Consider the following 57,201-nt stretch of genomic DNA (forward strand, 5'->3'; position numbering starts at 1 on the left):
CTCACCCCCACCCTCTCCCCCGGAGGGGGCGAGGGAGTAATACCCTGGGGCCCATCTTCGGTTAGGATGCTTCCGGGCCGGCCCCATTGCCGGCCACGTCGCTCGGACGGTTCCGGGCGCTTACGTGAAAGTTATCCTATGTCCGCTTCCCCAGGCAAGCGCCGCTTTGCGCGCATTGACCGCCTTCCTCCCTACGTTTTCAACATCACGGCCGAGCTCAAACTCGCGGCGCGCAGGCGCGGCGAGGACATCATCGACATGAGCATGGGCAACCCCGACGGCGCCACGCCGGCGCATATCGTGGCCAAGCTGGTCGAGGTCGCGCAGCGGCCCGACACCCACGGCTATTCGGCCAGCAAGGGCATTCCGCGGCTGCGACGCGCGATTTCGCACTGGTACCAGAGCCGCTACCAGGTGGCGATAGACCCGGACACCGAAGCCATCGTGACCATAGGCTCCAAAGAGGGCCTGGCCCATTTGATGCTGGCCACGCTGGACCGGGGCGATACCGTGCTGGTGCCGGACCCGAGCTATCCCATCCATATTTACGGCGCGGTGATCGCCGGGGCCGACATACGCTCGGTGCCGCTGACGCCGGACACGGATTTTTTTGCCGAACTCGAAAAAGCCATACGCGGCAGCTACCCCAAGCCCAAGATGATGGTGCTGGGTTTCCCGTCGAACCCGACGGCGCAGTGCGTGGAGCTGGAGTTTTTCGGGAAGGTCATCGCGCTGGCGCGCAAGCACGACATCTTTGTGGTGCACGACCTGGCCTATGCCGATATCGTGTTCGACGGCTGGAAAGCGCCCTCCATCATGCAGGTGCCCGGCGCCAAGGACATCGCGGTGGAGTTTTTCACGCTGTCCAAGAGCTACAACATGGCGGGCTGGCGCGTGGGCTTTATGGTCGGCAACCCCGACCTGGTGGCAGCGCTGGCACGCATCAAGAGCTACCACGACTACGGCACCTTCACGCCGCTGCAAGTCGCGGCGATTGCGGCACTCGAAGGCGACCAGCAATGCGTGAAAGACATCGCCGCGCAATACCAGGCGCGACGCGACGTGCTCTACAAGGGCTTGATCGAAGCCGGCTGGCCGGTGGACTGCCCCAAGGCCTCGATGTACATCTGGGCGCGTATTCCCGAGGCGTACCGCAAGCTCGGTTCGCTGGAGTTTGCGAAGCAGCTGCTGGAAAAAGCCAAGGTGTGTGTGTCGCCTGGCATTGGCTTTGGCGACCATGGGGATGACTATGTTCGGTTTGCGTTGATTGAGAATGAGGCGCGGATTCGGCAAGCGGTGAGGGGGATTAAGGCCATGTTCAAGGCCGATGGAGTGAAGTAGGTTGGCCGGGTCTTGCTCCGGCCTTGCGCGCTCTTCATCCTTATCCTCCTCTTTCCTCTTTTTAGTTTTGCTGGCCGGGTCTCGCCCCGGCGGGCGACTTACTTTCTTTTGCTTCGCCAAAAGAACGTAAGCAAAGAAAAGGCGACCCGCAGTCTGGGTCCCTACGCTGCGCTACGGGCAACCTGCGGTGCTCGAGCCAAGCGGGGTCAAAAACAACTCGCTTCGCTCAAACAAGTTTTTGCCCTGATCCGCTTGTCTCTGCGCTCCTCGGCCCAGCCAGGACGGGGCAATCGGGAGCGGGGACAGAAAACCAAGAAGACAAATACAAACAAGGACACGCCATGGCGTGTCCTTGTGGTTTTCGGTATTGGTATTTTTCTCCCACCCCCTTGTGTATGCGCCGAGGAGCGGAGGTTCAGGCGGATAAGGGATCGCGTTGTTTGAGCGAAGCGCAGCGCAGCGAGTTTAGCGAGACCCCGCCTGAACCGAGCACCGCAGGTTGCCCGCAGCGAAGCGGAGGGACGCAGCAACCAGGGTCGCCTTTTCTTTGCTTACGTTCTTTTGGCGAAGCAAAAGAAAAGTGAGTAGCCGCCGGGCTACCCCCGGCCAGCAGGAGTAAGAAGAGAACCCTATCCACAAAATGACCTCGGAAGTAAACTGACAGCCTCAAAAACCATGACACCCCCTACCCACACTCCCGACTGGTTGCGCGAACTGCGGGCAGGCGCAATCGTCCCCCCATTGCGCCCGCGCGTCCCCCTTTGGGCTGGCGAATCGGTGATCGGCTCTGTGGAGCCGGGCTTCTTCCACAAGCTGGCCCTGCATGCGATGACGGACGGTGACCACCCCCTCCTCAAGGAAGAGCGCCCCGGAGCCCTGGGCTGGCGCGTGATGGGTGATGTGACGACGAGCTTGAACAAGATTGCGGTTGCGCTGCACGAGGCGGGCCTGGCTGGCGCCTGGCGTGACGAGCAGCTCGCGGTGCCGGACCAGTTCGGCCACCGCAAGGGCACGGTGGAGCGGGCGGCTGTGCGGCCGCTGGGCATCACCACGCTGGCGGTGCACCTGGTGGGGCAGTCGCCCGACGGGCGTTTCTGGGTGCAGCAGCGTGCTTTCAACAAGTCCAACGACCCGGGCCTGTGGGACACGCTGATGGGCGGCATGGTCTCCGCGGCCGACACGGTGGAAACCGCGCTTACGCGCGAGACCTGGGAAGAGGCCGGCCTGCATGTGAGCCAGTTGCTGGCCATGCGCTATGGCGGGCGGCTGGTGGCGCGGCGCCCGTCTACGGACGGCAAGGGCGCGGGCTATGTGGTGGAAGACATCGACTGGTATGTCTGCACCGTGCCCGAAGGCATGGCGCCGGACAACCAGGACGGTGAGGTCGAGCAGTTCCGCCTGATGGATGCCGCGGAGTTGCTGGACGCCATGCAGCGCGGCGAGTTCACGCCTGAGGCGGCCCTGATCCTCTCGGACGCCATGGGCCTGGCCTGAGCCCGGCCCCAGCGGCTTAGCTCTGGTCGGTGAGCGCCGAAGCGCGCAGCCGGTTGGGTGCCAGCGCGCCGGCTGAATCAAGAATCGGGTAGGCGATAGAGCAGATGTGCGAGTTGATGCGCTTGAGTTCGCTGATCAAATCGATGTGCAGTGAGCTGGTTTCCAGGCTTTGCACCGTGTTGGCCGAGAGCCGGCCCAGGTGGGTGGTGGCGTAGGCGCGTTCCAGGTCGCGAAAACGCGCTTTTTCCTCGAGCAGTTTTTGTGCGTCGCGCACCGTGCCGTTGAGGAACACGCTCATGCCCAGGCGCAGGTTGTCGACCAGGCGCTCGTGCAGCTCGACGATCTCGGCCATGCCGGCTTCCGAGAAATTGCGGCCCGGCTTGATTTTTTTGTCTTCGATGTCGATCAGCACGCGTTCGATGATGTCGCCTATCTGCTCCATGTTGATGGTGAAGCTGATGATGTCGGTCCAGCGGCGGCTTTCTTCTTCGGCCAGGGCCTCGCGCGAGATCTTGGTCAGGTAGTACTTGATCGAGGAATACAGCTCGTCGACGACGTCGTCCATCTTGCGCAGGTCTTCGGCCAGCTTGAGGTCGTTGTTGCGTATGACCTGCAGCACGCCGAGCAGCATGCTCTCCACCACGTCGGCCTGGTGCAGCGCTTCGCGCGCGGCGCAGGAGATGGCCAGCGAGGGCGTGGCCAGGGCCGAAGGGTCCAGGTGGTGCGGGCGCCCGCCGGCCTTGTTCTTGTCGGGCTTGGGCAGCAGCTTTTCCACCCAGCGTGCGATCACCTGCGTCCAGCCTATGAAGACCGCGCCCACCAGCAGGTTGAAGGCCAGGTGGAACAGCACGACCATGGTGGTCGGCTCGTCCAGGTAGGGCCGCACATGGCGCAGCCACAGGCCTATGAGCGGCGCGGCGATCACGATGCCCAGCAGCTTGAACAGCAGGTTGCCCAGCGGCACCTGCCGCACTTGCACGGGCGAGCGCAGCGTGGTCAGCACGGCCAGCAGGCCGCTGCCCAGGTTGGCGCCCAGCACCAGGCCCAGCGCCACATCGAGGGGAATCACGGCCGAGGCGGCCAGCGTGGCCGTGAGCAGCACGATGGCCAGGCTGGAATACGAGACCACGGCCAGGAAGGCGCCGGCGGTGATTTCGAGCAGCAGGTCGCTGCTCAGCGAGCCCAGCAAGGCCTTGACGGCCGGCGCCTGGGTCAGCACCTCGGTGGAGGCCGTGACCAGGCGCAGCGCCAGCAGCATCAGGCCCAGGCCGATGAGCACGCGGCCCACGCGGCCGACGTTGGTGTCCTGGCGCGAGATGAACAGCACCACGCCGGCGAAGATAAAGAGCGGCGACAGCCAGGACAGGTCGAAGGAGAACACCACGGCCATCAGGCTGGTGCCTATGTCCGCGCCCAGCATCACGGCCAGCGCCAGCGGCAAGGTGACCAGGCCCTGGCCGACAAAGGAAGAGACGATGAGCGAGGTGGCGGTGCTGGACTGCACCAGCGCCGTGACGCCTATGCCCGAGACCGCGGCGGCGAGCCGGTTGCTGATGCTGACGGCCAGCACGTGGCGAAGGTTGGCGCCGAAGACGCGCAGTATGCCGGTGCGGACCAGGTGGGTGCCCCAGACCAGCAGCGCGATCGCCGCCAGGAGATTCAACAAGTGCTTCATGCGGTGATTGTCCGTTCAACAAGGCCCGCGCGGTGTGCCGCGGGCGTCAGGGGAGAAGCAAAGGCCAACAGGCCTTCGAGGCCGGTCATCAAATGGTAAAGCGAAGAGGCCGGCGAGGGCGCGAGGTCAAAACCGCCGTCCTCGCGCTGCCATTCATGCCACAGGCCGGGAATGTCGGTGGCCAGGAAGCGCATCAGGCCGGTGAAACTGCCGGCCGCGGCAGCCTGGAACGCCTGGGTGCTGGCCGTATCGCCCAGGCCTTGGGTGGCGAACAGCAGCGAGGTCCTGAGCCTTTCGGTCTGCGCCCAGAGCCGAGCCCTGCGGTCCGTGGGCTTGCCCGCCTCATCGACGGCAAACAGCGCGACCTGGCGTTCGTTGTCTATGCCGAAGGAGCGGCCGAAGTTTTCGAGCGCAATGGCTTCGCTGCGTGCGTGGATGCCCAGCAGGCCCTCGGCCTGCAGCAGCAGGTACGCCCATTCAAACTGGTGGCCGGGTTCATACAGTCGCTCCTGGGGCGTGCCCAGTGGCGCCCAACCTGCAGTGAAGAGTTCGCCGATGGCCCGGTTGGCGCGATTGCCGGGATGGATCAAGCGCGCGGTCGCCAGTTCGCACAGCGCCAGGGCCGCCGGGCGGAAACGGCCTTCCACCCCCACGGCCACCCAGGCCAGCAGGGCTTCGAGCAAATGCATGAGCGGATTGGACTTGAGGATGGGTTGCTGAGGCAGGCCGTCGTAATAGCCGCCTTCGCCATGCGCCAGCGCGGCTTCGATTTGCCGCAGCAGGGCCTGGGCGGTGTCCAGAAGTTCGCGCGGCCGGCCCTCGGCTTCATAGGCATGGGCCAGCGCGAACAGCACAAAGGCCTGGTCGTAGAGGTCTATGCTTTCGTCGCGGGTGTCCAGCGTGCTGCGGAACAGGCCGTCAGGCCGGGGGTAGCGCGAGAGCATGAAGGACAGGCCATGCCGCATGGCCGCCTGCCAGGGGCCGCTCCAGCCCAGGGCGCCGGCCCGGGCATACACATAGGTCTGCCGGGCCTGGACCCGCACGCGCACCGGCTTGCCGATGGGCAGGCCGTCCTGGCCGAGCTTTTCATGGAAACCGCCGCCCTCGTGGTCCGCGCCGCGCTCCCACCACAGGGGCAGGGCCGACTCGAACAGCCAGTGCCTGGCGTGCCGGCCCGTGTCGGCGAGAAAAGAGGGGAAGGACTCTGGGGGCATCAAGCGTGGCAAAAAACGGGTTGGGCGTGCGTTGTTGTTCGTCAGGCGGCCGCGGCGCGGCCAGAACCTGATTTTGCACCCCAAATCGCTGTTTTTTGCGGAATCGGGCGATGCCTTGCCCGAAGCTGTGGAAACCCCGGCACAGGACCTAACTGGTTTTGCGCACCCGCAACAGCTCGTCCAGGATCAGGCAGACCGCGCCCACGGTGATGGCGCTGTCGGCGATGTTGAAGGACGGGAAGTACCAGCCGCCCCAGTGGAACTGCAGGAAGTCCACGACATAGCCGTGCATCGCGCGGTCAATCACGTTGCCCAGGGCGCCGCCCAGGATGCAGGCCAGCGCGAAGCAGAACAGCTTTTGCCCAGCGTGCGAGCGCAGCATCCACAGGATGAACAGCGCCGCCGCGACGCCGATGGCGGTGAAGAACCAGCGCTGCCAGCCCGAGGCTTCGGCCAGGAAGGAAAAGGCCGCGCCGGTGTTGTGCACCCGCACCACGTTGAAGAAGCTGGCCACGTAGGTGGAGTCGCCCAGGCGGTAATAACCCAGGATCAGCACCTTGGTGAACTGGTCGGCGATCAGGATGATGAGCGCCAGGCCCAGCCAGGGGAGGAGCGAGCTTGGGGAGCGCGTGAAGGTGGTTTTGGCCATTACGCGTATTTCCGGTCTTCACCAGCGCCGAACAGGTTGCTGGTGCAGCGGCCGCAGATCGTTGGGTGGGCCGGGTCATGGCCCACGTCGGCGCGGTAGTGCCAGCAGCGTTCGCATTTGGCGTCGGTGCTGGGCGTCACCTTGGTGGCAACCGCGCTTGCGGCGGCCACTTCGATGGCGGAGGTGATGAAGACGAACTTCAGGTCTTCACCCAGGCCGGCCAGCAGCGCGTGGTCCCCGGCCGGCACTTCCAGCATCACATTGGCCTGCAGCGAGGAGCCCACCTTGCCGTCGGCGCGCAGGGTTTCGATGTCCTTGTTGACGGCGTCACGCAGCTCGCGGATGCGCGACCACTTGGCCAGCAGCGCCGCGTCGGGCGCGGGGAACTCGGAGTACGTTTCCATGAAGATGGACTCGGACGAGCCGAACACCTTCCAGGCCTCTTCGGCCGTGAAGCTCAGGAAGGGCGCCATCCAGCGCAGCATGGCGTGCGTGATCTGCCAGAGCGCGGTCTGCGCGCTGCGGCGGGCCAGCGATTTGGGGCCGGTGGTGTAGAGCCGGTCCTTCAGGATGTCGAGGTAGAAGGAGCCCAGGTCTTCACTGCAGTAGATCTGCAGCTTGGAGACCACCGGGTGGAATTCATAGACCTCGTAGTGCGCCAGGATGTCGGCCTGCAGCTGCGAAGCGCGGCTCAGCGCGTAGCGGTCGATTTCCAGCATCTGCTCAAACGGCACGGCGTCCTTGGCCGGGTCGAAGTCGCTGACGTTGGCCATCAGGAAGCGCAGCGTGTTGCGGATGCGGCGGTAGGCATCGACCACGCGGGCCAGGATCTTGTCGTCTATGCCCAGGTCGCCCGAGTAGTCGGTGGAGGCGCACCACAGGCGGATGATCTCGGCGCCCAGCTTGTCGCTGACTTCCTGCGGCACCACCACGTTGCCTTCGCTCTTGCTCATCTTGCGACCCTTGCCGTCCACGGTGAAGCCGTGCGTGAGCAGGCCCTTGTAGGGCGCGCGGTCGTACATCGCGCAGGCGGTGAGCAGCGAGGAATGGAACCAGCCGCGGTGCTGGTCGTGGCCCTCGAGGTAGAGGTCGGCCGGCCAGGTCGATTGCGCGGCATGGCTGTGGCGCAGCACGTGGTCGTGCGTGGTGCCGGAGTCGAACCAGACGTCGAGGATGTCGGTGCTCTTGATGTAGTCGGCCGCCTCGGCGCCCAGGATGGATTCGGCGCTGGCCTTGCTCCAGGCCTCGATGCCGCCGGCCTCCACCATGCGGGCGGCCTGGTCCATGATTTCCATGGTGCGCGGGTGCAGCTCGCCGGTGGCGGTGTGGATAAAGAAGGGCAAGGGCACGCCCCAGTTGCGCTGGCGGCTGATGCACCAGTCGGGGCGGCCGGCGATCATGTCGCGCAGCCGGGCCTTGCCGTTTTCGGGATAGAAGCTGGTTTCCTCGATGGCGGCGAGGGCCAGCTCGCGCAGGGTCTTGCCGGCCTTGTCGCTGGCGAACACGCCCTGGGTGCCGGCGGTCTCGCCGTCCATGCGGATGAACCACTGGGCCGCCGCGCGGTAGATCACCGGCGTCTTGTGGCGCCAGCAGTGCGGGTAGCTGTGCTGGATGTCTTGCGTGGCGAAGAGGCGGCCGTGCTCGCGCAGCTTGTCGATGACCAGCGGGGCAGCCTTCCAGATGTTGAGGCCGCCGAAAAACGGCAGCTCGTCGACGTAGCGGCCGTTGCCCTGCACCGGGTTGAGGATGTCCTCATGGGCGATGCCGTTGGAGACGCAGGAGTTAAAGTCTTCCACGCCGTAGGCGGGCGAGGAGTGCACGATACCGGTGCCGTCGTCGGCGGTGGCGTAGTCGGCCAGGAACACCGGGCTGAAGCGGCGATAGCCCGGGTCGGCGTCGTAGAACGGGTGCTCGAAGTTGATCTTCGCGAGGTTTTCGCCCTTGGTGACGGCGATGACGCGGCCTTCGAGCTGGAAGCGCTCCAGGCATTTGTCGACCAGCACCGAGGCCAGCACCAGCAGCCCGCGCTCGGTGTCCACCAGCGAATATTCGAGGTCGGGGTTCAGGTTCAGCGCCTGGTTGGCGGGGATGGTCCATGCGGTCGTGGTCCAGATGACCGCGAAGGCATCCTTGGCTAAAGCGGCCTGGCCGAAAGCCAGCGCCAGCTTTTGCGGCTCGGCGCATTTGAAGCCGACATCCAGCGTGCTGGATTTTTTGTCGGCGTATTCGATTTCAAACTCGGCCAGCGAGGAGCCGCAGTCAAAACACCAGTAGACGGGCTTGAGGCCGCGGTAGACAAAACCGCGCTCCATGATGCGTTTGAGCGCGCGGATTTCATTGGCTTCGTTGCCGAAGTCCATGGTGCGGTAGGGGTTGTCCCACTCGCCGAGCACGCCCAGGCGCTTGAAGTCGGCCCGCTGGCCCTCGATCTGCTCGGTGGCGAAGGCGCGGCTCTTGGCTTGCACTTCATCGCGCGGCAGGTTGCGGCCGTGCAGTTTTTCGATCGCGTTTTCGATCGGCAGGCCGTGGCAGTCCCAGCCGGGCACGTAGATGGCGTCCAGTCCCTTGAGCTGACGCGCCTTGACGATCATGTCTTTGAGGACCTTGTTGACGGCGTGGCCGATGTGGATCTTGCCGTTGGCATAGGGCGGGCCGTCGTGCAGCACGAACTTGGGCTTGCCGGCGCGTACGTCGCGCAGCTTTTTGTAAATGCCTTTGTCGTCCCACTCCTTGGCCCAGCCGGCTTCGCGCTTGGGCAGGTCGCCGCGCATGGGAAACGGGGTGTCGGGCAGGTTCAGGGTGCTGCGGTAATCGGTTTTGGTCTCGGACATGGGATGCTCTTGGAATGCTTTTTGTTAGGGCGGCCCGCAAAAGCGGGGCGCCGGCCATACGGTGAGGAGGAAAGCCATCCGCCGTGAAAGCAGGGCGGGGCCAGAGGCGACGAGATCGTCTAAATTCGGTCGCGCGTGGTCTGGCGGCTGGTTTCCGTGTGCATGGCGGCTGAAAACGACTGGGGCAGGGCAAAAAACGCCCGCGCCTCGTCGCAGTCCTTGGCGATGCCTGTTTTCAGGCTCTCCAGGCTGTCGTATTTCAGTTCGTCGTGCAGTTTGTGCAGCAGTTCCACACGGATGATTTTACCGTATGCCCCCTCGGGCCCCAGGGCGGCCGGCCATTCGAGGCAATGGGTCTCCAGCAGCACCCGCCCGCCGTTGACGTCGGCCGGGTCCAGCGAGGGCCGTATGCCCAGGTTGGCCACGCCCGGGATGGGCTTGTCGCCCAGGCCGTGCACCTGCACCGCAAATATTCCGCCGGCGGCCGGTTTCCAGTGGGAAAAACGCAGGTTGAGGGTGCGAAAACCCAGGTCGCGCCCCAGTTTGCGGCCGTGCACCACATGGCCGGAAACGCTGTAGGGCCGGCCCAGCAGGCCGGCGACACGGTCCATGCGGCCCTGGGCCAGGGCTTCGCGTACGGCCGAGCTGGAAACCCGGGTGCCGTGCACCTCGTAGCTGTTCATGCGGGCCACGTCAAAACCCAGGCGCTCGCCGGCGGCGTCCAGCATGGCGTAGTCGCCCACCCGCTTGGCGCCGAAGCGGAAATCGTCGCCCACCAGCACGTATTTCACCCCCAGGCCGCGCACCAGCACGTCCTGGATAAAGGCCTCGGCCGGCTGGGAGGCCAGCGCGGCGTTGAAGGGCAGGACCACGCACTGGTCTATGCCGCAGCGGGCGAGCTCGGTGAGCTTGTCGCGCAGGGTGGCGATGCGGGCCGGCGCGAGTTCGGGTTTGCGCGCCACGGCGGCGAAATAGTCGCGCGGATGGGGTTCAAAGCTCATCACGCAGCTGGGCACCCCGCGGTGCTGGGCCTCGTTTTTCAGCAGCGCCAGCATGGCCTGGTGGCCGCGGTGCACGCCGTCGAAGTTGCCTATGGTCAGGGCGCAGTGTTCGGCCAGCTGGGGATGGTGGTAGCCACGGAAAACTTTCATGGGGGCAATTATCGTTTTTGTAGCGCCGGAGCCCGGTTGAACGGGGCTTGAACGTGGTTAATGGGGGAATTTGGGGGCGGTTTTCATGATTTCACTGTATATTGATACACAGTACCGTGTCTCATGCGTCGTCCACCTTGATGGAGGTTCGTTTTGAAGGTCTTGAAGCTCTCAGCCCAGGGATTGCCACAATCGTGGATCAGCCTTGAACAAGCCGTGTTGCATTACGCGGCCGACGAGGTGCGCTGGGAGATGGGCGCGCGGGTGGTGACCTTCCATGGCGGCCACAACGCGATCACGGGCCAGCAGTCCATCATCACGGTCAACAGCATCATAGGCACCAAGGGCGTGCCCAACATCAACCCCTTTGACCTCAAGCCGGGCCTGACCAACGGCAAGCTGTTTGCCCGCGACCGCAATGTGTGCGCCTACTGCGGCGGGCATTTCCACGAGGAAGACCTGACGCGCGAGCACATCATCCCCTTCGCGCAAAACGGCATAGACACCTGGATGAACGTGGTGACGGCCTGCCGCGCCTGCAACCACCGCAAGAGCAGCCGCACGCCCGAGCAGGCCCACATGCCGCTGCTGTACACGCCTTATGTGCCCAGCCTCTGGGAAGACTTCATCCTGCGCAACCGCCGCATCCTGGCGGACCAGATGGAGTTTTTGATGGCGCATATTCCCAAAACGTCACGCCTGCACGCGTGACGCCCCGGGCTCAAGCCCGGCCCCAGCTCAAGCGAATACGCCGGCCGTCTCCTGCATGCGGCTCGACACCTCGCCCAGGTGGTGCAGCGTGTCGCCGAAGGTCATTTCCAGTTGGGTCAGCTTCTTGAAGTAGTGGCTCACGATGTATTCGTCGGTCACGCCTATGCCGCCGTGCAGCTGCACGGCCTGCTGGCCGACAAAACGCATGGACACGCCGAGCTGGTACTTGGCGCGGGCCAGTGCACGGGCCCGTTCATCGGCCGGTGCATTGAGCTTGAGCGAGGCGTAGTAGCTCATGGAACGGGCCAGTTCCAGCTGCATCTTCATGTCGGCCACGCGGTGGCGCAGGGCCTGGAAGCTGCTGATGGCCACGCCGAACTGCTTGCGGGTGTTCATGTACTCGACGGTGATGGCCAGGGTCTTGTCCATCACGCCCACGGCTTCGGCGCAGGTCGCGGCAATGCCGATGTCGACCGCCTGGGCCAGGGCGGCCTGGCCGTCCAGCGTGACCAAGGCCGCGGGCGCGTTCTTGAGCACTACCTCGGCGGCGCGGCCGCCGTCTTGCGTGCCGTAGCCGCGCGTCGCCACGCCGGCTGCCGCGCGTTCGACCAGGAACAGCGCGAGCTTGCCCTTGGCCATCGCGGGCACGATAAAGGCCTCAGCCTGGTCGCCGGCGGGGACTATGCTTTTGATGCCGTCCAGCGTCCAGGCATCGCCGGCCGCGGTGGCCGTGGCCTGGCATTTTTCAAAGTCGTAGCGTGCTGCGCGTTCCTGGTAGGCCATCACCACCAGGGCCTCGCCCGAGGCGATTTTCGGCAACCAGGCAGCCTTGACGGCGGCCGGCGCATAGCCGGAGAGCAGCGCGCCGGCGATCAGCGCCTGGGCAAAGGGCTCGAGCACAATGCCGCGGCCCAGCTCTTCCATCACCACCATGCCCTCAACGGGGCCCATGCCCAGGCCGCCGTCGGCCTCGGGGATGTAAAGGCCGGTCAGGCCCAGTTCGGCGATCTGGCCATAGGCCTCACGCGAAAAGCCGCCGGCCTTGGCGATGCCGCGGCGGCGCTCGAAGCCGTAGCCCTTGTCCACCCATTTGCGCACGGCGTCGCGCAGCTGTTCCTGGTCGTCGGTGAAATCGAAATCCATGATGTGTTTCCTGTTCTTCAGTACGGCCGTATCAGCCGAGGACGACCTGCGAGACGATGTTTCGTTGGACTTCGTTGGAGCCGCCGTAAATCGTGGTCTTGCGCAGATTGAAGTAAGTGGACGCCAGCGGCGCGTCGCCCGCAAGGCCGCCGGGGAAGTCGCCTTGCCAGCCGGCCTCCATGGCTTCTTCGATGAAAGGCAGGCTGAAGGGGCCGGCGGCCAGCATCATGAGCTCGCTGTAGCGCTGCTGGATTTCGCTGCCGCGTATCTTGAGCAGGCCGGCGATGTCCAGCGAGTTCTTGCCCGATTTTTCGGCCGAGAGCACGCGCAGCACCAGCATTTCGAGTGCGACCACGTCGACCTCGAGCTTGGCGATCTCGTCGCGAAAGCGCTGGTCGTCATAGACGCCTTCGGCCTTGGCGATGCGCTTCAAGCGCTCGAGTTCGCGCTTGGCGCGGTTCACGTCGGCGATGTTGGTGCGCTCGTGGCTGAGCAGGTGCTTGGCGTAGGTCCAGCCCTTGTTCTCTTCGCCGATCAGGTTTTCGGCCGGCACCTCGACGTTGTCGAACCAGACTTCATTGACCTCGGCCTCGCCGTCCAGCAGCACGATGGGGCGCACCGTGACGCCGGGCGACTTCATGTCAACCAGCAAAAAGGAAATGCCGGTCTGCGGCTTGCCTTCGTTGCTGGTGCGCACCAGGCAGAAAATCCACTCGCCGTACTGGCCCAGGGTGGTCCAGGTCTTCTGGCCGTTGACGATGTATTTGTCGCCCTGGCGCTCGGCCCGGCATTTGACTGAGGCGAGGTCGGAGCCCGAACCCGGCTCGCTATAACCCTGGCTCCACCAGACTTCGCCGCTGGCGATGCCGGGCAGGAAGCGCTTTTGCTGTTCAGGGGTGCCGAAGGCCATGATCACGGGCGCCACCATCACCGGGCCGAAGGGCACGACGCGCGGCGCGCCGGCCAGGGCGCATTCTTCCTCAAACAAGTGTTTTTGCACCGCGTTCCAGCCCGGGCCGCCGAATTCCTTGGGCCAGCCGTGGCCCAGCCAGCCTTTTTTGCCGAGTATCTTGGCCCAGCGCTGCATATCGTCACGCGTCAGCCGCAGGGCGTTGTGCACCTTGTGCGAAATATCGGCCGGCAGGTTGGCGCGGACCCAGGCGCGAATCTCTTCGCGGAATGCCTGTTCTTCAGGGGTGAAAGCTAAATCCATGGCGGGATGTCTCCGGGGTTGTCGGGCTGCCGCAGCGGCTTGCCTGCGGTGGATTTCTTATTTTTAGCACGGTCGTTCGTAATTTTATGTCTCAGTTGGGACATGGCGCCAGGGCGGGGTCGGCCGGCGCCCGCGTTCTAAACTAGAGGGCTATGGCAAGTGCGCACAAAAACATCGTCATCCTGATTTCCGGCAGCGGCTCCAACATGGCCGCCATCGCCCGGACTGCGGACAAAGAGGGCTGGCGCGGGCTTTTCGGCGTCCAGGTGGCGGCCGTCATCAGCAACCGGGCCGACGCCGCGGGGCTGGAGTTGGCCCGCAGCCTGGGCATCGCCACCGCCGTGGTGCCGCACAAGGATTTTGCGTCGCGCGAGGCTTTTGACGCCGAACTGATGGCGCGCATAGACGCCCATGCGCCTGCGCTGGTGGTGCTGGCCGGTTTCATGCGTATCCTGACGCCCGGCTTTGTGCAGCACTATGCGGGGCGGCTCATCAACATCCACCCCTCGCTGTTGCCGGCCTTTACCGGCCTCAACACGCACCAGCGCGCAATCGACGCCGGCTGCACGGTGGCGGGCGCCACGGTGCATCAGGTGACGGCCGAACTCGACCATGGCGCCACCCTGGCCCAGGCCGTGGTGCCGGTGCTGCCGGGCGACACGGCGCAAAGCCTGGCCGCGCGCGTGCTGACTCAAGAGCATTTGATTTATCCGCGGGCCGTGCGCGCCTTCTTCGAACGCGCCGGCTAAAGCCTGCGGGCCTCTTGCGGCCATGAAGACCTTGAAAGTGTTGAAACCGAATCTGTATTGAATCCAGCGGGCCCCGCGCCCCGTATTCATCACAGCCGCTTGAATCATGGTGATTTCGGCTTCTGGTTCAACTTCTTTCAAAGGACTTCTTATGCAGACTCAACACAAACTCGCTTCCCTGGGCGTCGCGCTGGCCCTGTCGTTTGCGGCCCTTCCCTCGTTCGCGCAAGTCATGGTGGGCGGCGCGCCCATGCTGGCAAGCAAGGACATCATCGACAACGCGGTCAACTCCAAGGACCACACCACGCTGGTCGCGGCGGTCAAGGCCGCCGGCCTGGTCGACACACTCAAGGGCCCGGGCCCGTTCACGGTGTTCGCCCCCACCAACGCGGCCTTCGCGGCGCTGCCCGCCGGCACGGTGGACACCCTGCTCAAGCCCGAGAACAAGGGCATGCTGACCGGCGTGCTGACCTACCACGTGGTGCCCGGCAAATGGGACGCCGCGGCCATCAGCAAGATGATTGCCGACGGCAAGGGCATGGCCTCGATCAAGACGGTGGCCGGCGGCACGCTGGTGGCCAAGTCGGCCGGCGGCAAGGTTACGGTGACCGATGAGAAGGGCGGCGTGGCGACCGTGAGCATCGCCGACGTCTACCAGTCCAACGGCGTGATCCACGTGGTGGACAAGGTGCTGTTGCCCAAGTAAGCGGGCACCGGCTCGCAGCCCAGGCCCAGACCCAGGCCCGTGCGCGATGTGACCGCGCACGGGCTTTGGCTTGCTTGGGGTTCGGCCTACTTGTGCTTCAGCGTGTGCAGCGTCGCCTTCACGATGCTTTGCGCATCGACGCTGAAAAACTCACGCAGCGCGGCGCGCGTGTCGCTGCGGCCGAAGCCGTCGGTGCCCAGGGTCAGGTAGCGCCGGCCCTCGGGCAGGAAGGCGCGAATGCTTTCGGGCACGGCGCGCACATAGTCGGTGGCGGCAATGATGGGGCCCGTGCTGGCCTTTAACTGCTGCGCGACGAAGGGTTCGGCGTGTGCTTCACCGTTGAGCGCCGCTTGCTGGCAGGACGCACCGTCTCGCGCGAGTTCGCTCCAGCTGGTCACGCTGTACACCGTGGCGACGATGCCCTGTTGCGCGAGCTGCCGCGCTGCCTCGATGACCTCGGTGAGGATGGCGCCCGAACCCATCAGGGTCACTTCGCTCTCGGCCTTCCTGCCGTCGGGCAGGAAGCTGTCAAAGCGGTAGCAGCCGCGGATGATGTCGGCCTCGGCGCCGGGCCGCAGGTCGGGCTGGGCGTAGTTCTCGTTCATCAGCGTGACGTAATAGAACACGTCTTTCTGCTCGACCATCATCTCCCGCATGCCGCGGTCCAGGATCACGGCGAGTTCGCCCGCGAAGGCCGGGTCATAAGCTTTGCAATTCGGAATGGTGGCGGCGACCAGGTGGCTGGTTCCGTCCTGGTGCTGCAGGCCTTCGCCGCCCAGTGTCGTGCGCCCAGATGTTGCGCCCAGCAAAAAGCCGCGTGCGCGCTGGTCGGCGGCGGCCCAGATCTGGTCGCCCACGCGCTGGAAGCCGAACATGGAGTAATAGATATAGAAGGGCAGCATGGCCAGGCCGTGCACGCTGTAGCTGGTGGCGGCGGCCGTCCAACTGGCCAGTGCGCCGGCCTCGCTGATGCCTTCCTCGAGAATCTGGCCGTCCAGCGCCTCGCGGTAGCTCAGCACCGAACCTATGTCTTCGGGCGCGTAGCGCTGGCCCACGCTGGAATAGATGCCGACCTGCTTGAACAGGTTGGCCATGCCGAAGGTGCGCGCCTCGTCGGCGACGATGGGCACGATCTTCGGCCCCAGCGCAGTGTCTTTGAGCAGGCCGCCCAGCATGCGCACAAAGGCCATGGTGGTGCTCATGTCCTTGCCGTCGGCCGCCAGCGCGAACTGGGCGTAGGAGGGCAGGGCGGGGATGTCCACGATATCGGCCGCAGTTTCGCGGCGCGGCAAATAGCCGCCCAGTGCCACGCGCCTGGCGTGCATGTACTGCATCTCGGCGCTATCGGCGGCGGGCTTGTAGAAAGCCAGATTTTTGGCCTGCTCGTCGGACAGGGGCAGGTTGAAGCGGTTGCGGAATTCGATGAGGTCCTCGCCGTCGAATTTTTTCTGCGAGTGCGTGGTCATCTTGCCCTGGCCGGCGCTGCCCATGCCGTAGCCTTTTTTGGTGTGCGCCAGGATCACCGTGGGCTGGCCCTGGTGGTTGGCCGCCGCGGCGTAGGCGGCGTGGATTTTCACGAGATCGTGGCCGCCGCGTTTCAAACGGTCTATCTGCTCGTCGGTCATGCCCTGGGCCAGGCGCGCGAGTTCGGCGTTCTGGCCGAAGAAGTTGTCGCGGTTAAAGCGCCCGTCCTTGGCGGCAAAGGTCTGCATCTGGCCGTCCACTGTCTGGGCAAAGGCCTGTGTCAGCGCGCCGGTGAGGTCGCGCGCGAACAGGCCGTCCCAATCGCTGCCCCAGACCAGTTTGATGACGTTCCAGCCGGCGCCGGCGAACAATTTTTCGAGCTCGTCGATGATGCGGCCGTTGCCGCGCACCGGGCCGTCCAGGCGCTGCAGGTTGCAGTTGACGACCCAGACCAGGTTGTCCAGGCCTTCGCGCGCGGCCAGGGTCAGCGCGCTCATGGATTCGGGCTCGTCCATCTCGCCGTCGCCGAACACGCCCCAGACCTTGCGTCCCGCGCAGTCGAGCAAGCGCCGGTGCGTGAGGTAGCGCATAAAGCGCGCGTGGTAGATGGAACTGATCGGCCCTATGCCCATGGAGCCGGTCGGGAACTGCCAGAAGTCCGGCATCAAATAGGGATGCGGGTAGCTGCACAGGCCTTGCGCACCCTGCCCAGGCGCGCTGAGTTCCTGGCGGTAAAAGCCCAGGTCTTTTTCGCTGAGCCGGCCTTCGAGGTAGGCGCGCGCGTAGACGCCGGGTGCGCTGTGCGGCTGGAAGAACACCAGGTCGCCGCGGTGCTGGCCTTCAGCCACACCTTCGCGCGCGTGGAAGAAATGGTTGAAACCGGTCTCGAACAGGTCGGCCGCGCTGGCGTAACTCGCGATATGGCCGCCGAGTTCGGCGGAACCACCGGTTTCGGCCTGGTTGGCGCGCACCACCATGGCCAGCGCGTTCCAGCGCATCAGCGAGGCCAGGCGCTCTTCCAGCGCGAGGTCGCCGGGGAACACGGGCTGCTCGTCCACCGCGATGGTGTTCATATAGGGCGTGGCCAGCTCGGGCTGCCAGCCTATGCGCTGCTTGCGCGCGACGCGGCTCAATTCATTGAGCATGTGCCGCGCGCGGGCCGGGCCGTGGGTCAGGGCCAGGGCTTCGAATGCTTCACGCCATTCAGCGGTTTCCTGCGGATCGGTATCGGCGGGCGTTTCGGCCTGCGCCAGCAAATGATGGGGGATGGAATGGTTCATGGCACAAATGACTGTACGCAGGTTTGCCCAGAAGTTGTAGCCTCAATATCGTGGTATTTGGCCATTAAGAGGCATAAAATTCTGTAAAAACCGGTTTTTACAGATGATGCAGCTTGATGCCCTCGATTTAAAGATCCTCGACGAACTGCAGCGCGACGGCTCGCTGTCCAATGTGGAGCTGTCGCGGCGTGTGCACCTGAGCCCCTCGCCCTGCCTGGCCCGCGTCAAGGCGCTGGAGGCTGGTGGCGTGATTGACCGCTATGTGGCGATTGCCAATGCCGCGGCGCTGGGCCTGGGGCTCAATGTGTTTATCTCCATCAGCCTGCGCACGCAAAGCAAGGAGTCGCTGGCCGACTTCGAGCGGCGCATCGCCGAGCACGACCAGGTGATGGAGTGTTATTTGATGTCGGGCGACAGCGACTACCTGATACGCGTGGCGGTGGCCGACATAGGCGCGCTGGAAAAATTCATCCTCGAGCAGCTGTCGCCGATTTCGGGAATCGAAAAAATCCGCTCGAGCTTTGCGCTCAAGCAGGTCCGGTACAAGACAGCCTTGCCCTTACCCTTGCCCGGCCGCTGACCGGGGCGGCGACATCTTCAGCGAGCGCCGCCGTCACCCCAGCGTGGGATGCGAGGTCTCGATCGCGTTGATTTTGGCCAGCAGGTCTTCGCGCCGGCTGGCCTCTTCGGCCGCCGCGCTGCCGGGCTCCAGCGGCGAGTCGACAAACTGCACGGGCCGTTTGGTGCCGGCGGCCATGTGGTGCAGGCGTATCTTGAGCAGGTCGGTCACCTCCGCGGCGGTTTGCGTGCGCGGCGTGTCGTGCCATATGGCGATGTGCAGGGTGAATGCGTCGGCCTCGCCCAGTTTTTCGGAGGCGCGTATGCAGTCCGCCAGGATTTTGGTGGAAATCTCGGACAGCACGGCGCGGCTGACGGGGCCTTCGACCAGCACCATGAAATGGTTTTCGTCGCAACGTGCCACGGTGTCCACGTCGCGCGCGGCCCGGCGCAGGATCTCGCCGATGCGCGATAGCGCGGCGCCGCGCTTCAAGTCGCCCACCTCGTCGTGGCTGGGGGCCTGGTTGAACCAATGCAGCATCATCGCGCCGCAGGCCAGCTTCTGCCGGCGGCCGCGCAGCAGCATGGCCGGCAGCCTGGCCTCGATGATGCGGGGCAGCATCAGGCCGCTGGCTGCATCGTAGGTCGACAGGGCGGCGCCGCGGTGGTTGGAAAACAGTGCCGCCCGGCTGCGCCACGCGAGCACACCGAAAATCCACAGCAGGCCCACCATGGCCGACAGCACGCCGGCGGCCTGCGCCGCTTCCACATTCAGCACCCAGCCGGCGTTATAGGAAAGCCGGGCCAGCGCGGCCCCGCCTATGGGCGCGGCGCCGAGCAGCAAAAGAAGGTTCCAGGCCTGGCCGCGCAGCGATATCCAGACCAGGCTCCCCAGGATGGCTACCGTGGCCAGCGCCAGCCACAGGTTGCGCAGGTCGCGCGGCACGAAATCCAGGCGAATCATCATCACGCAGGCCATAAGCAGGCTGCCCGCCGTGACGCCGGCCAGTAGCCGGTACACGCGGGGATGGCCGTCGCGCGCATAGCTGGCCTGGGCGCAGAACCAGGCGGCCGCGGCCATGGTCACCGTGGCCGACACCCAGCCCATGACCTGGTTGAGGTGCACGCTGTAGGGCCAGATGCGCCAGCCGCCATAGCCGATCAGCACCAGCTGCGTGAACATCAGCGTCACCACCACGGCGCCAAACCACAGGAACACCTTGCTGCGCGACATACTGAACGCGGCCAGGCACAGCACGGCCAGCACGCTGAACATGCCCCACATCAGGCCTATCACCACGCCGACCCGCGAGGCGCCGTCTATGTACTCGACAGGTGTGAGCAGCATGGGCCGCTCGGTGATGGGCCGGCGGTGTTCGAAGCGCAGGTAATAAGCCTGCGGCTGGTCGGTGTGCGATTGCAGCTCAAAGCTCGGGACGCGCGTGCGCAAAGCCCAGTAGGCTGGGGCGATCGCTTCGCCGGCGGAATGGACCTGCCAGCTGCCTTGCGGGTCTCGCGAGTAAAGGCTGACCTTGTAAATCGCCTGGCCCGCGATCCGGATGTACCAGGTCTGCAGGGTTTCGGTGGCCGGCAGGGCGAAGCTGGCCCAGACTTCCTGCGTATCCGAGGTCGGAAGAATGGTGTCGTCGGTGTAGGGCTGGAAGGCGCGTTTTGCGGTGGCCGCGAATTCGCCGGTGGCGAAGACATCGGGCGATGCGATGGAATCCCTGGGCACCGCGATCCATTGCAGCGGCTGGGCCAGGGTGATCTGGGCGCTGCTTTCATACAGGCGGTCAAACACCTGTGCGTGGCCTGCGCTGGAGAAGGCGCACAGCAGCATGAAGAAGAAACAACGACACAAGCTGGCTTTGAACGACATGCGCATAGCTTATTGCAAAAGCCCGGCCTTAAACCGGAATCACCGTGGTCTCGAACACCTCCTTGAGGCAGACAAAGGTGCGGATCTGCCTCACCCCGGGCAGGCCTATGAGCTGCGACGCATGCAGTTCGTTGAAGGAGTCGATGCTCTGGATGCGCAGCTTCACGAAGTAGTCGAACTCGCCGGTCACCAATTGCACTTCCAGGCAGCCGGTGAGGCCGGCCGCGGCTTTTTCGAACGCCGCGAAGGAGTCGGTGGTGGAACGGTCCAGCACCACGCCGATGATGACCAGCCCGTTGTAGCCCAGCGCCCTCGGGTTTACCAGCGCCACCGTCTTGCGGATCAGGCCGGCTTCCCTGAGCCTGGCCACGCGCCGCGAGCAGGCGGGCGGGCTGAGGCTGGTTTTTTCGGCCAGCTCGATATTGGGCAGGGAGGCGTCCTGCTGCAGCAGCTTCAGGAGTTTGCGGTCAATGCGGTCCAGTGTGTGTTCCATGGGGGAATTCTATAAATATTGTGTGAAAAGACAAATTTATGGAATTAATTATTCAAATTCATAAAAGGAAGATTTTTGAGTGCTTTTAACGGCTTGTTTAAGCAACTCATTGCATGAGGGCCTGGCTACGATTTGATTCATCGTCGCTTCAAGCTTCAGTTTCACATTCAACCGGGAACCTCCTTCATGTCCACTTCGCTCAAGCATCCGCTTCAACATCCGCTCCAGCTCCAGAAGTTCGCCAGGCATTCGCTGACCTTCGGCCCCACGCCCATCCAGCCGCTCAAGCGCCTGAGCGCCCACCTGGGCGGCAAGGTCGAACTCTTTGCCAAGCGCGAGGACTGCAACAGCGGCCTGGCTTTCGGCGGCAACAAGACCCGCAAGATGGAATACCTGATTCCCGAGGCCCTGGCCCAGGGCTGCGACACGCTGGTGTCCATAGGCGGCATCCAGTCCAACCAGACGCGCCAGGTGGCGGCGGTGGCTGCGCACCTGGGCATGAAGTGCGTGCTGGTGCAGGAGAACTGGGTCAACTATTCCGACGCGGTGTATGACCGCGTGGGCAATATCGAGATGTCGCGCATCATGGGCGCCGACGTGCGCCTGGACGCCGCGGGCTTCGACATCGGCATACGCCCCAGCTGGGAACAGGCCATGGACGACGTGCGCAAGGCCGGCGGCAAGCCCTTCCCGATTCCGGCGGGCTGCTCGGAGCATCCCTACGGCGGCCTGGGCTTTGTCGGTTTTGCCGAAGAGGTGCGCGCGCAGGAGGCCGAACTCGGCTTCCAGTTCGACTACATCGTGGTCTGCTCGGTCACCGGCAGCACGCAGGCCGGCATGGTGGTGGGTTTCGCGGCCGACGGCCGGGCCGAGCGCGTGATCGGCATTGACGCGTCGGCCAAGCCGGAACAAACCCACGCGCAGATTTTGCGCATCGCACAGAACACCGCCAAGCTGGTGGAGCTGGGCCGCCCCATCACCGCGAAGGACGTGGTGCTGGATACCGCTTACGGCGGCCCCGAGTACGGCCTGCCCAACGAAGGCACGCTGGAGGCGATCCGCCTGTGCGCGCGGCAGGAAGGCATGCTGACCGACCCGGTGTACGAGGGCAAGTCCATGCACGGGATGATTGAAAAGGTCAGGCGCGGCGAGTTTCCGACCGGCTCGCGCGTGCTGTACGCGCATCTGGGCGGCGTGCCGGCGCTCAATGCCTACAGCTTCCTGTTTCGCAACGGTTGATCAACGCGGCTCGCGCTGCAACAAAGAGGGAACTACGATGATGAAACCAAGGTATGAGAAGCGCTTCTTCCTGGCCATGGCGCTGGCCTTGCTGGCGCCCTGGACCGGTGTCCATGCGCAGGGCTATCCGTCCAAGCCGATCCAGCTGGTCATCCCGTTTCCGCCGGGAGGCGCCACCGACATCGCCGGGCGGCTGGTCGCCAAGAAACTGGCCGAGCGCCTGGGGCAGCCGATTGTCATCGACAACCGCCCGGGCGCCGGCACCGTCGTCGGTGCGGCCTTTGTCGCCAAGGCCGCGCCGGACGGCTACACGCTGCTGATCAGCTCTGGGTCGACCTTCACGGTCAACCCAGCCCTCATGCCCAAGCTGCCTTACGACCCGATCAAGAGTTTTGAGCCTGTCGGGATGGTGGCACGCGTTCCCCTTGTTTTGCTGGCCAACGTTGATGTCCCGATCAACGATCTGAAGCAACTCATCACAGCAGTACGCGCCGCCCCGGACAAGTACATGTACGGCTCCTTCGGTAACGGCACCACAGGGCACTTCGCGGGCGAAATGCTGTGGAGCACCACCGGCATCAAGCTGCAGCACATCGCCTACAAGGGCAGCGCGCCGGCGATGAACGACTTGATGGCCGGGCAAATCCCTTTCACCATTGACACCGTAGCGGCCGCGCTACCGCAGCTGAGGGCGGCGAAACCCAGGATCAAGGCCATCGCCGTCACCGGCGAGAGCCGCGCGACGCAAATGCCCACGGTGGCGACCGTGGCGGAGAGCGGCTTCAAAGGCTTCTCGGCCGATTCCTGGCTCGCCATTGCCGCGCCCAAAGGGCTGGCGGCCGATGCAAAAGCCAAGCTGCAGAAGGCGCTGGCCGAGACGATGAAGGATCCCGAGCTTCGCGAAAAGCTCGTCGCCAACGGACTCGAGTACGCCTGGGAGCCCGCTGCCGCGGTCGCGGCGCGCATCGAAAACGAATTGCCCCGCATGCGCGTGATCGCCCTGCGTTCCAACATCCGGATTGATTGACGGTGGCGAGCCGCAAGGAACTGGTAGCTCTCTCGGCGGTGGAGCTGCGGCGCCTGATAGAGGCCAGGCAGGTATCGCCCGTCGAACTGCTGGAAGCCTGCATCGAGCGCATCGAGGCGGTTAACCCTTTCGTCAACGCCGTGACGGCCACCTGCTTTGAACGCGCGCGCGCCGAGGCCAAGGCCGCCGAGCGCGCGGTGATGCAGGGCCGCCCGCTGGGCTTGCTGCACGGCCTGCCCATGGGCGTGAAAGACCTGGAGGCCACCGAGGGCCTGCTGACCACCCTGGGCTCGGCGCTGTACCGCGACCATGTGCCCGCGGCCGACAACGTGCTCGTGGCGCGGCTGCGCGCCGCGGGCGCCATCGTGGTCGGCAAGACCAACGTGCCCGAGCTGGGCGCCGGGGCGAACACCCGCAATGCGGTCTGGGGCGCCACCGGCAACCCCTTCGACCCCCGGCTCAATGCCGGCGGTTCGTCGGGCGGCTCGGCGGCGGCGCTGGCCTGCGACATGCTTCCTGTATGCACCGGCTCCGACACCGGTGGGTCGCTGCGCATACCGGCGGCCCTGTGCGGTGTGGTGGGCTTTCGGCCCTCGCCGGGCCTGGTGCCCAGTTCGCGCAAGCCGCTGGGCTGGACGCCGATCTCGGTGGTCGGGCCCATGGGCCGCACCGTCGCCGACACCTGCCAGCAACTGGCCGCCTCGGCCGGCGCCGCTGTGGGCGACCCGCTCAGTTATCCGGTGGATGCGGCCGGTTTTCTGAATCCGCCGGCGCTGGACCTTGGTAGCCTGCGCGTAGGTTGGACCGAGGACTTCGGCGCCTGCGATGTCGACCCTCTGATACGGGAGACCTTCGGCCGCAAGGTCCGCGCCATGTCCCACCTGTTCCGCAGCTGCGAAAAGGTGGAGTTCGACCTGGGCGAGGTGCACCGCTGCTTTGATGTGCTGCGCGCGGAGGCCTTCGTGGCCGCGACCCGCGACGCCTACGCACGCGACCCCGCCAGCCTGGGGCCCAACACGCGCGCCAACTATGAGATAGGCGCGGCCATGAGCCTGCTCGACAGCGCCTGGGCCCAGGCCGAGCAGACACGCATCCTGGCCCGCTTCAATGCCACGATGGCGGGTTATGACGTGATCCTGGCGCCGACCACGCCGCTGTCGCCCTTCCCGTGGACAACGCTGCACGCGGACACCATCGCCGGCAAGCCGCAAGCCAACTACTACCGCTGGCTTGCCCTGACTTATGTCGTGACGCTGGCCACCTTGCCGGCGCTCAGCCTGCCTTGCGGGGTCGACCATGCGGGCATGCCCTTCGGCCTGCAAATCGTCGGCCACTTCCGCGCGGACCACCATGTGCTTGGCGTGGCTGCGGCGCTGGAGCAGGCCTTTGCCGGATCCGACGAGCTGCGACGGCCGCGCCCCGCGCTGGACCGCCTGCATGCCGTCGAACCGGCGCTGACATCGATCGTCACGGCCCCGCCGCACCCCGGCGGCTCGCCAACGACGGCAGGTGGCGCCGGGCACCGCATCAGTGCGGGTGCGTGAATAAAGAAAAATCAATGGCCGGTCCAGGCGATTTGGATTTCGTTGAGGACCGAGGATAACAACGAGGATAAGAACGAGGATGAGGGCGAAGATGAGAAAAAATCAATGGATCGGCCGCCTGGCCGGCCTGGCTATCGCAAGCGGTATCACGTCGTCAGTACTGGCCGCGCAGCTTGTGGTCGGTCAAGTGGCGCCCTTGACCGGGGTCGACGCGAGCCAGGGCCGTGCCTACGCGGCAGGAATGCAGTTGCATTTCAACGCCGTGAACAAGGCGGGCGGAGTGAACGGAAACACCTTCATCCTGGCGCGCCGCGACGACGCCGGGCGACCCGATGAAACACTCACCCAAACGCGCGCGCTTCTGGCCGAGGACAAACCCGTGGTGCTTGCCGGCTACTTTGGAAGCCGCAATATCGCCCAGCTGGTCAGCGCGGGCGTATTGGAGCGCGAGCGCATCGCACTGGTCGGCTTCCGCGCGACCGAACTGAATCTGGAGGCCCCGCAACTTTATGGCGTGCGTGCCACCTTGCGAGACGAAATCACCAGAATCGCGGCGCACCTGGCGACGGTGGGAATCACCAGGCTCGGCTTGTTCCACGAAAATGGCCCGAACGCTGCGCCGCTCATCGCGGCTGCAAAGGAAGCAGCCGCGAATGCCAAGGCCACGATCGTGCAAACGGCGGGTTATGACGCCGGTACCAGCCGCGTGAGCGCGGCCGCCGATGCCATGCTGGCAGCCTCACCGCAGGCGATCATCATGATTGCAAGCGGAAGCGCCTGTGCCGGCTTCATTGAAAAATACCGCTCGGCGGGAGGCACGGCCCAGCTGTTCGCGCATTCAGGCGCGGACATCGAGCAGATGGCGAAAAGGCTTTCGGAAGAGCAGATGCAAGGCATCGCGATTGCCCAGGTCACGCCCAGCCCCTACAAACTGACAAACCGGCTTTCCAAGGAGTTCAACGATATCGCGGCAACGGCCGGAGCGCAGGATGTTCCGATCAGCTACGCCATGATGGAAGGCTTCATCGCGGCAAAGGTGATCGTTGAAGCCGCCCGGCGGCAGGGCCCGCGTGTGACCCGTGAGGGTTTTGCTACCGCTTTGGATGGGCTGGAAAACTTTGACCTGGGAGGATATGTTGTCGGATTTCGGCCAGGGATGCGCAATGGTTCGCGCTTCGTGGAGATGACCATCGTCAGCGGAAACGGAAGAATCCGGCAATAGGGCAAAGCAGGGGCGATTTCCCGGTTGCCGAGGACTGGGGCGAGCACCCTGTGTCATCGTGACGTCACACCGGGTGGCGACCATGCGTCTTCCTTAAACCATGGATGACACATGTCCCTATCTGACCTCGGCGGCACCACCCGCCCCCTGCCAAAGCGCCATACCGGCCTGCTTTCTTCCCTGATGCTGGTGCTGCTGGCGTCCCCCTTGCCCACGCTGGCGCAGTCGCCTGCTGCTTTCCCGGCCACCTTGGCCGGCCATGCGGTGCTGCCCGCCCAATCCTTTATCCCCGCGCCCAAGGATGCGCCGCAGGACCTGCAGGTCAGCGGCAAGTTCACCAACGGCCAGCGCACCGAAGCGCTGGGCTCGGTGCAAGGCATGTCGGCCGGGCGCCCCACCGGCGTGTCGCTGCCTTTCAAGGGCCAGCCGCTGCAAGGCCATTCCGGCATCAAGAAGATGGCCGACGGCACGTTCTGGATCATCACGGACAACGGTTTTGGCACCAAGGCGAATTCGCCCGACGCCATGCTGTACCTGAACCGCTACAAGGTCGACTTCAAGGGCGGCAGCATGAAGCGGCTGGAAACCATCTTCCTGCATGACCCCGACAAAAAAGTGCCGTTTCGCATCGTTCATGAAGGCAGCAAAAAGCGCTACCTGACCGGCAGCGACTTTGACACCGAGAGCTTCCAGTTCGCCGGCGGCGCGCTGTGGATTGGCGACGAGTTCGGCCCCTTCCTGATCAAGGCCGACCTCAAGGGCAAGGTGCTCGCGGTGTTCGAGACCCTGGTGGACGGCAAGGTTGTGCGCTCGCCCGATCACCCGGCCGTCACCACGCCAGCCGCGCCCGGCGGCACGGTCGACTTCCAGGTCAAGCGCTCCAAGGGCTTTGAAGGCATGGCTTCGTCGAAAGACGGCAGCAAGCTCTACGCGCTGCTCGAAGGCCCGGTGTGGAATGCCGAAGCCAAGGACTATGAACGTGTGGCCGGCAAGGAGGCCCTGCGTGTGCTGGAGTTCGACGTGCAGGCAGGCAAGTGGAGCGGCCGCTCATGGATGTACCCGCTGGAAGCCAACGGCAATGCCATCGGCGACTTCAACATGATCGACGCCACCACGGGCTTGGTCATCGAGCGCGACAACGGCGAAGGCACGGCCGACAAGGCTTGTCCCGAAGGCCAGAAACGCACAGATTGCTTCCATGACATCGCCAAGTTCAAGCGTGTCTACAAGATTGAAATGACGGACGCCAACGTAGGCGGGCCGGTGCGCAAGGTCGGCTACATCGACCTGCTGAACATCGCCGACCCCCACAAGCTGGCGCGCAAGCCGCTCAACGATGGCGTGCTCAAGTTCCCTTTCTTCACGATTGAAAACGTGGATGTAGTGGATGCGACCCACATCGTGGTCGGCAACGACAACAACCTGCCGTTCTCCAGCAGCCGTGAGCCGAACAAGGCCGACGACAACGAGCTGGTGCTGCTCGAAGTTGGCGAGCTGCTGAACGCCAAATAAGCCTGCGCATAGAACTACGGGCGCCAGCCGCTATCCACCGGATAGCTTCTGGCGCCCGTTTTGCGTCTGGGGCAGGCGAGGGGAAAGCCGCTTACATCTTGGACTGGAACACCAGCCCGGCGTGCTCACGCAGCGCGTGGAACTTGATCTTGGGCCATTGCTGCTCCACGGCGCGCAGTGTGGCGCTGTGGTCCACCAGCAGGGTGGGCGCATCGACGGCATCCAGCGCCACGCGGTGGGCATTGGCATCCATGAATTTTTTCAGCTCGTTGGCGTCGTCGCTGGTGACCCAGCGCGCCAGGTTGAAATTGCTGGGCATGATGCGGGCCTTGACACCGTATTCATGCTCCAGGCGGTGGGCGACCACTTCAAACTGCAGCTGGCCGACCGCGCCCAGCAGCAGCAATGAGCCGGCAATCGGGCGGAACACCTGGATCGCGCCTTCCTCACCAAGCTGGGTAAGGCCGGCGCGCAGCTGCTTGCTACGCAGCGGATCGGCCACCTCGACGGCGCGGAACATTTCGGGCGCGAAGAAGGGCAGGCCGGTGAACTGCAGGGCCTCGCCTTCGGTCAATGTGTCGCCCAGTTGCAGCACGCCATGGTTGGGGATGCCGATGATGTCGCCGGCAAAGGCGGTGTCCAGCAGCTCGCGGCGCTGGCTCATAAAGCTCACCACGGTGTTGGGCCGCAGCTCCTTGCCGCTGCGCACCACTTTCAGGCGCATGCCGCGCGTGAATTCGCCGCTGGCCACGCGCAGGAAGGCGATGCGGTCGCGGTGGGCCGGGTCCATGTTGGCCTGGATCTTGAACACCACGCCGGAGAATTTTTTCTCCTCCGGGTGCACCACGCGCTGGATGGCTCCGCGCTCGGCGGGCGCGGGCGCCAGGTCGACCAGCGCATCCAGCACTTCCTGCACACCGAAGTTGTTGATGGCCGAGCCGAAAAACATGGGCGTCTGCCTGCCGGCCAGGAATTCGGCGCGATCGAACTCGGGCGTGGCGCCGGCCACCAGTTCGATCTCGCCCTGGGCCTGCGCGTATTCGGCGCCGAAGCGTTTGGCGGCTTCGGCGTTGTCCAGGCCGGCCAGGATTTCGTCGTCGCCGCCGGCTTTTTCCTCGCCGGGGCTGAAGACGCGCATGCGGTCCTCGCGCCTGTCATAGACGCCGTGAAACAGCTTGCCCATGCCGACCGGCCAGGTGAAGGGAATAACCGTCATGCCGAGTTCGCGCTCGATCTCGTCCATCACGCTCATCGGGTCTTGCACCTCGCGGTCCATCTTGTTGACGAAGGTCAGGATGGGCGTGTTACGCGCGCGGCAGACCTGCAGCAGGCGGCGCGTCTGCGGCTCGACGCCGTTGGCCGCGTCGATCACCATCAGCGCCGCGTCCACGGCGGTCAGCACGCGATAGGTGTCTTCCGAGAAGTCCTGGTGGCCGGGGGTGTCCAGCAGGTTGATGACGCAGTCGCGGTATTCCATCTGCATGACCGAGCTGGCCACGGAGATGCCGCGCTGCTTTTCGATCTCCATCCAGTCGGAGGTGGCGTGACGCGCGGCCTTGCGGGCCTTGACGCTGCCGGCGATCTGGATCGCGCCCGAAAACAGCAGCAGCTTTTCGGTCAGCGTGGTTTTACCCGCGTCGGGGTGGGAGATGATGGCAAACGTGCGGCGGCGCTTGACCTGTTTTTCGATTTCAGTGGATTCGGACATAACCCACGATTATCGGTGACGGCGCTTATTCGGGCGCCGGGCCGGGTTGCAGGGCAAACCGAGGCTGTTTTACCCCGTCTATCACCACCTCTTCATTGAACATGGCGGCGGGCCGCACCCACAGGCCTTTTTCGCCGTAAAGCGCACGGTACAGCGTCATAGGCTCCAGGCTTTCGCTGTGGCGCACGGTGCCGACCACCTCGTAGAGCATGCCTTTGTAGTGGCGGTAGAGGCCCGGTGGGGTTTCAATCAGGGGCGGCAGCGCTTCTGCGGGGGTTTCAGGCATGGTCGGTCGGGGGCTTCGTGAAGGGACTTAAAAAAGGGTGCGGTGAGACCGCAGTGGGACAATAGGGACTATGCATCCTAAAGCCTTACTCGACAGTTGTTCCGAGCTTCTCAAGCAGGTCCTCAAATTTGATCATCCCGCCGACATGGTGGTTTCGCGCTACTTCCGCGACTACCGGCTCGGCCCGCGCGAGCGCGCCACCGTGGCGGAAACCATTTATGGCGTGCTGCGCAAAAAAAATCTCTATACCTACCTGGCGCAGCACGGCAGTGGCCCGCTGGAGCGGCGCCTGGCGATCCTGGGTTTTGCCGCCGAGCGCGACTTCTTGCTGGGCGCGCTGACCGAGCAGGAGAAAGACTGGCTGTCCCGCTGCGACCAGGTCAAGCCAGGCGACCTGATGGAATTGCACCGCCACAATCTGCCGCAGTGGTTGGTGGAGCCGCTCAAGGAGCAACTGGGTGACGATTTCTGGCCGCTGGTGGAAAGCCTCAATGCGCCGGCCGGGCTGGATTTGCGCGTCAACACGCTGAAAGACAAGCGCGCCGATATCCAGAAAGAATTGTCGAAGGCGGCCATCAAAACCGTCGCCACCCCGTATTCGCCCTGGGGCCTGCGCATAGATGGCAAGCCCCAGCTGGCCAAGCTGGACGCCTTCACGCGCGGTGCCATCGAGGTGCAGGATGAGGGCTCGCAGCTTCTGGCCCTGCTGGTGGACGCCAAGCGCGGCGAGATGGTGGTCGATTTCTGCGCCGGCGCCGGCGGCAAGACGCTGGCCCTGGGCGCGTCCATGCGTAACACCGGGCGCCTGTATGCCTTTGACACCTCCGGCCACAGGCTGGATGCGCTCAAACCCCGGCTGGCGCGCAGCGGGCTGTCGAATGTGCACCCCGTGGCCATCGCCCATGAGCGTGACGACCGCATCAAGCGCCTGGCCGGCAAGATAGACCGGGTGCTGGTCGATGCGCCATGCTCGGGCCTGGGCACTTTGCGGCGCAATCCCGACCTCAAATGGCGGCAGACACCCAAGGCCATCGAAGAGCTGCAGGCCAAGCAAACCGCGATCTTGCAGAGCGCCGCGCGGCTTTTAAAGCCCGGCGGCCGGCTGGTTTATGCCACCTGCAGCGTTTTGCGCGAAGAAAACGAGGCGATTGCCGAGGCCTTCAGCGCGGCCAATACAGGGTTTAACGTCCTTGAAACCGGGCCATTGTTGACCCATCTGGGGGTGGAACATGCCGAAAAACTTTGCCGCGGCCCCGACCTTCGCCTCTGGCCCTACTTGCACCAGACTGACGGGTTTTTCGCGGCAGTATGGCAAAAGTCCTGATATTTTTGCCAGCAAAAGACGACAGATGGGTCGAAGTTACATATTTATTCGTGACTTTTCGCACTGATTTGGCCCTTCGCCCTGTACCCCGGGCGACTTGGTATTTACAGGGGTTCCCCATACAATAGAGGCTTGTCTGATGCGGCGCCTGGAGACAAATTTGGATGGGCGGCTGGTGCAGATTGTTTAAAGGATTTTTATGATTTTGTTTGATGCCGCCCTCGACTGGCTGGCAAATGGCCTGCTCGCCGCCAGCTGGTGGCAAATTGTGTTGTACACCCTGGTGACCACCCACATCACCATCGCCAGCGTGACGATTTACCTGCACCGCCATCAGGCGCACCGCGCCATGGATCTGCACGCGATCCCTTCGCATTTTTTCCGTTTCTGGCTGTGGCTGGGTACCGGCCAGGTGACCAAGGAATGGGTGTCCATTCACCGCAAGCACCACGCCAAGTGCGAAACCCTTGAAGATCCGCACAGCCCGCAAGCCCACGGCATCAAGAAGGTGTTCTGGGAAGGCGCCGAGCTGTACCGCGCCGAAAGCAAGAACAAGGAAACCATGACCAAATACGGCCATGGCACGCCCAACGACTGGCTGGAACGCAATGTCTACACCCGCTACAGCTGGCAGGGCGTGGGCCTGATGATGATCATCGACCTGGCCTTCTTCGGTGCGGCCGGCCTGGCGGTCTGGGCGGTTCAAATGGCCTGGATTCCCGTGACGGCGGCCGGCATCATCAACGGTATCGGCCACTACTGGGGCTACCGCAACTTTGAGGCACCCGACGCCAGCACCAATATCTCGCCCTGGGGCATCATGATCGGCGGCGAGGAGCTGCATAACAACCATCACACCTACCCGACCTCGGCCAAGTTCTCGGTCAAGCCCTATGAGTTCGATATCGGCTGGATCTACATCCGCGCCCTCGAAAAAATGGGCTTGGCTGCCGTGAAGAAGGTTCCGCCCAAGCTCCAGCTGGGTTCCATCCAGCCCGTGGCTGACGAGAAAACCCTGGAAGCCCTGATTGCCCACCGCTACGAAGTGATGGCTGGCTTTGCGCGCGAACTGCGCCGTGCCGGCAAGGCTGAAATCGAAGTGCTGAAGGCGAAAAAAGCCGACGTGTCCGTGTTGCGCGCGGCCAATCGCTGGCTGCACCGCGACGACGACAAGGTGCCAGCGGCCGCCAAACCACAACTGGCCCAGGCCCGCGCCGAGCACCCCGTGCTCGACAAGATGGTCACCATGCGTGAAGAACTGCGCCAGATGTGGATGAGCACCTCGGCCTCCCGCGAGCAACTCGCGACAGACCTGCAGGCCTGGTGCCACCGCGCGGAAGAAAGCGGTATTGCCGCGCTGCGCGAGTTCTCGCTGAAGCTGCGCGCCGCCCGCGCCTGACGCCACCCCGCCCGCCGGCTTGGGCCGGCGTGCCGTCTCTCCTCAAACCGCCTCCGTGTTGATTCACCGGGGCGGTTTTGTTTTGGGCGCATCAGCCCGAGCCGTCGACCGGCAGGAGAGGGCGGCGGGAAATCGCCAGCCATAAAAAAACCCGCCGGGATGCGGCGGGTTTTTTAGAGGGAAAGAGCCGAATTACTTCAGCTTGATTTCCTTGTATTCCACGTGCTTGCGTGCCTTGGGATCAAACTTCATGATCAGCATCTTGTCGGGCGTGGTCTTCTTGTTCTTGGTGGTCGTGTAGAAGTGACCGGTGCCGGCGGTGGATTCCAGCTTGATTTTTTCGCGTGCGCCTTTTGCCATGATGGTGCTCCTTAAGCTTGGCCGCGTGCGCGCAGGTCTGCGAGCACGGTATCAATGCCCTTCTTGTCGATCAGGCGCAGTGCAGCGCTCGAAACGCGCAGGCGGACCCAGCGGTTTTCGCTCTCGACCCAGAAACGACGGTATTGCAGGTTCACGAGGAACCGGCGCTTGGTTTTGTTGTTGGCGTGGGAAACGTTGTTTCCGACCATTGGGCCTTTGCCCGTTACTTCACATACGCGTGCCATATGCACTCCAGTATTTTCAACAGCAGCCACGTCGAAAGCACCCTGTGCCCATCGTCATGCCTGCCTCACCTCGCCAGAATAGGGTGGCGGTAACCCGAGACTGCCAAACCGGCCCCTTTTGTTGGAACTAAGGAGCAAATTTAGCAAAGCCTTGAATTATAAGGGATTTTTTGCTTATTCTGCTTGTTCGAGGAAACGCTGGGCATCCAGGGCCGCCATGCAGCCGGTTCCGGCGCTGGTGATGGCCTGGCGGTAGACATGGTCCTGCACGTCGCCGGCGGCGAAAACGCCGGGCACGCTGGTCATGGTCGCGAAGCCCTGCAGCCCGGTTTTGGTGATGATGTAACCGTCCTTCATCTCCAGCTGGCCGGCAAAGATGTCGGTATTGGGCTGGTGGCCGATCGCGATAAAGCAGCCCTTGAGGCTGAGGTCTTGCGTGGCGTCGTTTTGGGTGCTTTTGAGGCGCACGCCGGTCACGCCCGAGGCGTCGCCCAGCACCTGGTCCAGGGTGTGGTGCAGCTTGAGCTCGATCTTGCCGGCCTTGACCTTCTCGTGCAGCTTATCGATCAGGATGGCCTCGGCCTTGAATTTGTCGCGGCGGTGCACCAGCGTGACCTTGCTGGCGATGTTGGACAGGTACAGGGCCTCCTCCACGGCGGTGTTACCGCCGCCCACCACGCAGACTTCCTGGCCGCGGTAGAAGAAGCCGTCGCAGGTGGCGCAGCCGGAAACGCCACGGCCCATGAAGGCGCTTTCCGATTCCAGCCCCAGGTATTTGGCCGAGGCGCCGGTGGCGATGATCAGCGCGTCGCAGGTGTAGGTCCCGCTGTCCCCGGTCAGGGTGAAGGGGCGCTTGCTGAAATCAACCTTGTTGATGTGGTCAAAAATAATCTCGGTCTTGAAGCGTTCCGCGTGTTCGAGGAAGCGCTGCATCAGGTCAGGTCCCTGCACGCCGTGCACGTCGGCCGGCCAGTTGTCGACCTCGGTGGTGGTCATGAGCTGGCCGCCCTGCGCGATGCCGGTGATCAGCACCGGGTTGAGATTGGCGCGTGCCGCGTAGACGGCCGCGGTGTAGCCGGCAGGCCCCGAACCGAGGATTAAGACGCTTGAATGTTTCATGTTGAAAAACTGATTGGGAAAGTGTAAGAACTCGGGTAGAGTCGTGCCGCATAAGCGCAGCGCAAGGTAAAACCGTCGAGGTAGTACTTTTGCGGCATTTGGTTTTATAAATTACGTGCCATTGTAAGAACTCACGCGACGTCCCGTTGTTTGTGAGGTTGGGAGATATCAGATATGACGACGATGGTGTCCAACCTGGAATTGATTCGCCGGGTACCCCTTTTCTCCGTTTTGACGGCCGCCCAGGCCGCCTCAGTCGCTGACACAGTGGTCAAGCGCCGCTTCAAGCGTGGTGAGCCCATCGTCGAGCAGGGCAAGAAGTCCAACGCGCTGTCCATCATCCTGACGGGCCGGGCCCGCGTCGTCACCACCGATGCCCGCGGGCGTGAGGTCATCCTGGCCACCATGCACCCCGGCGACTACGTCGGCGAGATGAGTCTGATTGACAACGAACCGCATTCGGCCACGGTGCGCGCCGAGATCCAGACCGACGCCCTGATCCTGGGCCGCCTCGAATTCGCGCGCTGCCTGCCCGAAAACAGCTCCATGGCCTATGCCGTGCTCAAGGGCCTGGTGCAGCGCTTGCGCCACGCCGACCGGCAGATCGAGTCGCTGGCCCTGATGGATGTCTACGGCCGCGTGGCCAGGGCGCTGCTGGAATTCGCCAGCGACGACGGCACCGGCAATACCGTGATCCGCGACAAGGTGTCGCGCCAGGACCTGGCCAAGATGGTCGGCGCCTCGCGCGAGATGGTCAGCCGGGTCATGAAGGACCTGGAGGAGCGCGGCTTCATCGAAACCCGGGACGACGGCTCCGTCCTCGTGAAAGAGCGCCTGCATACCCTGGGCTGACACCCCCCAGCCTATCGCCCGCCACCCGTTTGGCGCCCGTGGCGCTCCTTCAAGGCTTGCACTCAACTGCGGTAAGCTTCAAGTGAGCCATGACTTACTCACTCGATACCCTGAACTCCAGAAATTCCCCTGCCACGGGCGCGCCCGGCGGCATCAAACGCTTTGCCCATGAAGTCAGCCTGATCCTGGGCCTGCTCGGTCTGGTTTTCTGGCTGGCCGCCTTGCTCAGCTATTCGCCGCAGGACGCGGCCTGGTCGACCTCCGGCACCGCGCAAGCCGTGGCCGGCGGCCATGCCGCGAGCCTCAACTGGGGCGGGCGCGTGGGCGCCTGGCTGGCCGACGCCAGCTATTACCTGCTGGGCTTTTCGGTCTGGTGGGCGCTGGCGGCGGGCGGCCAGGCCTGGCTGAGGTCGCTGGCGCGCTGGCTGCGCGGCGAACCCCTGGCGGCCGGGGAGTCCCACCGCATCCGTTTCTGGCTCAGCCTGCTGTTGCTGCTGCTGGCCAGCGCGGCGCTGGAGTGGTCGCGGCTCTACCGCTTTGAATTCAAGCTGCCCGGCCATGCGGGCGGGGTGCTGGGCTACCTGGCCGGCGCCCAGGGCGAGAAATGGCTGGGATTTGCCGGCTCCGGCCTGGTGTTTATCGCGCTGGGTGTCATTGCCGTGTCGGCGGTCTTCGGCTTTTCGTGGGCCCATGTGGCGCTGCGCGTGGGCGCCTGGATAGACAACCTGATTGATTCGCGCCGCGAAAAGCGCGAAATCGCCCAGGACCTGGCTTTCGGCAAGCTGGCCGCCCGCGAGCGCGAGGAAACCCTGATCGACGAACGCATCGAAATCGAGGAACACCACCCGGTGCCGGTGCTGATCGAGCCCGTGCTGGTCGATATTCCCAAAAGCGAGCGTGTGGCCAAGGAGCGGCAAAAGCCGCTTTTCAGCGAAATGCCCGACTCCAAGCTGCCGCAGGTCGACCTGTTGGATGGTGCGCTGCAACGCCAGGAAGGCGTGGCGCCCGAGACGCTGGAGATGACCTCGCGCCTGATCGAGAAAAAACTCAAGGACTTCGGCGTCGAGGTGCGTGTCGTGGCCGCCGCGCCCGGGCCCGTCATCACGCGCTACGAGATCGAGCCGGCCACCGGCGTCAAGGGCTCGCAAGTCGTCAACCTGGCCAAGGACCTGGCGCGCGCCCTGAGTCTGGTGTCCATACGCGTGATCGAAACCATTCCGGGCAAGAATTACATGGCGCTGGAGCTGCCCAACGCCAAGCGCCAGTCCATCAAGCTCAGCGAAATCCTGGGTTCGCAGGTTTACAACGAGGCCAAGTCCCTGCTTACCATAGGCTTGGGCAAGGACATCAGCGGCGCCGCGGTGGTGGCAGATCTGGCCAAGATGCCGCACTGCCTGGTGGCCGGCACCACCGGTTCGGGCAAGTCGGTTGGCATCAATGCCATGATCCTGAGCCTGCTCTACAAGGCCGATGCGCGCGACGTGCGCCTGTTGCTGATAGATCCCAAGATGCTGGAGATGAGTGTCTATGAAGGCATTCCGCACCTGCTGGCCCCGGTGGTCACCGACATGCGCCAGGCCGCCCACGGCCTGAACTGGTGCGTGGCCGAGATGGAAAAGCGCTACAAGCTCATGAGCAAGCTGGGCGTGCGCAACCTGGCCGGCTACAACGCCAAGATCGACGAAGCCAAGGCCAAGGGCGAATTCATCTACAACCCCTTCAGCCTCACGCCCGAGCAGCCTGAGCCGCTGGAGCGCTTGCCTTACATCGTGGTGGTGATTGACGAACTGGCCGACCTGATGATGGTGGTCGGCAAGAAGATCGAAGAGCTGATCGCCCGCCTGGCGCAAAAAGCCCGGGCCGCCGGCATCCACCTGGTGCTGGCCACCCAGCGCCCCAGCGTGGACGTGATCACCGGCCTGATCAAGGCCAACATCCCGACCCGCCTGTCCTTCCAGGTCAGCAGCAAGATCGACAGCCGTACCATCCTGGACCAGATGGGCGCCGAGGCTTTGTTAGGAATGGGTGACATGCTTTACATGCCGAGTGGTACAGGCTTTCCAATCCGGGTGCATGGTGCGTTTGTGAGTGATGACGAAGTGCACCGCGTGGTGGCCTACCTCAAGCAGCAGGGCGAACCCAATTACATCGAGGGCGTCCTCGAAGGCGGCACGGTCGACGGCGAAGACGGCGACCTGCTGGGCGAGGGCGGCAACGGCGGCAGTGGAGAGAAAGACCCGATGTACGACCAAGCCGTGGAGGTCGTACTGAAGAACCGCAAGGCCAGCATTTCGCTGGTGCAGCGTCACCTCAAGATCGGCTATAACCGCGCCGCGCGGCTGGTCGAAGACATGGAAAAAGCCGGGCTGGTCAGCGCCATGAGCGGCAGCGGCCAGCGCGACATCCTGGTGCCCGCAAGGGCGGAGTGACGATCATGAAGAAATACGTTGCGATGATTTTGGTGGCGGCTTGCACGCACCCCGCCTGGGCCAACGGCCTGGACAGCCTGGAGGCTTTCGTGAAGACCGTCAGCAGCGGCCGCGCTGAATTTACCCAGGTCGTTACCGCGCCGGCTAAGGACGGCCAGGCCGCGCGCAGCAAGACCTCCACCGGCACGTTTGAGTTTTCCCGGCCCAACCGCTTTCGCTTCATCTACAAGAAGCCCTTTGAGCAAAGCATCGTGGCCGACGGCCAGACGCTGTGGCTGCACGACGTGGACCTGAACCAGGTCACCTCGCGCAAGCAGTCCAGCGTACTGGGCTCCACCCCCGCGGCGCTGATTGCCGCGGCGCCCGACCTGCGCGCCCTGCAGGCCGATTTCACGTTGGCCGCCGCGCCCGACGCCGACGGCCTGCAATGGGTGGTGGCCACGCCCAAGAGCAAGGAAGGCCAACTGCAGTCCGTGCGCGTGGGCTTTCGCCCCGGTGAAAAATCCTCCGGCCTGGCCGCGCTGGAGATCACCGATAGCTTCGGCCAGCGATCAGTGCTGAGCTTCAGCAAAGTCGAGGTCAACCCCAATTTGCCCGCCGACACTTTCCGCTTCACGCCGCCCAAGGGCGCGGACGTGATCCGGCAGTAAACCAGGCCGTGACTCAGGCCACCGGGGGTTTGGGAAGGCGCTGCGCGGGATCGTAGAAAAACGTTTCCTCCGCGATGCGCTCGCCTTCCCAGCGCTGCCAGGCGAGCTCCTCCATCTCGGTGCGGCTGCCGTCCTGCCATTCAAAGCGGAAGATCCAGCGGATCACCACGTGGTCACCGTCGAGCAGGGCAGGGCGCACGCAGGTCGAGGTCAACGACTTCGCCCTTTCCATGACCTTCTGCTCGCCCAAAACCAGGTTGGCGCGTCCCACGCGCGGCGCGGCCTGGTTTTCCTGCATGGAGGCGTTCTCGGTGTAGAACTCTTCAATGGCCTCGGCGTGGGCATTTTCTTCAACGCGGGCGATAAATCGCTCCAGGGTTTCGCGGCTTGGCATGGGTGTTTCCTTCAAAAGAGGGGCTATTGGGTGTTTTACACGACTTGCCATAAGCCCGCAGCCGGCATGGCTTGGTGGCTTAGACTCATGGCATCCCGTTTTCCATCCGTCCCGATTCCTCCCTTGATCTCCCGTTTCCCAGCCCTGCCGTGAAAGCCGCGTCCTCCACCCACCAGCCCCTGGCCGAGCGCCTGCGCCCGCAAAACCTGGGTGAAGTCATAGGCCAGCAGCATCTGCTGGGCGAAGGCATGCCGCTGCGCATCGCGTTTGAGTCCGGCCAGCCGCACAGCTGCATCCTCTGGGGCCCGCCGGGCGTGGGCAAGACCACCATCGCGCGGCTCATGGCCAGCAGCTTTGACGCCCACTTCATCACCATTTCGGCTGTGCTGGGCGGCGTCAAGGACATCCGCGAAGCGGTGGAGCAGGCCAGCATCTGGCAGGCCCAAGGCGGGCGGCGCACCATTGTGTTTGTCGACGAAGTGCACCGCTTCAACAAAAGCCAGCAGGATGCCTTTCTGCCGCATGTGGAGAGCGGCCTTTTCACCTTCATAGGCGCCACCACCGAAAACCCCTCCTTCGAGGTCAACTCGGCCCTGCTGTCGCGCGCCGTGGTCTATGTGCTGCAACCGCTGGGCGAGGCGGACCTGAAGCAGATCGTGGACAAGGTGCTGGCCGAAAACGCGCTGCCGGCCATCACCGCCATCGAGGCGCAGGCCGTGGACCGCCTCGTGGCCTATGCCGATGGCGATGCGCGGCGCCTGCTCAACACGCTGGAGTCGCTCAGCGTGGCGGCCAAGGCCGAGAAGGTCACCGAAGTCACCGACGCCTGGCTGCTCAAGGTACTGGGTGAGCGCCTGCGCCGTTATGACAAGGGCGGCGAGCAGTTCTACGACACCATCTCGGCTCTGCACAAATCGGTGCGCGGCTCAGACCCCGACGCCGCGCTTTACTGGTTTATGCGCATGCTCGACGGCGGCGCCGAGCCGCGCTACATGGCGCGCCGGCTGGTGCGCATGGCCAGCGAGGACATAGGCCTGGCCGACCCGCGCGCGCTGCGCATGGCGCTGGACGCGGCCGAGGTCTATGAGCGCCTGGGCTCCCCCGAAGGCGAACTGGCCCTGGCCCAGTGTGTGATCTACCTGGCGGTGGCGCCCAAGTCCAACGCGGTCTACAAGGCCTTCAACGAGGCCAAGGCGTTCATCAGCAAGGATGGCACCCGCCCGGTGCCCCTGCATCTGCGCAATGCACCAACAAAGCTCATGAAGCAGCTCGACTACGGCAAAAACTACCGTTACGCCCACGACGAGGAGGACGGCTTCGCGGCCGGCGAAAACTACTTCCCCGAGGGCATGCGGGCCCCGGGCTTTTATCGGCCGGTCAACAGAGGGCTGGAAATGAAAATTGCTGAAAAGCTCGAGCAGCTGCGCGTGAAAAACAACGCCAAGAAATGAGCCGCGCGCGGGCGACCCGCGTGGATTGCCGTCGGCGGGCCATGAAACAGGCCTGCCATGGCCAGGGCCGATGCTCCCCAAAACAGCGCATACGCTTTCTGCATGGCATGCCCCGTCTGCGCATGCCTCAAAGGGAAACCTCCGCTTGATACTACCGACTCCTCAATTCATCAGGAGTCGTCATGTCGTCAAGTTATTGCGTAAAAAGCGCTCTTTCCGTACTGGTCGTTGTTTCGGCAGCTTCGGTTTTCGCCCAGGACAAAGTAAAAATAGCCATCGTCGGCCCGCTGTCTGGCCCTGCCGCAAATTACGGCAAGGACAACGAGCGTGGTGCGCAGCTTGCCATTGAAGACCTCAATGCCAGCCAGTTCAGGATTGGCGGCAAGGCCGTGAAGTTCGAGTTGATTTCTGAAGACGATCAGGCCGACCCGAAACAGGGGACCGCTGTTGCGCAAAAACTGGTTGATGGCGGTGTCAATGGCGTCGTGGGGCATAACAACAGCGGCACCACCATTCCCGCCGCCCGGATTTACAGCGAAGCAGGCCTTCCGCACATCACGCCTGCGGCTTCCAATCCGAAACTCACCCAACTGGGCTACAAAACCACCTTCCGCACCATTGCCCACGACGGAATGATAGGTAGCGCATTGGCTGTTTATGCTGCTACCAAGCTCAAGATTCACAACGTTGCCTTGATCGACGACCGCACGGCATATGGCCAGGGCCTGGCGGACGAGTTCGAAAAAACCTTCAAATCGCTGGGCGGAACAATCGTCGCGCGTGAATTTACCAGTGACAAGGCCACTGATTTTTCTCCCATCCTGACGACGATCAAAGGCAAGAAGGCGCAGGCCGTCTTTTTTGGAGGCCTGGATGGACAGGCGGGCTCCATGCTTCGCCAAATGGCCCAGTTGGGGATTGGGCAGCTTCCCTTCATGGGTGGTGACGGTGTCTGCACCGGCGATCTGCCCAAGCTTGGTGCGCAGGCGGTCGGAAAAAACGTGATTTGCGGCGATGGCGGCGAAGCCTTGATGGATATGAAGGGAGGCCCCGGTTTTGCTCAACGCTATAAGGCCGCCTACAGCACCGATGTCGTGGTGTACGCACCTTATGCCTACGACAACGTCATGATATTGGCCAATGCCATGCGGGCTGCCGGTTCTGCGGAGCCCGCCAAATACCTGGCCTATGTCGGCAAGACAAAGCATGAAGGCATCACCGGGCACATTGAATTTGACGGAACGGGCCAGCGCAAGAACGCTGCCGTCACGTTGTCCACCTACCCGCAGGGTGTCAAAACCACGCTTGTCACCATGAAGTGACGGCGCTTGGCCAGTCAGGCGCCAAGCGAAAAGACAGCGGCGTTGATTCCCGCCGCTGCCCTCCTGGTACCCGTCCCGCGACGCGACCCATGGTGCGATCGTCGGCGGGGCGGTTCCATCTTCTTTAACGCAATGGTTGAAACATTGATGCGAAAAACAAGGATTGCCGTCCTGGGCACCGGGGGCACCATCGCGGGCGAAGCCAGCTCCGCCTCCGACGTACTCAGCTACCAGGATTCGCAGCTTTCCGCTGCCGACACTTTGGTGCCGCTTGCCCCTTACTTACCCCGGGAGGTCGAATTGCTCCCGGTGCAGATCAGCCAGTTGGGCAGCGAAAACTTTTCCACCGATACCTGGCTTCTCCTGGCCCACGCGATTTCCCGGCTCGACGAGACCGAAGAGCCGGACGGCTTTGTTTTGACGCAGGGAACCGATACGCTGGAGGAAACCGCCTACTTTCTGCATCTGGCTTTGAAGACGGCCAAGCCGGTCGTGGTGGTGGGGGCCATGCGGCCCGCAACCGCCATCAGTGCGGATGGGCCTTTGAATCTCCTGCGGGCGGTGCAACTCGCGGCCAGTCCCCAGGTGCGAGGATTTGGTGTGATGGTCGTGGCAAATGAACGGATCTTTTCGGCCCGCGAGGTGACCAAATCCCATACCTCATCGATCGACAGTTTCTGCAGTCCGGAATTTGGATGCGTCGGTTATATGCAAAACGGGGATGTCAAGCTTCATCGGATGCCGTCGCGCCAGCACACGCTTGATTCGCCTTTCAGTGTGTCGGGCCTTCAAAGCCTGCCCAAGGTGGATATTGTTTATGCCTACGCCGGCGCGGGGAGCGAAAGTATCCGGGCTTTCCTGGACGGTGGCACACGCGGCCTTGTCCATGCGGGCACCGGAAACGGGTCGATTTCCAGCGTGCACCAGTTGGCTTATCGTGAGGCGATTCTGCGTGGCGTCGCGGTCGTCAGGAGCTCCCGCACCGGGAGCGGCCTTGTGTCGCGCAACGGCGCAATAGACGATGACGCTTTCGGCAGCATAAGTTCTGACACGCTCAGCCCGCAAAAAGCCCGCGTGCTGCTCAGTCTGGCACTGACCCTGAAGCAGGACGCCCCGGAACTGCAGCGCTACTTTGATCACTACTGAGCCCGATCTGCGATGTCAACCAGCTTGAATCAGGCGGGCCTGGGCCGCGAAATGCTCAACAAACTTTTTCTCATGCAGTGTGGCCTGGTGTGTGACCAGGTGCATCGCGGCCACCCGTATGGGCACTTCGGGGCGAAAGGGCAAAACCTGCGCGCCGTGCAGCTTTCCCAGTGCCCCCGTCAGGGAGTCAACCAGGGCGACGCCCATCCCTTGTGCGGCCAGATGCATTGCCACCACGCTGGTTTCGACCGAAACATTGCGGGTGAGCGCAATGTCCGCCATGCCGTCCGTCTGGGCAATCAGCGACGCAACAAGGTCATCCTTGCTCAAGCCGATGATGTTGCAGGAGGCAAGGTCCTGGACGGAGATGGTTTTTTTGGCTTTCGAAAAATAGCTGGATGTCGACACCGAACAGAAGAAGGACTGCAGCAGGTCTGTGGTCGCCAACGCCGCATGCGCTACCGGTTCATAAACAAATCCGATATCGACGTGCCCGGCCAGAAGCGCATCAACAAGGGAGTCGTAATGGTAGGTTTCCAGCGTCAGCTTGCATTTGGGGTATTGCCCAATGAATGATTTGACCGCTCGCGGCAATACGGCTGTGGCCAGCGAAGGGACGGCCGCGATCCTTAATTGCCTGGTACCGCCGTTGCGCAAGCCTGCCGCCAGCGAGGCGGCGTGGCTCATCGATTCCATGATTTTCAAAATTGCCGGACGCAGCTGCTGGGCTTCGTCTGTCGGTGCCATGCGCCCTTGCTGGCGATGAAACAAGAGGAAGCCGAGTTCATTTTCCGCGCTTGAAATAAGGCGGGACACGGCCGGCTGCGAAAGGTTGAGCATCTTTGCCGCGCCTGTGACGGTGCCGCAAAGGAATACCGCGTTGATAGCCTCGTATTTATGAAACCGCATGTCGCAATCCAAAAATGGAGAAATTGCCTCTATTCAAGCGGCTCGGCGAAGTGCTGCGAGGCCGGTACCCACTTGGCATCGCATTAGGCTTGATTTTCAAGAGCCAGTCACATAAGAGGAACTAATGAAAAATTAAAATTCGATGTTTCACTGAATGTTAAGGGTAAACCCCGCGAAAACCGCCTGCTTGGCCCGATTCTCGCTTAAGGCCGATGGCTACAATTCGCGGATTAGCTCGCCACCTAACCCAGTCACCTGGTTTTGATAGGCGGGCTTTTTGTTAACTCACGCCAGCCGCCGGTGATCCCGGCGGGCGGCGGCCGCCAGGCGGAGTTCGCATTTCATCAATTGGACGGGAGAGTGAGTTATGGAAGTATTGCTACAGCAGATCATCAACGGTCTGGTCCTGGGCAGCATGTATGCCCTGATCGCGCTGGGCTACACGATGGTCTACGGCATCATCAACCTGATCAATTTCGCGCACGGCGAGGTTTTGATGGTGGGGGCGCTGACCAGCTGGACCATCATCCGCTGGATGCAGGAGGCCATGCCGGGCGCGCCGGGCTGGCTGATTTTGTTGATATCGCTGCTGATCGCCTTTGTCGTCTGCGGGGCCTTGAACTTCGCGATTGAAAAAATCGCTTACCGGCCGCTGCGAAACTCCCCCAAACTGGCCCCGCTGATCACCGCCATCGGCATGTCGCTGCTGTTGCAGACGCTGGCCATGATTATCTGGAAACCCAATTACAAACCCTATCCCACTCTGCTGCCCACCGAGCCCTTCCAGGTCGGCGGCGCCGTCATCACGGTGACCCAGCTCTTCATCCTGGGCGCCACCGCCGTCTCCCTCTCCGTGCTGATGTGGCTGGTGCATTACACCAAGCTGGGCCGCGCGATGCGGGCCACCGCCGAGAACCCGCGGGTGGCGGCGCTCATGGGTGTCAAGCCCGACACCGTCATCTCCGCCACCTTCATCATCGGCGCCGTCCTGGCGGCGCTGGCCGGCGTGATGTACGCCTCCAACTACGGCACGGTGCAGCACACCATGGGCTTCTTGCCCGGCCTCAAGGCCTTCACGGCGGCCGTGTTCGGCGGCATCGGCAACCTGGGCGGCGCGGTGCTGGGCGGCATCCTGCTGGGCCTGATCGAGTCGATAGGCGCGGGTTATATCGGGCCGCTGACCGGCGGTGTGCTGGGTAGCCAGTACTCCGACATCTTCGCCTTTATCGTGCTGATTTTTGTCCTCACGCTGCGGCCTTCGGGCTTGCTCGGTGAGCGTGTGGCGGACCGGGCCTGACGGCCCCTCCATCCGGTACACAAGGAGAATATTGATGAATTCCACACAATCGAAAAAACTGGTGACCTTCCTGGTCGTTGCGGCGGCGCTGCTGGTGCTGCCCCTGATCCTGCAGCAGGGCGGCAACGCCTGGGTGCGCATCGTCGACATGGCGCTGCTCTATGTGCTGCTGGCCCTGGGCCTGAACATCGTGGTCGGTTATGCCGGCCTGCTGGACCTGGGCTATGTCGCCTTCTTCGCTGTCGGAGCCTATCTGTTCGCGCTGCTCGGTTCACCCCACTTGGCCGATGCCTTCCCCTGGATCGCGGCGCAGTTTCCGAACGGCCTGCATTTGCCGATCTGGGCCATCATTCCGGCCGCCGCGGCGCTTGCTGGTTTCTTCGGCGTGGTGCTGGGCGCTCCGACGCTCAAGCTGCGCGGCGACTACCTGGCCATCGTGACGCTGGGCTTTGGTGAAATCATCCGGGTGTTCCTGAACAACCTGGACCGCCCTATCAACCTGACCAACGGCCCCAAGGGCATCAACCAGATCGACTCGATGAAGTTCTTCGGTTTCGACCTGGGCAAACCGCATGAGTTCTTCGGCATCGAGGTCAACTCGGTGTCCATGTACTACTACCTGTTCCTGGTGCTGGTGATCGTCTCGGTCGTCATCTGCCACCGCCTGGAAAACTCCCGGATAGGCCGCGCCTGGATGGCGATTCGCGAAGACGAAATCGCCGCCAAGGCCATGGGCATCAACACCCGCAACATGAAGCTGCTGGCTTTCGGCATGGGCGCCACCTTCGGCGGCGTGTCCGGCTCGATGTTCGCGGCCTTCCAGGGCTTTGTGTCCCCCGAATCCTTCAGCCTGATGGAGTCCGTCATGATCGTCGCCATGGTGGTGCTGGGCGGCATAGGCCACCTGCCCGGCGTCATCCTGGGCGCCTTGCTGCTGGCCGCCCTGCCTGAAGTGCTGCGCCATGTGGCCGGCCCGCTGCAAGCCATGACCGACGGCCGGCTTGATTCCGCCATCCTGCGCCAGCTGCTGATCGCACTGGCCATGATCACCATCATGCTGATGCGACCGCGCGGCCTCTGGCCCTCCGCCGAGCACGGCAAGTCGCTGAACAAGGTCGTCGGCAAAGACCCCATCCAGTCAATCAACCCCTAAGGAGAATGGACATGAGCGAAACCATTCTTAAAGTCTCTGGTGTCTCCAAGCGCTTCGGCGGTTTGCAGGCCCTCTCCGACGTCGGCATCCACATCGAGCGCGGCCAGGTTTACGGCCTGATCGGCCCCAACGGCGCCGGCAAGACCACTTTCTTCAACGTGCTGACCGGCCTTTACACGCCCGACAGCGGCACTTTTGAACTTGCCGGCAAGGCCTACAAGCCCACGGCCGTGCATGAAGTCGCCAAGGCCGGCATCGCCCGCACCTTCCAGAACATCCGGCTCTTCGCCGACATGACGGCCCTGGAAAACGTGATGGTCGGCCGCCATATCCGCACGCAGTCCGGCCTCATGGGCGCGGTGTTCCGCACGCCCGGCTTCAAGCACGAGGAAGCCGCCATCGCCAAGCGCTCGCAGGAATTGCTCGACTACGTGGGCATAGGCAAATACGCCGACTTCAAGGCCCGCACGCTGAGCTACGGCGACCAGCGCCGCCTGGAAATCGCCCGTGCGCTGGCCACCGACCCGCAGCTGATCGCGCTCGACGAGCCGGCCGCCGGCATGAACGCCACCGAAAAAGTGCAGCTGCGTGAACTGATAGACCGTATCCGCAAGGACAACCGCACCATCCTGCTGATCGAGCATGACGTCAAGCTGGTCATGGGCCTGTGCGACCGCGTCACCGTGCTCGACTACGGCAAGCAGATCGCCGAAGGCGCTCCCGCCGAAGTGCAAAAAGACGAAAAAGTGATCACCGCCTATCTGGGCACCGGTCATTGAAGGAAAACAAGAACATGGCAGCAAACACACTCCTCAAAGTGACCGGCCTGAAAGTCGCCTACGGCGGCATCCAGGCGGTCAAGGGCGTGGACTTCGAAGTCCACGACGGCGAACTGGTCACGCTGATCGGCTCCAACGGTGCCGGCAAGACGACCACCATGAAGGCCATCACCGGCACCCTGCCGATGCTGGACGGCGACATCGAATACCTGGGCAAAAGCATCAAGGGTCGCGGTGCCTGGGACCTGGTCAAGGAAGGCCTGGCCATGGTGCCGGAGGGCCGCGGCGTGTTCACCCGCATGACCATCACCGAGAACCTGCAGATGGGCGCATACATCCGCAGCGACAAGGCCGGCATTGCCGAAGACATCGAAAAGATGTTCGTGCTGTTCCCGCGCCTGCGTGAGCGCAAGGACCAACTGGCCGGCACCATGTCCGGCGGCGAACAGCAGATGCTGGCCATGGGCCGCGCGCTGATGAGCCGGCCCAAGGTGCTGCTGCTCGATGAGCCCTCCATGGGTTTGTCGCCCATCATGGTCGACAAGATCTTCGAGGTCGTGAAGGACGTGTCTTCGCGCGGCGTGACGGTGCTGCTGGTCGAGCAGAATGCCAGCCGCGCGCTGGGCATCGCCAACCGCGGCTACGTCATGGAGTCCGGCAACGTCACCATGAACGGCGACGCCAAGCAGTTGCTCAGCGACCCGCGCGTGCGCGCCGCCTACCTCGGCGAGTAAGGCCGTTGTTTTGCGCCATCCCGCGCGCCGCACGGCGCCGCGGGACGCGCATTACAGCCGTAACACCGGCGACCCGGCCCGGGGCTATAAATGCCTTGCTGCGCCAAATCTTTGCGCATAAAGTTCAAAGGTGCGCCGCACGCGCATCTTGACCGAACCCTGGGAAACAAAAAATGAATCCAATCCTTGTCCGCGCCGCCGCCGTGATGCTGGCCTTCCTGGCTTCGTCCACGTTCACCGGCGCCTCCGCCCAGTCGCTGCGCTGCAAGGGCGACCTTGCGCAGATCGGCAACTCCAAGAGCACCATTTTGCAAAAGTGCGGCGAGCCCGTCATGAAAGACAGCTTCTGCAAACCCGTGCAGGAAACCGTCTCCAGCGCGCCCGTCACCACGCCGGCGGTGCCCAACACCTCCGGCACCACCACCAACGTGACGGTCAACACCTGCCAGCAGGTTGAGGAGTGGACTTACAACCCCGGCTATGGGCAGTTCATGACCATGCTGCTGTTTGAGGGTGGGTCGCTCAAAAGCATCCGCTACGGCGATCGTGTGACTCGATAACGTGGCCCTCACGGTCGCTCACTGCGTGTAGCTTCCTGCCCCCCGAGGGGGCCGCTGCGCCTGCGGCCCGGCAAAGCCGGTTCCGCGGCCCCTGCTGGGTTTAAAAGCCTACAACGGTCAGCAATAAAAAAAGGCCGGCTCCCAAAAGGTGCCGGCCTTTTTTGATGGGCGTCGGATCAGTCCACCTTGGCGCCGGAGGCCTTCACCACTTTTTCATACTTGGCGAGTTCGCTTTTCATGAAGGCACCGAACTGCTCGGGCGTGCTGCCCACGGGCTCGGCCATCAGGGTGGCGAAGCGGGTCTTGGCTTCGGGGGAGTTCAGCGCGGCGACAAAGGCATGGTTGAGCTTGGCCACCACGTCCTTGGGCGTGCCGGCGGGCGCCACCAGCCCCCACCAGGTGTCGATCTCAAAGCCTTTGAGCGTTTCGGAGACGGCCGGGACGTCGGGCAGCATAGCGCTGCGTTGGGCAGTCGTCACTGCCAGGGCCTTGAGCTTGCCGGCTTTGATGTTGGCCGAGGCCGTGGCGAGGTTGTCAAAGTTGTAGTCCACCTGGCCGCTGAGCAGGGCCAGCTGCGCGGGGTTGCCGCCGTTGTAGGGAATATGCAGCGCGAAGATGCCGGCCCGGGCCTTGAACATCTCGCCGGCCAGGTGGCCCGCGCTGCCGTTGCCGCCGCTGGCGTAGTTGAGCTTGGCCGGGTTGGCCTTGGCGTACTTGATCAGGTCGGCCAGCGTGTTGATGTTCAGGCGCCGCGCGGTGTCGGCGTTCATCACCAGCACATTGGGTACACGTACCATCTGCGTAATCGGCGCGAAATCGGTGGCCGCGTTGTACGGCATCCTGCTATAGAGCCAGGGGTTGATGGCATGCGTGGCCACCGCCGAGATGCCGACCGTGAGGCCGTCGGGCTGGGCCTTGGCGATCGCGTCGACGCCGATGTTGCCGCCGCCGCCCGGCTTGTTTTCAATGATCACGGTGCCCAGCGAGTCTTTCACGCGCTCGGCCATGAGGCGAGCGGTTGCGTCGATGGGGCCGCCGGCCGCATAGGGCACGATGATGCGCATGATCTTGGCTTGGGCCAGTGCCGGGGCAGGTGACAGGGCCGCGCCGGCCATGAAAACGGCGGCCAGGCTTTTGGCGATCAGGAAGGGGAGGGTGAGGGGTCTAATATTCATTGCCCTATTGTTGCAAAAAAGTTTGACGCGCCACGTTCCCGGCCCGGAACATACCGGTTACATCATCTTTACCTGCGGGACATGGTCGTCCAGCGCCCGTGCTGCGTTGGAGCTTCATGAGGCGCCCGCTTCATGTTTTCTCAACCCTCAAATACAAGGAAACGCCATGAAGATTCACACCCTTGTCGCCGCCCTCGCACTGGCTACCGGTGGCCTTGCCTTTGCCCAGGCGCCCGCCGCCCCTGCGGCGCCCAAAGACCCGCTGGCCACACCCCGCATCGACCAGCGCCAGGCCAACCAGGAAAAGCGCATTGACCAGGGCGTCAGCTCAGGCGCGCTGACCGCCAAGGAGACGGCCAAGCTCGACAAGCGCGAGACCAAAATCGAAGCCGACAAACTGGCCGCCAAATCCGATGGCAAGGTCACCAAGGCTGAGCGCCGCAAACTGAAACACGAAGAAAACCGCGCCAGCGCCGCCATCCGCCGCCAAAAGCACGACCGGCAGGTCGCGCCCGCCAAAGCCGGCTGAATTTCGCCGCCCTTGGACCGCGCATAAAAAAAGCCCCGACTGATGCATCAGCCGGGGCGTTTCTTTTTCTTCTTCTTTTATTCTTCTTGTTTGTTGGGTGCGCGGCTCAAGTTTCCGCTGGAACCGTAGCCTGGGATTTTTCCTTCTCGGTCACAAAAGAGTCGGCATAAAACTCGTCTTCCGGCAGGCCGGCTGCGGTGTAGGCGGCCTGGGCCGAGTCCACCACGATGGGCGCGCCGCAGGCATACACCTGGTGGCCCGACAGGTCGGCGAAGTCTTCCAGTACGGCCTGGTGGACAAAGCCGCTGCGGCCCGTCCAGTTGTCCTCGGGCAGGGCATTGGAAATCACAGGCACGTAGCGCAAATTCGGCATTTCGGCGGTCTTGGTTTTCACCCACTCGTCCATGTACAGGTCGGCCGGCCGGCGGCCGCCCCAGTAGAGCACGGCCGGGCGCGTGATGCCCTTGAACTGCAGGTGTTCGATCAAGGCCTTGATGGGCGCGAAGCCGGTGCCCGAGGCCAGCAGCACCATGGGCTTGTCGCTGTCTTCGCGCAGGTAGAAGCTGCCGAAAGGGCCTTCGATGCGCAGGATTTCCTTTTCCTTCATGGGGCCGAACACATGCTCGGTGAACTTGCCGCCCGGCATGTGGCGTATGTGCAATTCCACGCCCGGGTTCTCAGCCTGGGTGTGCGGCGCGTTGCCCATGGAATAGGCGCGGCGGTCGCCGTCGCGCAGCAGAAATTCCACGTACTGGCCAGCGTGGTACTTGAACACGTCGCTGGCCGGCAACTGCAGGCGCACCACCATCACGTCGTGCGAGGCCTTGGCCAGGCTGTTGATGCGCACCGGCATCTTCTTCACGGGGAAGGCGCTTTCGTCGGTCACGTGGCGCGACTCGATGACCACGTCGGAATGGGCCGTCGCGCAGCAGGTCAGGATGAAACCGGCGGCTTCTTCCTCCGGTGAAAGAGCCTTGGCCTGGTGCGCGCCGTGGGTCACCGTGCCTTCGAGTTTTCTGGATTTGCAGGAACCGCAAGCGCCGTCCTTGCAGCCGTAGGGCAGGCCTATGCCCTGGCGTATGGCGGCGGCCAGCAGGGCTTCGTCCACCTGGGCGATGAAAGTCCGGCCGCTGGGCTGCACGGTCACGTTAAAGCTCATATTCGGTATCCTTGCGGTAACTGTTCTCGACTTGGCCGGTTTTCCCGGCAACCCCCAATTTTGCCCTCAAACTCGAGTCCCTTAGGCGCGCTGCCTTCCCGTTTTCGCCGGGAGCGCATTTTGATCGTCGGCTGCGGCGACGTGGGCCTGCGCGCGGCCCGGCAACTGCCGCGCAACGCCAGGCTCATGGCGCTCACCTCTTCGGCCGCACGTGTGCCCGAACTGCGGTCCCGGGGCATCACGCCGCTGCGGGGCACCCTGGACGACGGCGCCTCGCTGCGCCGCCTGGCGGGCCTGGCTACCCGGGTGCTGCACTTGGCGCCGCCCCCGAATGACCACCCCGACCTGCGCAGCGACCCGCGTACGCTGGCCCTGCTGCGCGCGCTGCGGCTGCGCGGCCTGCCGCGCTCCCTGGTCTATGCCTCCACCAGCGGGGTCTACGGCGACTGCGGCGGCGAATGGGTGCGAGAAACCCGGCCGGTGAACGCCCACACGCCGCGTGCCCAGCGCCGCGTGCATGCCGAGGCCCATGTGCGGCTGTTCGGCCGGGCCACCGGCACCCGGGTGCACCTGCTGCGCATCCCGGGCATTTACGCGCCCGACCGCGAAGGCGGCACGCCACGCGGCCGGCTGCTCAAGGGCACGCCCGTGCTGCGCGCGGAGGACGACGTGTACACCAACCATATCCACGCCGACGATCTGGCCCGCGCCTGCCTCGCGGCGCTGTGGCGCGGCAAGCCGCAGCGCGCCAGCAATGCCAGCGACGACACCCAGCTCAAGATGGGTGACTACTTCGACCTGGCGGCCGGCCTTTACGGCCTGCCGCGGCCGCCGCGCCTGGCCCGCGGCAGTGCTGAGGACGCTCTCCCACCAGTTTTGCTGAGCTTCATGAGTGAATCGCGCCGGCTGGACAACAGCCGCCTCAAGCGCGAATTGCGGCTTCGCCTGCGTTACCCGACGGTGGAAATCGGCCTGCGCGATCGCTGAAAAACGCCTGGTTGAAGCAATCTGGTCCGCTTTCGCGCCACTTCGCCTTTTGTAGTTGTGTGTTTTTTGCAACAACGCGGCAGTCAAATGTTACAACCAAAGAGGTAACCATTTGAAACAAGAAGCTTCGACTCGGAACCGTTTCTATTAACCATAAAAAGATCTTTTTTTGCGCTGATCCGCTGTGATTCCTTTCTGCATACCATCACTTCGACCGACCCTTCTCTTTCAATCGACTGACAAAGGGGGTCTTGCGGAGTGTGAAAAATGCACAAAAAAAATTCGTTGGGCAGCGCAAAAGCTGCAGGAGTTGTAACAAGAATTGGCCAGCAGGTCCTCGCGGCTCCGCCCTTTCTTGACGCGTTGGGCCGGGCCGCCGGCCGCGCAGCTGGCAGATGGGCCTTGCGCAAGCCCGCAACGGCGGTTTTGCTGCTTGGGGCGGCCACAGCCCAAGCCGGGCCGGTGGGCGGCCAGGTTACCTCGGGTGCGGCCAGCATCTCCCAGAGCGGGGCCAGCACCACCATCACCCAGTCCAGCCAGAACGCCTCCCTGAACTGGAAGAGCTTTAACGTCGGCGCGCAGGAAAGCGTCAACTTTGTGCAGCCCTCGGCCAGCGCCATTGCGGTCAACCGCATCCTGGACACCCAGGGCAGCCAGATCCTGGGCCAGCTCAGTGCCAATGGGCAGGTCTACCTGATCAACCCCAACGGCGTGCTCTTCGGCGCCGGCGCCCAGGTCAACGTGGGTGGGCTGGTTGCCTCCACACTGGACGTCAAGGATGCGGACCTGGGCAGCGCCCAGCGCACTTTCAGCGGCAGCGGCTCGGGCAGCGTGGTCAACCTGGGCACCCTCAATGCGGCCCCGGGCGGCTATGTCGCCCTGATCGGCAACACGGTGCGCAACCAGGGCAGCATCAACGCCCCCAAGGGCAGCGTGGCGCTGGCGGCCGGTAGCGCGGCCACCCTGACCCTGCAGGACAACCAGTTGCTCAAGGTCGTGGTCGACCAGAGCGTGCTCAACAGCCTGGCCGAGAACGGCGGGCTGATCCGGGCCGACGGCGGGCAGGTATTTCTGAGCGCTGGCGCCAGGGATTCGCTGCTGGCCAGCGTGGTCAACAACAGCGGCGTGATCCAGGCGCGCAACGTGGAAAACCGCAACGGCACCATCATCCTGCTGGGGGGCATGGCCGCCGGCACCGCCAAGGTCACGGGCACGCTGGACGCTTCCGCGCCCAATGGCGGCAACGGGGGCTTCATCGAAACCTCGGGCGCGCAGGTGAACATTGCCGACAGCGCCCGGATCACCACCGCGGCCCCCGCGGGCACCACCGGCACCTGGCTGATCGATCCGGTGGACTTCAACATCGCCGCCTCGGGCGGGAACATCACGGGCGCGGCGCTGGGCTCCAATCTGGGTGCGGGCAACGTCGTCATCCTGAGCAGCAACGGCACCACGGGCACGGCGGGCAATGTCAACGTCAACGATGTAGTGAGCTGGAGCGCCAACCAGCTGACGCTCAACGCGCAGAACAACATCAACATCAACGCCAACCTCAATGCCTCGGGCACGGGCAAGCTGGCGCTGGAATACGGCCAGGGTACGACAAACGGCACCGGCAGTTCTTACAACGTCAACAATGGCGCGAAGGTCAACCTGCCGGCGGGCAACAACTTCAGCACCAAACGAGGCAGCACCGGCGCCACCCTCGCGTATACCGTCATCACCGACCTGGGCGCCGCGGGCAGCAGCACCACCACCGATCTGCAGGGCATCAGCGGCAATCTCGGCGGGCGCTATGTGTTGGGGGCCGACATCGATGCTGCGCCCACCAGCACCTGGAACGGCGGTGCGGGCTTCGCGCCTATCGGAACAGGCAACAGCGGCTGCACTCCCAACTGCTTTTACGGCACTTTCGACGGCCTGGGCCACACCATTACCGGCCTCACCATAGACCGGACGACCCGGTTCACCGGCCTGTTCGGTTCCACCTCTTCAGCCAGCGTTATCCGCAATGTCGGCCTGGTGGGCGGCTCGGTCAGGAGTTCCAACAACGATATCGGTGCGCTCGCGGGATGGAACGACGGCGTCATCAGCAACAGCTACGCCAGCACGAACGTGTCCGGAGGCGCCGATGCCGGGGGGCTGGTGGGGGGCACTGGTGGCAGCTCCAAAATTGACCACAGTTACGCGACAGGCAATGTGAATGGATCGGTTTTCACCGGCGGGCTGGCGGGGTACAACCAGGGTGACATCAGCAACAGCTATTCCACCGGTACCGTAACCAGCGGCCAGGCTGCCGGCGGACTCGTTGGCTACATGCTCCATGTCGGCACCATCAGCAGCAGTTATTCCAGTGCCACCGTCAACAGCTCCGGCGATACCAACGGCGGCCTGGTTGGCTTGTGGAGCGGCAGCGGCGGAAGCATCAGCAACAGCTATGCCACGGGAGCCGTTACCGGTACCACCAAGACAGGCGGACTGGTGGGGGACATGAGCAATAACGGCGGCACGATCACCAACAGCTATGCCGCCGGACAGGTGACTGGCACCGCCGGCAGCGTGGGCGGGCTGGTGGGAAGCCAGACGACCGGAACGATCAGCGGCAGTTTTTGGGACACCACGACGACCGGGCAGGCCACCAGCGCGGGCGGCGGCACCGGCATGACCACGGCCCAGATGCAGCAGCAGGCCAACTTCAACTCGGCCACGGCCGCCAACGGCAACGTCAACCCGAACTGGGATTTGGCCAACGTCTGGCGGATTTATGACGGGCACGGCCGTCCCTTGCTCAAGTCATTGATGACGCCGGTCACGGTCACCGTCGGCAATACCAGCAAGACCTACGACAAGCTGGCCTGGAATGGCGGAACCGGCATCAGTTGCTCCAACGTGGCCTGTGGCAGCTTGTCGGGAACCATCAGCTTCGGCGGAAACGCCCAGGGGGCGGTCAATGCCGGCAGCTATGCGGTGACGGCGTCGGGCCTGTATTCCAATCAGCAGGGCTACGACATCAGTTACGCCAATGGCACTCTGACCGTGATTCCCGCCAACCTGGTGGTCACGGGCGTCAGCGCAGCCAACAAGGTGTACGACGCCGGCGTGGGCGCCACCTTGAACGGAACAGCAAGCGTGACGGCCATTGCCGGCGACACGGTGAGCGTGATCGGTACGGGCAGCGGCACCTTCGCCGACAAGAACGCGGGCAACGGCAAGGCCGTGACTGTCACCGGCTACACGTTGAGCGGCGCCGACGCCGGCAACTATACCGTGGTGCAGCCCACGGGGCTGACGGCAAATATCACACCGGCCAGCCTCGCTGTCACCGGCGTGAGCGCGGCCGGCAAAGTGTATGACGGCACCCGTGCCACCACGTTCAGTGGCACCGCGACCGTTACGCCCCTGGGCACTGACGTGGTGCTTGTGGGCGGCGGCAACGCCGGCATGTTCACCGACAAGAACGTGGGCAACGGCAAGACCGTCACCGGCACCAGCTACTTCCTGGGCGGCGCCGACGCCAACAACTATGTCATCGTTCAGCCCACAGGAACGGCGAACATCACACCAGCCAGCTTGACAGTCACCGGTGTGGGCGCGGACAGCAAGGTATACAACGCCAGCGACGCAGCCACACTCAATGGCGTAGCCAGCGTCACGGCAATCGCCGGTGACACGGTGACAGTGGGCGGCGGCAGCGGCCGGTTTGTCGACAAAAACGTAGGCAACAACAAGGTGGTCAATGTCACTGGCTTTACGCTGGGCGGTGCCGATGCCGGCAACTACACCGTGGTGCAGCCCGCCGGTGTCAGGGCCAACATCACACCGGCCAGCCTGACGGTTACCGGCGTGGGGGCGAACAACAAGGTGTACGACACCACCACTGCCGCCACGCTCAATGGCACGGCCAGCGTTGCAGCCTTGGGCGGCGATGTAGTGACCGTGGGCGGGACGGGCACCGGCACTTTCGCCAACAAGAATGTGGGCAATGCTAAGGCGATCACTGTCACCGGCTACACGCTGGGCGGCGCCGATGCGGGCAACTACACCGTGGTGCAACCCACGGCGGTGACCGCCAATATAACGCCTGCCAGCTTGACGGTCACGGGTGTGAGCGCGAACAACAAGGTGTACGACACCACGGCGGCTGCCACGCTGGGCGGTACAGCCGCCGTCACAGCTCTGGCTGGTGACGTGGTGACCGTTGGCGGCGGTAGCGCCACTTTCGCCAACAAGAATGTGGGCAACGGCAAGGCGGTCACTGTCACCGGCTACACGCTGGGCGGTGCCGATGCCGGCAACTACACCGTGGTGCAACCCACCGGGCTGGCGGCGAACATCACACCCGCCAGCCTCACGGTCACGGGTGTGGGCGCGAACAACAAGGTGTACGACACCACGACCACCGCCACGCTCAATGGCACGGCCAGCGTTGCAGCCTTGGGCGGCGATGTCGTCACCTTGGGCGGGACGGGCAGCGGCACTTTCGCCAACAAGAACGTGGGCAATGCCAAGGCGGTCACTGTCACCGGCTACACGCTGGGCGGTGCCGATGCGGGCAACTACACCGTGGTGCAACCCACGGCAGTGACCGCCAACATCACGCCTGCCAGCCTGACGGTCACGGGCGTGAGCGCGAACAACAAGGTCTACGACGCCACGACCGCCGCCACGCTGGGCGGAACCGCGGCCGTCACGGCCCTGGCCGGTGATGTGGTGACCGTTGGCGGCGGCACCGGCACCTTCGCCAACAAGAATGTGGGCAACGGCAAAGCAGTCACCGCCACGGGCTACACGCTGGGCGGGGCCGACGCGGGCAACTACACCGTGGTCCTGCCCACGGGGTTGACCGCCAACATCACGCCCGCCAGCCTCACCGTCACGGGTGTGGGCGCGAACAACAAGGTGTATGACACCACGACTGCCGCCACGCTCACGGGCACGGCCAGCGTTGCCGCCCTGGGTGGCGATACCGTCACTGTAGGCGGCACCGGCAACGGAACTTTCGCCAACAAGAATGTGGGCAATGGCAAGACCGTGACCGTGACCGGCTACACGCTGGGCGGGGCTGACGCCGGCAACTACACCGTGGTGCAGCCTGTGGCGGTGACGGCAAACATCACCCCCGCCAGCCTGACGGTCACGGGCGTGGGCGCCAACAACAAGGTCTATGACGCTACCACCACGGCCACGCTTAACGGCGCGGCCAGCGTCACGGCCTTGGCCGGCGATAGTGTGACGGTGGGTGGAACGGGCAGCGGCAACTTCGCCAACAAGAATGTGGGCAATGGCAAGGCTGTCACTGTCACCGGTTACACGCTGAGTGGAGCCGACGCCGGCAACTACACCGTGGTCCAGCCCACGGGGCTGACCGCCAATATCACGCCGGCCAGCATCACAGTCACAGGCGTGAGCGCCAACAACAAGGTCTATGACACCACAACCGCCGCCACCCTCGGCGGCACGGCAAGCGTTGCAGCCCTGGGCACCGATGTGGTGACGGTTGGCGGCGGCAGCGCTACCTTCGCCAACAAGAACGTGGGCAACGGCAAGGCCGTGACTGTCACCGGTTACACGCTGGGCGGCGCCGACGCCGGTAACTACACCGTGGTGCAACCCACGGGGCTGACGGCAAACATCACGCCGGCCAGCATCACCGTCACAGGCGTGACCGCCAACAACAAGGTCTATGACACCACCACCACCGCCACACTGAGCGGCACGGCAGCGGTCACGGCTTTGGGCGGCGACGTGGTGGCCGTGGGCGGCACCGGCAGCGGCAATTTCGCCAACAAGAATGTCGGCAACGGCAAGGCCGTGACCGTCACCGGCTATACGTTGAGCGGTGCCGACGCCGGCAACTACACCATAGCGCAGCCCACCGGTGTTACGGCCAACATCACACCGGCCAGCCTGGCCGTCACGGGTGTAGGGGCCAACAACAAGGTCTATGACGCCACCACCACGGCCACGCTCAATGGCGCGGCCAGTGTGACGGCCCTGGGCGGCGATGTGGTGGTTGTGGGCGGAACAGGTGCCGGCAACTTCGCCAACAAAAACGTCGGCAACGGCAAGGCCGTGACCGTCACCGGCTACACATTGAGCGGCGCCGATGCCGGCAACTACACCGTCGTGCAGCCCACCG

At 63.8% G+C, this 57,201-nt stretch carries 46 protein-coding genes (1 of these 46 only partly in view); 27 read left to right on the top strand and 19 right to left on the bottom strand.

Features of this window, described 5'->3' with window-relative positions; genetic code table 11:
• Positions 1-138 precede the first annotated feature (138 nt).
• Together alaC and ACEN8I_RS17565 are read left to right on the top strand one after the other, a co-directional pair.
• On the top strand, positions 139-1,341 hold the full coding sequence (gene alaC / locus ACEN8I_RS17560) for an alanine transaminase (RefSeq protein WP_413329859.1): 1,203 nt from the start codon (positions 139-141) through the stop codon (positions 1,339-1,341).
• A gap of 675 nt (positions 1,342-2,016) precedes the next feature.
• Complete coding sequence (locus ACEN8I_RS17565; RefSeq protein ID WP_413329860.1) at positions 2,017-2,835, top strand: NUDIX hydrolase; 819 nt, start codon at positions 2,017-2,019, stop codon at positions 2,833-2,835.
• Positions 2,836-2,851: 16 nt separating this feature from the next.
• On the opposite strand, the gene ACEN8I_RS17570 is transcribed toward ACEN8I_RS17565, so the two are convergent.
• From ACEN8I_RS17570 to ACEN8I_RS17590, 5 genes are all read right to left on the bottom strand, one after another.
• Positions 2,852-4,510 (bottom strand): Na/Pi cotransporter family protein, encoded by a 1,659-nt coding sequence (locus ACEN8I_RS17570; RefSeq protein WP_413329862.1) that lies wholly within the window; start codon positions 4,508-4,510, stop codon positions 2,852-2,854.
• On the bottom strand, positions 4,507-5,724 hold the full coding sequence (locus tag ACEN8I_RS17575; protein ID WP_413329864.1) for an AGE family epimerase/isomerase: 1,218 nt from the start codon (positions 5,722-5,724) through the stop codon (positions 4,507-4,509). The genes ACEN8I_RS17570 and ACEN8I_RS17575 overlap by 4 nt, the downstream gene beginning before the upstream one ends.
• A 148-nt stretch (positions 5,725-5,872) precedes the next feature.
• On the bottom strand, positions 5,873-6,373 hold the full coding sequence (gene lspA, locus ACEN8I_RS17580; protein ID WP_413329866.1) for a signal peptidase II: 501 nt from the start codon (positions 6,371-6,373) through the stop codon (positions 5,873-5,875).
• Positions 6,373-9,204 (bottom strand): isoleucine--tRNA ligase, encoded by a 2,832-nt coding sequence (ileS, locus tag ACEN8I_RS17585; RefSeq protein WP_413329867.1) that lies wholly within the window; start codon positions 9,202-9,204, stop codon positions 6,373-6,375. Before ileS ends, lspA begins: the two co-directional genes overlap by 1 nt.
• Before the next feature lie 119 nt (positions 9,205-9,323).
• A complete protein-coding gene (locus tag ACEN8I_RS17590) occupies positions 9,324-10,355 on the bottom strand; it encodes a bifunctional riboflavin kinase/FAD synthetase (protein ID WP_413329868.1) in 1,032 nt (343 codons plus the stop codon).
• A gap of 153 nt (positions 10,356-10,508) precedes the next feature.
• Here ACEN8I_RS17590 and ACEN8I_RS17595 point away from each other — a divergent pair, with 153 nt between their 5' ends.
• The gene (locus tag ACEN8I_RS17595; protein WP_413329869.1) at positions 10,509-11,066 is read left to right on the top strand and encodes an HNH endonuclease; all 558 of its coding nucleotides are present in this window, start codon (positions 10,509-10,511) and stop codon (positions 11,064-11,066) included.
• Positions 11,067-11,093: 27 nt separating this feature from the next.
• Here the strand turns inward: ACEN8I_RS17595 and ACEN8I_RS17600 are convergent, their stop codons facing one another.
• Both ACEN8I_RS17600 and ACEN8I_RS17605 read right to left on the bottom strand, forming a co-directional pair.
• Entirely contained in the window at positions 11,094-12,209 is a 1,116-nt protein-coding gene (locus ACEN8I_RS17600; RefSeq protein WP_413329870.1) for an acyl-CoA dehydrogenase family protein, read from the bottom strand.
• A 31-nt stretch (positions 12,210-12,240) separates the two neighbouring features.
• The gene (locus ACEN8I_RS17605; protein ID WP_413329871.1) at positions 12,241-13,422 is read right to left on the bottom strand and encodes an acyl-CoA dehydrogenase family protein; all 1,182 of its coding nucleotides are present in this window, start codon (positions 13,420-13,422) and stop codon (positions 12,241-12,243) included.
• A gap of 152 nt (positions 13,423-13,574) precedes the next feature.
• Here ACEN8I_RS17605 and purN point away from each other — a divergent pair, with 152 nt between their 5' ends.
• Positions 13,575-14,171 carry a phosphoribosylglycinamide formyltransferase gene (gene purN / locus ACEN8I_RS17610; RefSeq protein WP_413329872.1) on the top strand — a complete coding sequence of 199 codons (597 nt, stop codon included), beginning with the start codon at positions 13,575-13,577 and terminating at the stop codon, positions 14,169-14,171.
• Between the two features lie 151 nt (positions 14,172-14,322).
• On the top strand, positions 14,323-14,877 hold the full coding sequence (locus ACEN8I_RS17615) for a fasciclin domain-containing protein (protein ID WP_139201010.1): 555 nt from the start codon (positions 14,323-14,325) through the stop codon (positions 14,875-14,877).
• Positions 14,878-14,963: 86 nt separating this feature from the next.
• Here ACEN8I_RS17615 and mdeB read toward each other — a convergent pair whose 3' ends face one another.
• On the bottom strand, positions 14,964-17,621 hold the full coding sequence (mdeB, locus tag ACEN8I_RS17620) for an alpha-ketoglutarate dehydrogenase (RefSeq protein WP_413329873.1): 2,658 nt from the start codon (positions 17,619-17,621) through the stop codon (positions 14,964-14,966).
• 106 nt (positions 17,622-17,727) lie between these two features.
• On the opposite strand from mdeB, the gene ACEN8I_RS17625 reads away from it, so the two are divergent.
• Positions 17,728-18,201 (top strand): Lrp/AsnC family transcriptional regulator, encoded by a 474-nt coding sequence (locus ACEN8I_RS17625; RefSeq protein ID WP_413329932.1) that lies wholly within the window; start codon positions 17,728-17,730, stop codon positions 18,199-18,201.
• Between the two features lie 33 nt (positions 18,202-18,234).
• Here ACEN8I_RS17625 and ACEN8I_RS17630 read toward each other — a convergent pair whose 3' ends face one another.
• Both ACEN8I_RS17630 and ACEN8I_RS17635 read right to left on the bottom strand, forming a co-directional pair.
• Positions 18,235-20,058 (bottom strand): 7TM diverse intracellular signaling domain-containing protein, encoded by a 1,824-nt coding sequence (locus ACEN8I_RS17630; protein ID WP_413329874.1) that lies wholly within the window; start codon positions 20,056-20,058, stop codon positions 18,235-18,237.
• Between the two features lie 28 nt (positions 20,059-20,086).
• Positions 20,087-20,551 (bottom strand): Lrp/AsnC family transcriptional regulator, encoded by a 465-nt coding sequence (locus ACEN8I_RS17635; protein WP_413329875.1) that lies wholly within the window; start codon positions 20,549-20,551, stop codon positions 20,087-20,089.
• Positions 20,552-20,737: 186 nt separating this feature from the next.
• Here ACEN8I_RS17635 and ACEN8I_RS17640 point away from each other — a divergent pair, with 186 nt between their 5' ends.
• The 5 genes from ACEN8I_RS17640 (at position 20,738) to ACEN8I_RS17660 (ending at position 27,095) form a co-directional block, all read left to right on the top strand.
• Positions 20,738-21,790: a 1-aminocyclopropane-1-carboxylate deaminase gene (locus tag ACEN8I_RS17640; RefSeq protein WP_413329876.1), complete on the top strand. Its 1,053-nt coding sequence runs from the start codon at positions 20,738-20,740 to the stop codon at positions 21,788-21,790.
• Positions 21,791-21,830: 40 nt separating this feature from the next.
• Positions 21,831-22,817: a Bug family tripartite tricarboxylate transporter substrate binding protein gene (locus ACEN8I_RS17645; protein WP_413329933.1), complete on the top strand. Its 987-nt coding sequence runs from the start codon at positions 21,831-21,833 to the stop codon at positions 22,815-22,817.
• Between the two features lie 2 nt (positions 22,818-22,819).
• Positions 22,820-24,361, top strand: a complete 1,542-nt coding sequence (locus tag ACEN8I_RS17650; RefSeq protein WP_413329877.1) for an amidase — start codon at positions 22,820-22,822, stop codon at positions 24,359-24,361.
• A 91-nt stretch (positions 24,362-24,452) separates the two neighbouring features.
• On the top strand, positions 24,453-25,583 hold the full coding sequence (locus tag ACEN8I_RS17655; protein ID WP_413329878.1) for an ABC transporter substrate-binding protein: 1,131 nt from the start codon (positions 24,453-24,455) through the stop codon (positions 25,581-25,583).
• A 183-nt stretch (positions 25,584-25,766) separates the two neighbouring features.
• Positions 25,767-27,095, top strand: a complete 1,329-nt coding sequence (locus ACEN8I_RS17660; RefSeq protein WP_413329934.1) for an esterase-like activity of phytase family protein — start codon at positions 25,767-25,769, stop codon at positions 27,093-27,095.
• Positions 27,096-27,186: 91 nt separating this feature from the next.
• Here the strand turns inward: ACEN8I_RS17660 and ACEN8I_RS17665 are convergent, their stop codons facing one another.
• Together ACEN8I_RS17665 and ACEN8I_RS17670 are read right to left on the bottom strand one after the other, a co-directional pair.
• Positions 27,187-28,803 (bottom strand): peptide chain release factor 3, encoded by a 1,617-nt coding sequence (locus ACEN8I_RS17665; RefSeq protein ID WP_413329879.1) that lies wholly within the window; start codon positions 28,801-28,803, stop codon positions 27,187-27,189.
• A 25-nt stretch (positions 28,804-28,828) separates the two neighbouring features.
• Positions 28,829-29,089, bottom strand: a complete 261-nt coding sequence (locus tag ACEN8I_RS17670) for a DUF1653 domain-containing protein (protein ID WP_413329880.1) — start codon at positions 29,087-29,089, stop codon at positions 28,829-28,831.
• A 70-nt stretch (positions 29,090-29,159) separates the two neighbouring features.
• Here ACEN8I_RS17670 and ACEN8I_RS17675 point away from each other — a divergent pair, with 70 nt between their 5' ends.
• Both ACEN8I_RS17675 and ACEN8I_RS17680 read left to right on the top strand, forming a co-directional pair.
• Positions 29,160-30,413 (top strand): RsmB/NOP family class I SAM-dependent RNA methyltransferase, encoded by a 1,254-nt coding sequence (locus ACEN8I_RS17675; protein WP_413329881.1) that lies wholly within the window; start codon positions 29,160-29,162, stop codon positions 30,411-30,413.
• Between the two features lie 199 nt (positions 30,414-30,612).
• Complete coding sequence (locus ACEN8I_RS17680) at positions 30,613-31,812, top strand: fatty acid desaturase (protein WP_007863190.1); 1,200 nt, start codon at positions 30,613-30,615, stop codon at positions 31,810-31,812.
• Positions 31,813-32,004: 192 nt separating this feature from the next.
• Here the strand turns inward: ACEN8I_RS17680 and rpmG are convergent, their stop codons facing one another.
• The 3 genes from rpmG to trxB form a co-directional block, all read right to left on the bottom strand.
• A complete protein-coding gene (gene rpmG, locus ACEN8I_RS17685) occupies positions 32,005-32,172 on the bottom strand; it encodes a 50S ribosomal protein L33 (RefSeq protein ID WP_007863188.1) in 168 nt (55 codons plus the stop codon).
• Positions 32,173-32,183: 11 nt separating this feature from the next.
• Positions 32,184-32,417: a 50S ribosomal protein L28 gene (gene rpmB, locus ACEN8I_RS17690; RefSeq protein ID WP_413329935.1), complete on the bottom strand. Its 234-nt coding sequence runs from the start codon at positions 32,415-32,417 to the stop codon at positions 32,184-32,186.
• Positions 32,418-32,591: 174 nt separating this feature from the next.
• Positions 32,592-33,536: a thioredoxin-disulfide reductase gene (gene trxB / locus ACEN8I_RS17695; RefSeq protein ID WP_413329883.1), complete on the bottom strand. Its 945-nt coding sequence runs from the start codon at positions 33,534-33,536 to the stop codon at positions 32,592-32,594.
• A 174-nt stretch (positions 33,537-33,710) separates the two neighbouring features.
• Between trxB and ACEN8I_RS17700 the strand changes: the two genes are divergently transcribed.
• The 3 genes from ACEN8I_RS17700 to lolA all read left to right on the top strand — a co-directional run bounded on the left by ACEN8I_RS17700 (position 33,711) and on the right by lolA (position 37,467).
• Entirely contained in the window at positions 33,711-34,388 is a 678-nt protein-coding gene (locus ACEN8I_RS17700; protein WP_007863182.1) for a Crp/Fnr family transcriptional regulator, read from the top strand.
• An 89-nt stretch (positions 34,389-34,477) separates the two neighbouring features.
• Positions 34,478-36,817 (top strand): DNA translocase FtsK, encoded by a 2,340-nt coding sequence (locus tag ACEN8I_RS17705; RefSeq protein WP_413329884.1) that lies wholly within the window; start codon positions 34,478-34,480, stop codon positions 36,815-36,817.
• A 5-nt stretch (positions 36,818-36,822) separates the two neighbouring features.
• On the top strand, positions 36,823-37,467 hold the full coding sequence (lolA, locus tag ACEN8I_RS17710; RefSeq protein WP_413329885.1) for an outer membrane lipoprotein chaperone LolA: 645 nt from the start codon (positions 36,823-36,825) through the stop codon (positions 37,465-37,467).
• A 13-nt stretch (positions 37,468-37,480) separates the two neighbouring features.
• On the opposite strand, the gene ACEN8I_RS17715 is transcribed toward lolA, so the two are convergent.
• Complete coding sequence (locus tag ACEN8I_RS17715) at positions 37,481-37,861, bottom strand: nuclear transport factor 2 family protein (RefSeq protein ID WP_413329886.1); 381 nt, start codon at positions 37,859-37,861, stop codon at positions 37,481-37,483.
• 149 nt (positions 37,862-38,010) lie between these two features.
• Here ACEN8I_RS17715 and ACEN8I_RS17720 point away from each other — a divergent pair, with 149 nt between their 5' ends.
• From ACEN8I_RS17720 to ACEN8I_RS17730, 3 genes are all read left to right on the top strand, one after another.
• A complete protein-coding gene (locus ACEN8I_RS17720) occupies positions 38,011-39,312 on the top strand; it encodes a replication-associated recombination protein A (protein ID WP_413329887.1) in 1,302 nt (433 codons plus the stop codon).
• Between the two features lie 182 nt (positions 39,313-39,494).
• Positions 39,495-40,634, top strand: coding sequence for a branched-chain amino acid ABC transporter substrate-binding protein (locus tag ACEN8I_RS17725; RefSeq protein WP_413329888.1), 1,140 nt, complete (start codon positions 39,495-39,497; stop codon positions 40,632-40,634).
• A 132-nt stretch (positions 40,635-40,766) separates the two neighbouring features.
• On the top strand, positions 40,767-41,780 hold the full coding sequence (locus tag ACEN8I_RS17730) for an asparaginase (RefSeq protein ID WP_413329889.1): 1,014 nt from the start codon (positions 40,767-40,769) through the stop codon (positions 41,778-41,780).
• Positions 41,781-41,795: 15 nt separating this feature from the next.
• Here ACEN8I_RS17730 and ACEN8I_RS17735 read toward each other — a convergent pair whose 3' ends face one another.
• Positions 41,796-42,689 carry a LysR family transcriptional regulator gene (locus ACEN8I_RS17735; RefSeq protein ID WP_413329890.1) on the bottom strand — a complete coding sequence of 298 codons (894 nt, stop codon included), beginning with the start codon at positions 42,687-42,689 and terminating at the stop codon, positions 41,796-41,798.
• Positions 42,690-43,056: 367 nt separating this feature from the next.
• On the opposite strand from ACEN8I_RS17735, the gene ACEN8I_RS17740 reads away from it, so the two are divergent.
• The 5 genes from ACEN8I_RS17740 to ACEN8I_RS17760 all read left to right on the top strand — a co-directional run bounded on the left by ACEN8I_RS17740 (position 43,057) and on the right by ACEN8I_RS17760 (position 47,212).
• Positions 43,057-43,986: a branched-chain amino acid ABC transporter permease gene (locus ACEN8I_RS17740; RefSeq protein WP_413329891.1), complete on the top strand. Its 930-nt coding sequence runs from the start codon at positions 43,057-43,059 to the stop codon at positions 43,984-43,986.
• 34 nt (positions 43,987-44,020) lie between these two features.
• Positions 44,021-45,139: an ABC transporter permease subunit gene (locus ACEN8I_RS17745; RefSeq protein WP_007863161.1), complete on the top strand. Its 1,119-nt coding sequence runs from the start codon at positions 44,021-44,023 to the stop codon at positions 45,137-45,139.
• 11 nt (positions 45,140-45,150) lie between these two features.
• A complete protein-coding gene (locus ACEN8I_RS17750) occupies positions 45,151-45,918 on the top strand; it encodes an ABC transporter ATP-binding protein (RefSeq protein ID WP_007863160.1) in 768 nt (255 codons plus the stop codon).
• A 14-nt stretch (positions 45,919-45,932) separates the two neighbouring features.
• Positions 45,933-46,652, top strand: a complete 720-nt coding sequence (locus tag ACEN8I_RS17755; RefSeq protein ID WP_074578237.1) for an ABC transporter ATP-binding protein — start codon at positions 45,933-45,935, stop codon at positions 46,650-46,652.
• A 173-nt stretch (positions 46,653-46,825) separates the two neighbouring features.
• Positions 46,826-47,212 (top strand): DUF2845 domain-containing protein, encoded by a 387-nt coding sequence (locus tag ACEN8I_RS17760; protein WP_413329892.1) that lies wholly within the window; start codon positions 46,826-46,828, stop codon positions 47,210-47,212.
• A 176-nt stretch (positions 47,213-47,388) separates the two neighbouring features.
• Here ACEN8I_RS17760 and ACEN8I_RS17765 read toward each other — a convergent pair whose 3' ends face one another.
• Positions 47,389-48,387, bottom strand: a complete 999-nt coding sequence (locus ACEN8I_RS17765; protein WP_413329893.1) for a Bug family tripartite tricarboxylate transporter substrate binding protein — start codon at positions 48,385-48,387, stop codon at positions 47,389-47,391.
• 166 nt (positions 48,388-48,553) lie between these two features.
• On the opposite strand from ACEN8I_RS17765, the gene ACEN8I_RS17770 reads away from it, so the two are divergent.
• Positions 48,554-48,916 (top strand): hypothetical protein, encoded by a 363-nt coding sequence (locus ACEN8I_RS17770; protein ID WP_413329894.1) that lies wholly within the window; start codon positions 48,554-48,556, stop codon positions 48,914-48,916.
• A 106-nt stretch (positions 48,917-49,022) separates the two neighbouring features.
• Here ACEN8I_RS17770 and ACEN8I_RS17775 read toward each other — a convergent pair whose 3' ends face one another.
• Positions 49,023-50,075: a CDP-6-deoxy-delta-3,4-glucoseen reductase gene (locus tag ACEN8I_RS17775; RefSeq protein WP_413329895.1), complete on the bottom strand. Its 1,053-nt coding sequence runs from the start codon at positions 50,073-50,075 to the stop codon at positions 49,023-49,025.
• A 60-nt stretch (positions 50,076-50,135) separates the two neighbouring features.
• On the opposite strand from ACEN8I_RS17775, the gene ACEN8I_RS17780 reads away from it, so the two are divergent.
• Both ACEN8I_RS17780 and ACEN8I_RS17785 read left to right on the top strand, forming a co-directional pair.
• Positions 50,136-51,062 (top strand): NAD-dependent epimerase/dehydratase family protein, encoded by a 927-nt coding sequence (locus ACEN8I_RS17780; protein ID WP_413329896.1) that lies wholly within the window; start codon positions 50,136-50,138, stop codon positions 51,060-51,062.
• 402 nt (positions 51,063-51,464) lie between these two features.
• Positions 51,465-57,201: the 5' portion of a YDG domain-containing protein gene (locus ACEN8I_RS17785; RefSeq protein ID WP_413329897.1), read on the top strand. The gene runs 938 nt beyond the window's last position; only the first 5,737 of its 6,675 coding nucleotides appear in the window; its start codon is at positions 51,465-51,467; its stop codon lies beyond the right edge, outside the window.

This window comes from Polaromonas sp. CT11-55 (genome assembly GCF_047303325.1).
Lineage (GTDB): Bacteria > Pseudomonadota > Gammaproteobacteria > Burkholderiales > Burkholderiaceae_C > Polaromonas.

Bases quoted from the DNA above. Each gene is read 5' to 3' on its own strand.
- ACEN8I_RS17705 (WP_413329884.1), top strand. From the start codon at position 34,478: ATGACTTACTCACTCGATACCCTGAACTCCAGAAATTCCCCTGCCACG.
- ACEN8I_RS17750 (WP_007863160.1), top strand. From the start codon at position 45,151: ATGAGCGAAACCATTCTTAAAGTCTCTGGTGTCTCCAAGCGCTTCGGC.
- ACEN8I_RS17730 (WP_413329889.1), top strand. From the start codon at position 40,767: ATGGTTGAAACATTGATGCGAAAAACAAGGATTGCCGTCCTGGGCACC.
- ACEN8I_RS17755 (WP_074578237.1), top strand. From the start codon at position 45,933: ATGGCAGCAAACACACTCCTCAAAGTGACCGGCCTGAAAGTCGCCTAC.
- trxB (WP_413329883.1), bottom strand. From the start codon at position 33,536: ATGAAACATTCAAGCGTCTTAATCCTCGGTTCGGGGCCTGCCGGCTAC.
- purN (WP_413329872.1), top strand. From the start codon at position 13,575: ATGGCAAGTGCGCACAAAAACATCGTCATCCTGATTTCCGGCAGCGGC.
- ACEN8I_RS17570 (WP_413329862.1), bottom strand. From the start codon at position 4,510: ATGAAGCACTTGTTGAATCTCCTGGCGGCGATCGCGCTGCTGGTCTGG.
- ACEN8I_RS17760 (WP_413329892.1), top strand. From the start codon at position 46,826: ATGAATCCAATCCTTGTCCGCGCCGCCGCCGTGATGCTGGCCTTCCTG.
- lolA (WP_413329885.1), top strand. From the start codon at position 36,823: ATGAAGAAATACGTTGCGATGATTTTGGTGGCGGCTTGCACGCACCCC.
- ACEN8I_RS17605 (WP_413329871.1), bottom strand. From the start codon at position 13,422: ATGGATTTAGCTTTCACCCCTGAAGAACAGGCATTCCGCGAAGAGATT.
- mdeB (WP_413329873.1), bottom strand. From the start codon at position 17,621: ATGAACCATTCCATCCCCCATCATTTGCTGGCGCAGGCCGAAACGCCC.
- ACEN8I_RS17630 (WP_413329874.1), bottom strand. From the start codon at position 20,058: ATGTCGTTCAAAGCCAGCTTGTGTCGTTGTTTCTTCTTCATGCTGCTG.
- ACEN8I_RS17775 (WP_413329895.1), bottom strand. From the start codon at position 50,075: ATGAGCTTTAACGTGACCGTGCAGCCCAGCGGCCGGACTTTCATCGCC.
- ACEN8I_RS17765 (WP_413329893.1), bottom strand. From the start codon at position 48,387: ATGAATATTAGACCCCTCACCCTCCCCTTCCTGATCGCCAAAAGCCTG.
- ACEN8I_RS17645 (WP_413329933.1), top strand. From the start codon at position 21,831: ATGAAACCAAGGTATGAGAAGCGCTTCTTCCTGGCCATGGCGCTGGCC.
- ACEN8I_RS17675 (WP_413329881.1), top strand. From the start codon at position 29,160: ATGCATCCTAAAGCCTTACTCGACAGTTGTTCCGAGCTTCTCAAGCAG.
- ACEN8I_RS17745 (WP_007863161.1), top strand. From the start codon at position 44,021: ATGAATTCCACACAATCGAAAAAACTGGTGACCTTCCTGGTCGTTGCG.
- ACEN8I_RS17770 (WP_413329894.1), top strand. From the start codon at position 48,554: ATGAAGATTCACACCCTTGTCGCCGCCCTCGCACTGGCTACCGGTGGC.
- rpmG (WP_007863188.1), bottom strand. From the start codon at position 32,172: ATGGCAAAAGGCGCACGCGAAAAAATCAAGCTGGAATCCACCGCCGGC.
- ACEN8I_RS17740 (WP_413329891.1), top strand. From the start codon at position 43,057: ATGGAAGTATTGCTACAGCAGATCATCAACGGTCTGGTCCTGGGCAGC.
- ACEN8I_RS17565 (WP_413329860.1), top strand. From the start codon at position 2,017: ATGACACCCCCTACCCACACTCCCGACTGGTTGCGCGAACTGCGGGCA.
- ACEN8I_RS17665 (WP_413329879.1), bottom strand. From the start codon at position 28,803: ATGTCCGAATCCACTGAAATCGAAAAACAGGTCAAGCGCCGCCGCACG.
- ACEN8I_RS17640 (WP_413329876.1), top strand. From the start codon at position 20,738: ATGTCCACTTCGCTCAAGCATCCGCTTCAACATCCGCTCCAGCTCCAG.
- lspA (WP_413329866.1), bottom strand. From the start codon at position 6,373: ATGGCCAAAACCACCTTCACGCGCTCCCCAAGCTCGCTCCTCCCCTGG.
- ACEN8I_RS17735 (WP_413329890.1), bottom strand. From the start codon at position 42,689: ATGCGGTTTCATAAATACGAGGCTATCAACGCGGTATTCCTTTGCGGC.
- ACEN8I_RS17670 (WP_413329880.1), bottom strand. From the start codon at position 29,089: ATGCCTGAAACCCCCGCAGAAGCGCTGCCGCCCCTGATTGAAACCCCA.
- ACEN8I_RS17625 (WP_413329932.1), top strand. From the start codon at position 17,728: ATGCAGCTTGATGCCCTCGATTTAAAGATCCTCGACGAACTGCAGCGC.
- ACEN8I_RS17600 (WP_413329870.1), bottom strand. From the start codon at position 12,209: ATGGATTTCGATTTCACCGACGACCAGGAACAGCTGCGCGACGCCGTG.
- ACEN8I_RS17575 (WP_413329864.1), bottom strand. From the start codon at position 5,724: ATGCCCCCAGAGTCCTTCCCCTCTTTTCTCGCCGACACGGGCCGGCAC.
- rpmB (WP_413329935.1), bottom strand. From the start codon at position 32,417: ATGGCACGCGTATGTGAAGTAACGGGCAAAGGCCCAATGGTCGGAAAC.
- ACEN8I_RS17655 (WP_413329878.1), top strand. From the start codon at position 24,453: ATGAGAAAAAATCAATGGATCGGCCGCCTGGCCGGCCTGGCTATCGCA.
- ACEN8I_RS17635 (WP_413329875.1), bottom strand. From the start codon at position 20,551: ATGGAACACACACTGGACCGCATTGACCGCAAACTCCTGAAGCTGCTG.
- ACEN8I_RS17700 (WP_007863182.1), top strand. From the start codon at position 33,711: ATGACGACGATGGTGTCCAACCTGGAATTGATTCGCCGGGTACCCCTT.
- ACEN8I_RS17715 (WP_413329886.1), bottom strand. From the start codon at position 37,861: ATGCCAAGCCGCGAAACCCTGGAGCGATTTATCGCCCGCGTTGAAGAA.
- ACEN8I_RS17590 (WP_413329868.1), bottom strand. From the start codon at position 10,355: ATGAAAGTTTTCCGTGGCTACCACCATCCCCAGCTGGCCGAACACTGC.
- ACEN8I_RS17660 (WP_413329934.1), top strand. From the start codon at position 25,767: ATGCTGGTGCTGCTGGCGTCCCCCTTGCCCACGCTGGCGCAGTCGCCT.
- ileS (WP_413329867.1), bottom strand. From the start codon at position 9,204: ATGTCCGAGACCAAAACCGATTACCGCAGCACCCTGAACCTGCCCGAC.
- ACEN8I_RS17680 (WP_007863190.1), top strand. From the start codon at position 30,613: ATGATTTTGTTTGATGCCGCCCTCGACTGGCTGGCAAATGGCCTGCTC.
- ACEN8I_RS17725 (WP_413329888.1), top strand. From the start codon at position 39,495: ATGTCGTCAAGTTATTGCGTAAAAAGCGCTCTTTCCGTACTGGTCGTT.
- alaC (WP_413329859.1), top strand. From the start codon at position 139: ATGTCCGCTTCCCCAGGCAAGCGCCGCTTTGCGCGCATTGACCGCCTT.
- ACEN8I_RS17615 (WP_139201010.1), top strand. From the start codon at position 14,323: ATGCAGACTCAACACAAACTCGCTTCCCTGGGCGTCGCGCTGGCCCTG.